The 40,518-nt window shown below is 68.9% G+C and carries 35 protein-coding genes and 2 pseudogenes; 13 read left to right on the top strand and 24 right to left on the bottom strand.

All coding sequences use genetic code 11. The features are described 5' to 3' along the window. From D7V93_RS02780 to D7V93_RS02745, 9 genes and pseudogenes are all read right to left on the bottom strand, one after another. A partial coding sequence (locus tag D7V93_RS02780; RefSeq protein WP_147451015.1) for a serine/threonine protein kinase occupies positions 1-1,437 on the bottom strand: 1,437 nt, incomplete at its 3' end. Between the two features lie 946 nt (positions 1,438-2,383). Continuing rightward, the gene (locus D7V93_RS46400) at positions 2,384-3,676 is read right to left on the bottom strand and encodes a hypothetical protein (protein WP_244237072.1); all 1,293 of its coding nucleotides are present in this window, start codon (positions 3,674-3,676) and stop codon (positions 2,384-2,386) included. After that, positions 3,676-5,871 carry a type VI secretion system Vgr family protein gene (locus tag D7V93_RS46395; RefSeq protein ID WP_244237071.1) on the bottom strand — a complete coding sequence of 732 codons (2,196 nt, stop codon included), beginning with the start codon at positions 5,869-5,871 and terminating at the stop codon, positions 3,676-3,678. The genes D7V93_RS46400 and D7V93_RS46395 overlap by 1 nt, the downstream gene beginning before the upstream one ends. A gap of 340 nt (positions 5,872-6,211) precedes the next feature. After that, entirely contained in the window at positions 6,212-7,360 is a 1,149-nt protein-coding gene (locus D7V93_RS02765; RefSeq protein WP_244237070.1) for a S1 family peptidase, read from the bottom strand. A 36-nt stretch (positions 7,361-7,396) separates the two neighbouring features. Beyond that, positions 7,397-7,747: a toxin-antitoxin system YwqK family antitoxin gene (locus tag D7V93_RS46390; RefSeq protein WP_244237073.1), complete on the bottom strand. Its 351-nt coding sequence runs from the start codon at positions 7,745-7,747 to the stop codon at positions 7,397-7,399. A gap of 27 nt (positions 7,748-7,774) precedes the next feature. Continuing rightward, a pseudogene (locus D7V93_RS46385) lies at positions 7,775-7,864 on the bottom strand (toxin-antitoxin system YwqK family antitoxin); the annotation flags it as partial. A gap of 125 nt (positions 7,865-7,989) precedes the next feature. Continuing rightward, a complete protein-coding gene (locus tag D7V93_RS02755) occupies positions 7,990-8,733 on the bottom strand; it encodes a hypothetical protein (protein WP_120641861.1) in 744 nt (247 codons plus the stop codon). A 149-nt stretch (positions 8,734-8,882) separates the two neighbouring features. After that, positions 8,883-9,269, bottom strand: a complete 387-nt coding sequence (locus D7V93_RS02750) for a VOC family protein (protein WP_120641860.1) — start codon at positions 9,267-9,269, stop codon at positions 8,883-8,885. Between the two features lie 108 nt (positions 9,270-9,377). After that, entirely contained in the window at positions 9,378-9,953 is a 576-nt protein-coding gene (locus D7V93_RS02745) for a CGNR zinc finger domain-containing protein (protein ID WP_208722895.1), read from the bottom strand. Between the two features lie 146 nt (positions 9,954-10,099). Between D7V93_RS02745 and D7V93_RS02740 the strand changes: the two genes are divergently transcribed. Together D7V93_RS02740 and D7V93_RS02735 are read left to right on the top strand one after the other, a co-directional pair. Continuing rightward, complete coding sequence (locus tag D7V93_RS02740) at positions 10,100-10,249, top strand: hypothetical protein (protein WP_208722894.1); 150 nt, start codon at positions 10,100-10,102, stop codon at positions 10,247-10,249. An 8-nt stretch (positions 10,250-10,257) separates the two neighbouring features. Then, positions 10,258-10,788: a lipocalin-like domain-containing protein gene (locus D7V93_RS02735; protein WP_120641859.1), complete on the top strand. Its 531-nt coding sequence runs from the start codon at positions 10,258-10,260 to the stop codon at positions 10,786-10,788. Between the two features lie 34 nt (positions 10,789-10,822). Here the strand turns inward: D7V93_RS02735 and D7V93_RS02730 are convergent, their stop codons facing one another. After that, positions 10,823-12,202, bottom strand: coding sequence for a DUF3943 domain-containing protein (locus tag D7V93_RS02730; protein WP_158623633.1), 1,380 nt, complete (start codon positions 12,200-12,202; stop codon positions 10,823-10,825). 481 nt (positions 12,203-12,683) lie between these two features. On the opposite strand from D7V93_RS02730, the gene D7V93_RS02725 reads away from it, so the two are divergent. From D7V93_RS02725 to D7V93_RS02710, 4 genes are all read left to right on the top strand, one after another. Next, positions 12,684-13,355 carry an endonuclease/exonuclease/phosphatase family protein gene (locus D7V93_RS02725; protein ID WP_244237069.1) on the top strand — a complete coding sequence of 224 codons (672 nt, stop codon included), beginning with the start codon at positions 12,684-12,686 and terminating at the stop codon, positions 13,353-13,355. Then, positions 13,343-14,026 carry a hypothetical protein gene (locus D7V93_RS02720; protein WP_244237068.1) on the top strand — a complete coding sequence of 228 codons (684 nt, stop codon included), beginning with the start codon at positions 13,343-13,345 and terminating at the stop codon, positions 14,024-14,026. Before D7V93_RS02725 ends, D7V93_RS02720 begins: the two co-directional genes overlap by 13 nt. A gap of 84 nt (positions 14,027-14,110) precedes the next feature. Continuing rightward, positions 14,111-15,556 carry a lipase/acyltransferase domain-containing protein gene (locus tag D7V93_RS02715; RefSeq protein WP_120641856.1) on the top strand — a complete coding sequence of 482 codons (1,446 nt, stop codon included), beginning with the start codon at positions 14,111-14,113 and terminating at the stop codon, positions 15,554-15,556. A gap of 140 nt (positions 15,557-15,696) precedes the next feature. Next, positions 15,697-17,301, top strand: coding sequence for a PKD domain-containing protein (locus D7V93_RS02710; protein WP_120641855.1), 1,605 nt, complete (start codon positions 15,697-15,699; stop codon positions 17,299-17,301). Positions 17,302-17,360: 59 nt separating this feature from the next. Here D7V93_RS02710 and D7V93_RS02705 read toward each other — a convergent pair whose 3' ends face one another. The 4 genes and pseudogenes from D7V93_RS02705 to D7V93_RS02690 form a co-directional block, all read right to left on the bottom strand. After that, positions 17,361-18,392: a hypothetical protein gene (locus D7V93_RS02705; RefSeq protein WP_120641854.1), complete on the bottom strand. Its 1,032-nt coding sequence runs from the start codon at positions 18,390-18,392 to the stop codon at positions 17,361-17,363. Positions 18,393-18,465: 73 nt separating this feature from the next. After that, positions 18,466-20,649, bottom strand: coding sequence for a methyl-accepting chemotaxis protein (locus D7V93_RS02700; RefSeq protein ID WP_120641853.1), 2,184 nt, complete (start codon positions 20,647-20,649; stop codon positions 18,466-18,468). A 200-nt stretch (positions 20,650-20,849) separates the two neighbouring features. After that, positions 20,850-22,172: pseudogene (locus D7V93_RS02695) on the bottom strand (RCC1 domain-containing protein); the annotation flags it as partial. A 9-nt stretch (positions 22,173-22,181) separates the two neighbouring features. Then, on the bottom strand, positions 22,182-23,027 hold the full coding sequence (locus D7V93_RS02690; RefSeq protein ID WP_158623632.1) for a helix-turn-helix domain-containing protein: 846 nt from the start codon (positions 23,025-23,027) through the stop codon (positions 22,182-22,184). 76 nt (positions 23,028-23,103) lie between these two features. Between D7V93_RS02690 and D7V93_RS02685 the strand changes: the two genes are divergently transcribed. Beyond that, entirely contained in the window at positions 23,104-24,099 is a 996-nt protein-coding gene (locus D7V93_RS02685) for an alpha/beta fold hydrolase (protein WP_208722893.1), read from the top strand. On the opposite strand, the gene D7V93_RS02680 is transcribed toward D7V93_RS02685, so the two are convergent. The 3 genes from D7V93_RS02680 to D7V93_RS02670 are packed head-to-tail and all read right to left on the bottom strand — an operon-like array spanning position 24,053 to position 26,492. After that, a complete protein-coding gene (locus tag D7V93_RS02680; RefSeq protein ID WP_120641849.1) occupies positions 24,053-25,129 on the bottom strand; it encodes a tetratricopeptide repeat protein in 1,077 nt (358 codons plus the stop codon). The two genes, D7V93_RS02685 and D7V93_RS02680, sit on opposite strands and share 47 nt — an antisense overlap. A 35-nt stretch (positions 25,130-25,164) precedes the next feature. After that, complete coding sequence (locus D7V93_RS02675; protein ID WP_120641848.1) at positions 25,165-25,779, bottom strand: hypothetical protein; 615 nt, start codon at positions 25,777-25,779, stop codon at positions 25,165-25,167. A gap of 8 nt (positions 25,780-25,787) precedes the next feature. Further along, on the bottom strand, positions 25,788-26,492 hold the full coding sequence (locus D7V93_RS02670; RefSeq protein ID WP_147451014.1) for a DUF4331 domain-containing protein: 705 nt from the start codon (positions 26,490-26,492) through the stop codon (positions 25,788-25,790). Between the two features lie 269 nt (positions 26,493-26,761). Here D7V93_RS02670 and D7V93_RS02665 point away from each other — a divergent pair, with 269 nt between their 5' ends. After that, the gene (locus D7V93_RS02665) at positions 26,762-28,690 is read left to right on the top strand and encodes an FG-GAP repeat domain-containing protein (RefSeq protein ID WP_158623631.1); all 1,929 of its coding nucleotides are present in this window, start codon (positions 26,762-26,764) and stop codon (positions 28,688-28,690) included. Positions 28,691-28,778: 88 nt separating this feature from the next. On the opposite strand, the gene D7V93_RS02660 is transcribed toward D7V93_RS02665, so the two are convergent. Beyond that, positions 28,779-29,378 carry a hypothetical protein gene (locus tag D7V93_RS02660; RefSeq protein WP_120641845.1) on the bottom strand — a complete coding sequence of 200 codons (600 nt, stop codon included), beginning with the start codon at positions 29,376-29,378 and terminating at the stop codon, positions 28,779-28,781. Positions 29,379-29,555: 177 nt separating this feature from the next. On the opposite strand from D7V93_RS02660, the gene D7V93_RS02655 reads away from it, so the two are divergent. Continuing rightward, positions 29,556-30,257 (top strand): hypothetical protein, encoded by a 702-nt coding sequence (locus D7V93_RS02655; RefSeq protein ID WP_147451013.1) that lies wholly within the window; start codon positions 29,556-29,558, stop codon positions 30,255-30,257. An 89-nt stretch (positions 30,258-30,346) separates the two neighbouring features. After that, complete coding sequence (locus tag D7V93_RS02650; RefSeq protein ID WP_120641843.1) at positions 30,347-32,329, top strand: OPT family oligopeptide transporter; 1,983 nt, start codon at positions 30,347-30,349, stop codon at positions 32,327-32,329. 41 nt (positions 32,330-32,370) lie between these two features. On the opposite strand, the gene D7V93_RS02645 is transcribed toward D7V93_RS02650, so the two are convergent. Both D7V93_RS02645 and D7V93_RS02640 read right to left on the bottom strand, forming a co-directional pair. After that, a complete protein-coding gene (locus D7V93_RS02645) occupies positions 32,371-33,246 on the bottom strand; it encodes an NAD(P)-dependent oxidoreductase (protein ID WP_120641842.1) in 876 nt (291 codons plus the stop codon). Positions 33,247-33,271: 25 nt separating this feature from the next. Continuing rightward, positions 33,272-34,033 carry an SDR family oxidoreductase gene (locus D7V93_RS02640; protein ID WP_120641841.1) on the bottom strand — a complete coding sequence of 254 codons (762 nt, stop codon included), beginning with the start codon at positions 34,031-34,033 and terminating at the stop codon, positions 33,272-33,274. A gap of 158 nt (positions 34,034-34,191) precedes the next feature. Between D7V93_RS02640 and D7V93_RS02635 the strand changes: the two genes are divergently transcribed. After that, on the top strand, positions 34,192-35,034 hold the full coding sequence (locus D7V93_RS02635; RefSeq protein ID WP_244237067.1) for an AraC family transcriptional regulator: 843 nt from the start codon (positions 34,192-34,194) through the stop codon (positions 35,032-35,034). Positions 35,035-35,077: 43 nt separating this feature from the next. Here D7V93_RS02635 and D7V93_RS02630 read toward each other — a convergent pair whose 3' ends face one another. After that, positions 35,078-35,830, bottom strand: a complete 753-nt coding sequence (locus D7V93_RS02630; RefSeq protein WP_244237066.1) for a helix-turn-helix domain-containing protein — start codon at positions 35,828-35,830, stop codon at positions 35,078-35,080. A 28-nt stretch (positions 35,831-35,858) separates the two neighbouring features. Next, on the bottom strand, positions 35,859-36,614 hold the full coding sequence (locus tag D7V93_RS02625) for a fatty acid desaturase family protein (RefSeq protein ID WP_208722892.1): 756 nt from the start codon (positions 36,612-36,614) through the stop codon (positions 35,859-35,861). Between the two features lie 51 nt (positions 36,615-36,665). Between D7V93_RS02625 and D7V93_RS02620 the strand changes: the two genes are divergently transcribed. Further along, positions 36,666-37,175 carry an antibiotic biosynthesis monooxygenase family protein gene (locus D7V93_RS02620; RefSeq protein WP_120641838.1) on the top strand — a complete coding sequence of 170 codons (510 nt, stop codon included), beginning with the start codon at positions 36,666-36,668 and terminating at the stop codon, positions 37,173-37,175. Positions 37,176-37,339: 164 nt separating this feature from the next. Then, on the top strand, positions 37,340-38,908 hold the full coding sequence (locus D7V93_RS02615) for a serine hydrolase domain-containing protein (protein ID WP_120641837.1): 1,569 nt from the start codon (positions 37,340-37,342) through the stop codon (positions 38,906-38,908). Positions 38,909-38,929: 21 nt separating this feature from the next. Here D7V93_RS02615 and D7V93_RS02610 read toward each other — a convergent pair whose 3' ends face one another. Both D7V93_RS02610 and D7V93_RS02605 read right to left on the bottom strand, forming a co-directional pair. After that, entirely contained in the window at positions 38,930-39,310 is a 381-nt protein-coding gene (locus D7V93_RS02610; RefSeq protein ID WP_208722891.1) for a PadR family transcriptional regulator, read from the bottom strand. A 43-nt stretch (positions 39,311-39,353) separates the two neighbouring features. Next, positions 39,354-40,518: ABC transporter permease (locus tag D7V93_RS02605; RefSeq protein ID WP_120641836.1), on the bottom strand; the 1,165-nt coding region annotated here is incomplete at its 5' end.

Here is a 40,518-nt window from a genome sequence, read left to right as displayed (position 1 = left end):
GTGGGACACCAGATGCTGGAGCAGCCGCAAGCTGGCCTCGTCGGCCCACTGCAGATCGTCGAGGAAGAGCGTCACCGGGTGCTCCTCGGTGAGTGCTTCCAGGAGCTGTCGAAACACCTGGAGGAAGCGGCTCTGGGCCTCGACGGGAGGCAGCGGCGCGACCTCCGGCAGCCGCCCGGTCACCAGGAGCAGCTCGGGGATGAGGTCGGCGATCAGCTGCCCGCTCGTGCCGAGCGCCGCATCCAGCCGCTCTCGCCAGCGAGCCCTCGGGGATGCGTCCTCTGCGGCAAGCTGCCGGAAGAGGGGTTGGAACGCGTGGGCAAACGCAGCGTAGGGAGCCTCCTGCTGCTGGTCGAACTTGCCCGTCAGGAAGAGGCCGCCCTTGTCGAGGACCGTGGCCCGGAGCTGGGTCACCAGGGACGATTTGCCAACGCCAGCCTCCCCCAGGACCACGAACAGCTCCGGGAGCTTCGCGGCCACCACCCGCTCGAAGGCGGAGCGCAGCTGCTCGAGTTCGGCCTCTCGCAGCGGGATCAGCTGAGGTGTTCGCAGCTGTCCGAGCCCGTCGCTGGTGCCGAGGGCGAACGGCTCGATTCGCTGGTTCGAGGTCCATTGCTGGCGGCAGTTCAGGAGGTCGATGAGCAGCCCTTGCGCTGTCGGGTAGCGGTCCTCGGGCGCCTTCGCCAGCAGGCGCATCACCAGGTCCGACACCACGGCCGGCAGGTGGGGCTGAAGCTCCACGAGCGGCCGGGGCGTGCGGGCAAGGTGGCTGTGGATCCACCCCAGCGGATCCTCGGCCTGGAAGGGCAACTGCCCAGTGAGCACCCGATACAGCACGACGCCCGCCGAGTAGAGGTCCGTGCGCGCGTCGAGGGGACGGTCCACGCGACCTGTCTGCTCGGGCGAGAGGTAGGGGAGGCTCCCCACGACCTGCCTGGGCATGGGGAGGAGAGACGGGCGCGCGCTCCCACCGCGAGAAGCGAGGGCGAAGTCCGTCAGCTGGACGTGGCCCAGCTCAGGATCGACGACCAGGTTCTCCGGGCAGACGTCCTTGTGGATCACGCCGTGGCCGTGGAGGTCAGCGAGCGCTTCGGCGATGCCGACGGCCAGGTTGAGCGCACGGCCGACCTCCATGGGAGCGTCGAGCAGCTCGTCGAGGAACCGTCCTCCACGATCCTCGAACACCAGGGCGAGGCGATCGCCGGACGCTTCCAGGGACAGCGTGCGCACCACGGCCGGAGAGTCGAGCTCACGCCCGAGCTCGAACGCGTGGCGGAGCTCCGCGAGTTCTCTGGCGGAGGGCTGCTGGGAGCGCAGCATCTTGACGATCACCCGGCGGCCGTCGGCGGATGCTCCCCGGTAGACAACAGCGCTCTCGCCCTGCCGCACGATCGCGTCCAGGGTGTACCCGGGAAGCACGTCCATCTTCTCGTCCATCCTCACCTTCGTATTATCGGGGTGTTGGATGAGGGCTGCAGTTCATAAAGCTCAGGCACCCCAGGTGCGCGACACTTGAGCCAGCGTGTCCCGTCCGCCCTCCGAGCAGGCGTGAATCATGGGCAGCCTGCGCTTGGGCTCCACGTCGCTCCATCCACCTCGTAGAAATCGACGGTCCTGCCCGCCGCCTTAGCGAGGACAGGCAGTTGTCCACGTCTTCATGCTGCGGTCCTGGAGGACTGCCTTGAGCTTCTGTACGTCCTCGTCCGAGTCGCGGCGCCCACACCTTGCGTGAAGGGGTGCTGAGAGCTGCCAACCCAGGCGACACACCTTCCCGTCAGTTGCACGTCCGAGAAGAGATTTGGCAGTGCACGACCTGGGGGGATGCTCCGCCAGACGATGGCTCCAGTTCAACGCGCAAGGTGTCTCCCACCTGCTGGACGTCCTGGATGCGGGAGGGAGTCGTTAGCAGGCGGCGCATGACCGGAAGCCATCCTTGCCGGACCATGAGGGCGGAGCCCTCGAATCCGTCAGGCACCCCCGAGTATTCGTATGTATAGAGTTCGCCTGCGGACGCTCCGAGCATGGTCGTTCGGACGAGTTCTCGGCCCCCGACGGCGAAGCCTTCCGCCGTAAGCGCGGAGAAGGTGGAGAACCACCCCCCTGCCAACAAGAGCGCCGCGAGCATGAGGCGCAGGAGCACCTTGCTCCACGTTTGTCTCGCCCAAGGGACCCGGACGGCCAGCGCCAGGACCCATGAGAGGACGACCAGCCCGAGCACCAGCCCCACACGGGTGGATTGCCACGAGGGGACCACATCCAATGCGGACAACCCCGCCGCTAGAACCTGGCAGAGGAGCACCCCGAAGAGCGCCAGGACCGCTGATCTCCCTGCCATGCGTGACCACTCCTGGCATCGCTGCATCGCGACGCCATGGCTCGTGTCCTACTTCTTGGTTCCGCTCTCCATGGTGACCTTGCCCGCCAGCCACGTCCAGAAGGCAGCGACCGCATTGTCCGAGTCCTTCTCGTCCGCGTCACTGCTCATGCCCGCCCACTTGCCCTGGGTCGCGTACGCATAGTTGGTGGCGAACCGCTTCGTCTGGTCCAGCAGCTCCGCGCGGCTGTACTTCGAGAAACGCAGGTAGCGATCCGCAGCCGTATTGGGGTGAGCTCCGCCGCGCTCAAAGACACAGTAGAAGTCGTGCAGGATCCCGCTGAGCGTGGCCCCGCTCGTGCCGGCCTGGTTCAACGACCTGCCCTTCGCGTAGTAGCGGAGCCTGTCACCGAGCAGGAAGCCGTCGATGTCCCCGGTCAGCTCGGCGTCCGTGGCATCCGTCCCGAAGCCAATGTAGGCCGCCGCGCCCTCGTGGTGCACGATGACCGCCATCTGGCCCAGATCGCCCGCGATGGTGACGGCGTAGAGGTTGTCCATCAGCTCGCCGCCGCCGAATGAGAGACTGGGCGTCAGGTCGATGTTCTTGTTGCGGTGTTGCCCGCCGGAGATTCCCGTCAGGACGTGCCCCAACGCGACGGACTCGCCCAGGGCATCGGTGGCGATTCCGAACTCCACGCAACCGTCGACTCTGTGGCGCGTCATCAGCTGCATGGAATCGATGTCGGCCTTTGTCAACATACCGCTGGGCGTCAGCTCCAACGCCCGGGGCAGTCCCCCATACATGCTCCTGAAATTGTTGGCGTCATAGCCGGCCACCCGCCGCAGGCTGTTGACGAGCTGCTCGCCCGACCAGGACGGATAGGCCAACTCGGCCATCCTTACCCGCTCGATGAACTGGCCCACCTGCCCACTCGTTCGCACGGTCAGAGAGGCCTTGACGTCGTCCTTGGGGCTCTGGAGATAGGCATGCACGTCGAGCGTCTTGCCTTCCCAGTTATCGGGGATGCGTTCGATCCGGAGCCGGGCGCCCTCGGCCTTGCTGCAGCTCGGCAGCGGCAGCGTGGCCTTGGTCTTCGCGTCGCGGATGAGCCACTTCGTCTTCTTCTTGCCCTCCTCGCTGAGCGGGGCGCTGTACTCCGCCACAGAGAACTCGGCCCACCCGCAGCAGGCGATGGGCTTCGAGGAGGACTTCTGGGGAGGACCGACGACCTGGACTCTCTTGACGACGGGCGGTTCGTCTTGGACCGTCTCGTTCTGGAGGGCCCTCAGCGCGAGCGTTTGCTGGGCCCCGGGGCCGCTGGCCAGCTTCTGGAGCTTTGCTGCCTTGAGCTGGATGGGCATCAGTCTCCCTCCAGGGTGAGGGTCTTGCCGAAGAACTGGACCCTGCCAGATTTTTCGATGCGGATGGCCACCTGCCCGTTCACGATGACCTGGAACAGCTCCGCCTTCAGTTCGAACTGCCGGGCCAGCCAGGAGGAGTTCTCCTTGACCTCGATCTGGGTCTCCCGGCCAATATCCTCTCCCCAGTCCTTCCCGGTGGTCCGCGTCACGTTCCCCGCGACCGCGGTCCGGTCATCGCTGGCCACTCGGCTCTGTTTGTCCTGGGCGACAACTTCCTGACGGCTGCCCGCGACGGCCTCGGCGAGCAACCCCGCTATCTCCACGGACTTCATGCCGCCGACGGCCTCGTTCAGGGCCAGCCCCACGTTGACGGAATAGCCCGCGCCTATCGTCAGGGCCCTGGCGGCGCCCACCGACTCCATCACCGCCTGCTGGATGGTGGACTGGTGGTTCTTCGCCACGGAGCCAGACTGGTTGCCCTCCACCTCCTCGTCGTGGTTGCTGGAGACCTCCGTGGTGCGGTGTCCTTGTACGCGCAGGGTCTGGTGGCCCCTGACCTGGCTGAAGTCATCGAACGTGACGTCAAGGATCTGATGACCTTCGACGGTGCGCGTCCGGTCCTTGCGCACGAGCAACGCCTCGAAACCATCCACCTCCTGGGTCTTGTCATTCTCGGAGGTGAGCGTCTCGTCCTTCTGGGCGTGGACGAACACCTCTTCGGCCTGGGCCGAGTCCTCCAGGCGCAGCTCGTTGAAGCCATCGCCGCCGGGGCTGGAGGCGCTGCGCAGCGTGGACTTCGTCTTCTCGTCCGGCAGCCCGTACGGTGTGGAGTTGGCGCCGTTGTAGACGACACCGGTGATAAGCGGTCGGTCCGGGTCGCCCTCCAGGAAGCGCACCAGCACCTCCTGGCCCATGCGCGGCAGCCGCACATGCCCCCAGCCCACGCCGCCCCACGGCTGGCCCACGCGCACCCAGTACGAGGACTTCTCGTCCTTCTTCCCCTCGGGGTCCCAGTGGAACTGCACCTTCACCCGTCCGTGCCCGTCCGTGTGGATCTCCTCCCCTGCGGGCCCCACCACCGTGGCCGTCTGCAGACCGGGGATGATGGGCAGCGGCGTGGTGCGCCGGGGACGGAAGGGTGTGTTCTTCGGCAGCAACTGGAAGTGGTTGCGGTAGAGCCCCTGGAGCGACTCTTCCCCGGCGGAGACATCCGGGTGGCTGCCGACATGCACCACCTCGGTGACGAGGTACTCGCCAGCGAACGTGCCGTCCCCGGGAGTATCCACCTCCAGCATGAAGCCAGGGGTGAGGCGCGGAAAAATCCCCTCGCCCCCCAGCGTGAGGCCGCCCACCTTGGCGGCTTCCAGACGGGCCTGGGCGACGGCCTTGCCCACACCGGGCGCTACGAAGCCGGCCGGGTACTCATACAGCTCCAACCCGGCCACGCCCTCGGGCGCCTTGGCCTTCCCGGAGACGTCCAGCGCGGGCTTCTCGAAGTCATAGTCCTTCAGGTGCACCGCACCCGGGCGCAATCGGTGCACCACCTCCAGGTGGGAGAAAAACTCGCCTTCATACGCGCGCCCGTCGTCCTCATGAACCGGCAACAAGCTCCCCCCCGGCAGCGAGGCGTGGGTGGCGGACTTGTCCACCACCACGAGCGTGTGCGCCTCTTCCGAATGCTCGAAGAAATAGTAGAGGCCCTCCCACTCCATGAGGCGGCTGACGAAGGCGAAGTCGGACTCGCGGTACTGCACGCAGTACTCGCGCTCGGCGTAGCTGCCGTGCAGCGCCAGACGGAAGTCGATGCCTGCATCTTTCAAGACGGCCTTGAGGATGTCCGGCACCGCCTTCCCCTGGAAGATGCGGCTGCGCAGCGTCTGCGTCAGCCGCCACAGCTTGGGCACCACGTGCACCCGATAGCGCCGCCGACCGCCCACCACTCCGAGTGACTCCAGGCCCCGCACCCAGCCATGGAGGTAGCGGGGCGCGCCGTCGCGCACGGACACGGAGAGCAGCGCGTCCTTGCCCATCGCATCCTCGGGGGCCAGAGGCTCGCCGTCCTTGGGGAAGAACTCCACCCGGAAGTCGAAGAGGCGCCCGAGTCCCTCACTCCCCGACAAGGTGCTGACGGCCAGCGCCTCGGCACTGTACGCACCCACCTTCAGGCTGAACGCGGATGGAGTCTGTCGCGCCATGTCGTCCCCCGTCCCCGTCGAATTTCAGGGGCTTTATGTCTATCACCCTACCACAAACGGCCTGAGCTGCCCGGCAACAGAAGCCTTACCGCTGCAGCAATTCATTGCCGATGGTCTGCTGGATCGCGAACGTCTGGGAAATCGCGGCGGGGTTGTCCATGCTCCACATGCCGAGCCGGGGTCCGGAACACTGGCATCACAACCGCACAGCAGGAGCGCCCGCCAGCGAAGTCCAGACAAGTGCATCGGCTACTTCCGAAGTGGGCAGCCTTCATGACTGCCAGCCCCGGAGACTGACTGAATCGCGGCGCCCCCAACATGAACTCCCGGGTCATCAAGGTCAGCGGAGGGGAGAACCGAACCGTGTGCCCGCGAGCATGCCCCGGCCGGACAGGAACACCGCCAACGCGAGCAGCGCGGCGAACGTCCCCGCTCCGCTCCTGCCCGCCGCGCCACCGCGGCCCCTCGCGACCGCGCAGCCACCTCCGCTGGCCTCCTCGGTACAGGGCAGCCACAACCGGCATGCGTCGCCCGCCTTCACGCACAGCCGCTCTGCGTCGGGCCCGGTGCAGACCGCGCCGAAGCGGCCGGCCTCGAGGCCCGCCACCGCGCAGCTCTTCCCTCCTCCGGTCCCGGTGACACAGGCCATTCCCATCGGGCAGTCCGCATGGCTCCGGCACGGCGCGGCGCACGCGTCCACCCCCGGGTCGAGCGAAGGCCGCGTGGGCGGCGCCACTGCGACCTCGTCGAGGATCGCCTGAACGAAGGCCGCATGCGCGTCGACGCGCATGTTGGTGCCCGTCGTGCAGGCAAGATCGCCATACGAGGTGACGCCGACGAGGCGCTCAATGCCGTCGAGTTCGAGGAACGATGGACCGCCGCTGTCTCCGCCGCACGACATCCCGGGCGCGGCCGAGATGGAGAAGGTCTCCGCCTGGACCGCCGTCACCCGGGCCGTGCCACTGCGCCGGCCGCCCACCCGGCCCTCGTCGTCGACACCGAATCCCACCACCCTCGTGGTCCGCCCCACCACGTCCGCCGGCAGCGCCGACAGGCCCAGCGGCACCGGCGCGACAGGCGCATCCTCGGCGAGGATCAGCACCCCGACGTCATGCGCCCCCGCGCGCCAGTCAGGGTGCAGCCGGCCCTCGACGGCGCGCACGCGCTCGGCGGTGAGCGCCCGCGCCGGCTCGGGCGCGAACACCACCGAGAGCAGCTGCGGAGCGTCCACGTTCTCCACGCAATGCGCCGCGGTCAGGACGACCCGGGGCGCGATCAACGTCCCCGTGCAGAGGACTGGCGAGGCCTCGGCCGGCTCGCCGCAGGTCGGCGCGACCGGGAGGATGGCCCCCACGGCCGGGGAGCCTGGCTCGAACACTCCGCCCACCACGGCCTGCCGCTGCACCGCGGGCGCGGGCGGTCCACCGCACGCGCCCGCCGCCGCGAGGAGCAGCGCGACGGCGGGCCCGAGCTTGCGATGGAGCCTCACGCGTTCTCGCCAGTGAACGAGGAGCGGCTCAAGACTTCAGTCCCTCGCGAAGTCGCCCTGCGGCGCGGCCGAGGCCTTGCCGTCGACGCTCCAGTACTTCCACTCACCGGTCTTCCCGCCATCCTCGTAGTGGCCCTGCACGGCCAGCGTCCCGTTCGGGTGCCACTCCGAGTAGAGGCCCTGCGCACGATGCCCGAGCAGGGTCCCTTCGGCCCACTTCGTCCCGTCCGAGCGCCACGCGCTCCACTTCACCTCGCGCGATCCGGCGGAGTGGAGCTCCTCGCGGTTCTTCTGCCCCTCTTCGTAATAGAGGGTCCAGAGGCCCTGCTTGAGGCCGCCGCGGTACTCGCCCTCGGACTGCTTCACGCCCGTCTCGAAGGAGCTCACCCAGCGGCCTTCCATCTTGCCGTCGACGTAGCTGCCTTCGGTCTTGAGCTTGCCGTTGGGGTGCCACTCCGCCCAGCGGCCATGCTTCGTGCCGTCGGGCCTGGCGCACCATTGCAGGGTCCCCTCCGGCGGCGCGTGGCCATGCAGCCGCGCGCCATCGGGACAGGGGCCGGAGGCGCGACTGCATCCGAGGACCGCGCCCGCGACGACGGCCCACGCGACGAGCAGCCTGGGGAAGGAGGCTAGTAGCAGGTGCCGACCCCGCTGCAGCTGCAGTTGTTGGACGCGAACGAATAGTCGTCCGAGGCCGCCGAGAAGCTGCCGAGGCCGTAGTCGTGCTTGGCGCAGTCCTGCGTGTACGCCGTCGTGCCCACGCACCGGGGGGTGCTGGTGACGCCGCAGCCCTGACCACAGCGGCCCTTGCAGCCATTGTCGCCGCCGTTGCAGCCGCAGCCCATGCCGGCCTGACGGTAGTAGCCGGACCCGATGTACTGGTTGCCGCAGGAGCAGGAGATGTGGGTCCAGCCGCGCTCGGAGACGAACTGGTACGCCGTGAGGAGCTCGCCCACCGGCACGATCTGCATGAAGCTCGTCTGGCGCATCGCCGCGTTCTCGACGCGCGTGCGCTGCCCTTCCTCCTCCGGTACGGCCTTGGAGAGCCCCTCGAGCAGCGGGGTGAGCAGCTGCGCCTGCGCCGCATCGAGCGGGTTTCCGCTCGGCGAGAAGTTCCCGACGCCCTGGTTGTAGTCGATGTGGAAGCCGATGACCGTCTCACCGAAGTCGTACGTCACCTCGACGACGTCCTGGGAGGTCTCGACCACCAGCGCGCGAACGGACGCGCCACCCGCACGGTAGGTCGCCTCGAGCGTGGTCGCGTCGCGCTGGAGCAGCGCGAAGCCCTCCGCCTCGTCCACCTGCGGCGCCGGTCCATCGGAACAGCCCAGGGCCAGCACCATCGTGAGTCCACACAACAAGAGCGTTCTCATCTTCCGTCTCGATTCCGCGCGTCGGGTTGGGCGCAACAGGGCGAGACGGTAGGAATCCCGTCCAGCGTCGGTCAAATCGAATTATGAGAATTCAGGGCGGAACCGGTGTCACTTCCGCCCCCTCGGCATGAGGCCTGTGCGACCCGTCTTCAGTGTTCCGGCTTCGGGACGTGCTGATCCAGCAGGATGGGATTGCCGTCGGGGTCGATGAGCATGAGGCTCGCGGGGCCGGTGGAGGACTCGTCGGCGACGGAGGTCAGGGTGAGACCGCGGGCCTGGAGCGTCCGCTGGAGCTCGCGGATGTCGTCGAAGTCGGCGAGTTGTTGGGCGTTGCGATCCCAGCCCGGGTTGAACGTCAGGAGGTTCTTGTCGAACAGGCCCTGGAAGAGGCCGATGGTGCTGGTCTCGTTCTGCAGGATGAGCCAGTTCTGGGCCGGATCACCGCCGATGGCCTGGAAGCCGAGCTTCTCGTAGAACGCGCGCGATACGGCGAGGTCCTTGACGGTGAGGCTGACGGAAAAGTTGCCGAGGCGCACGGGTGCATCTCCTTTGGGCGGGGCGGCTGCGCAGCCGCTCAGGGTGAGGACCAGCAGCGCGCCGCTGAGGATTCGAGGCATGGAGCGCAGTGTAGTCGAGCGCTCCTCCTACCCGCCCTCTCCCCGCTGGCGTCGGCGGAACTCCTCCACCTTCGCCTTGTTGCCGCAGCCGGACATGGAGCACCAGCGTCGCTCGCCGGAGCGCGAGGTGTCCACGAAGAGCAGCGCGCAGCCCTCGCCCTCGCAGTTGTGGATGCGCTCCGCCAGCGGGCCCCCCAGCAGCTCCACACCGTCCCTCGCCACCGCCGCCAGGAGCGAGGGCACGCCACCGCTCGTCCACGTCAGCCCCTGGGGCCCGAGCTGCGGCGCCGGAGGGGGCTCCGCCGCCCACCGGTTCACCAGCGCCCTGTCCCTGGTGTCCAGGTCCTCATTCCGCAAGCGGGCCACCGCCAACCGGTAGAGGGCCTCGCGAAGCTCGCGTGCCTGCCGCAGCTCCTCGTCGGTGGGCTTCGGATCCTTCGCCGCCAGCCCCGCGGCCACGAGCCAGCGGCCCAGGTCGTGCGGCGTCTCCAGCAGGTCCTTCGGCTCGGCCTTCAACCGCGCGACCAGCGACGCCGGCAGGTCCAGGCAAAGCCGGCCGGAGCGGAACTTGAACCCGTCGCGCAGCTCGCCTGTCGGCGCCACGTGCGTTTCCGGAGTGGAACGTTTCGAGCGTGCCATGTGCGTCACCAACAAAGCATGAAACCGTATTGACAGGTTACGAACTTCAGCCCATATCCGCATTCGTAACCTCTTGGTGGGGTTACAACATTCCATCCGGAGGTGGACGCATGCAGCTCGAAGGCAAGAGGGTGGTGGTCATCGGCGCGGGCTCTGGCATTGGCCGGTCCGTGGCCGTCGCCGCCACCCTCTTCGCGATGACCAACCCCTTCCTCACCGGCACCGTCCTCTGCGTGGACGGTGGCGGCCTGCTCATGTGAGGCGCGCCATGCACCTGTCCCGAAGCCTCACCCTCGCCGCCGTGTCGCTGCTGCTCCTCGCCGCCGCGCCTCGGGAGCAGGGGTCCTCGAAGCAGCTCGCGGGGACGTGGACGCTCGTGCTCTGCGACAACGTGTACCCCGATGGCCGCCGCGTGCAGCTCTACGGGCCCGAGCCCCAGGGCCTGCTCATGTTCGACGCGCAGGGCCGCTACTCCCTCCACATCCTCCGCGCGGGCCGCGCCCGGTTCGCCTCCAACGACAAGAGTCAGGGCACGCCCGAGGAGTACAAGGCCACGGTGCAGGGGAGCAATTCGCACTTCGGCCGCTACACGGTGGATGGCGCAACGGGCACCCTCACCTTCCACATCGACCACGCCTCGTTTCCGAACTGGGAGGGCACCGGACAGCAGCGCGCCTTCACCCTCACCGGCGACGAGCTGGCGTACACCGTCCCCGTCCCCACGAGCGGCGGCGCGACGGCAGTGGGCGAGGTGAAGTGGCGGCGCGTGCGCCAGGCGCCCTCACCAGCGCCGCGGTAAGCGCACCCACGGGAAGGCAGGAAGGCCGCGGACCTCAGTGCCACGACACGAACACCTGGAACCGGGGGTTCTTCTGGGTGTCGGCCTGCTCGTGGGGAATGAGGCTGTCACGCCGGAAGAGCTGGACGCTGCCGCCCAACCCCAGTCCATGGAACACCGGGATGTCCGCATGGAGGCGCCCCTCCTGAATCAGGTGGTCGTTCGACGTCCCGTCCAGGGTGCGGATCCACGACGCCTCCAACTCCAGGCCTGCGTACTCCCACGGCCAGGAGCCCAACGCGGCCCGCAGCGTGACTCCCAGCCCCGGCCCGTAGTCGTAGCCCCGCCCATCTGTCTCGGAGGGGTCGGTGGAGATGGCCGCGAGCGCCACGCCCCGCAGGTCCAGGGTCGCCCGCACATCCAGCGCTCCCTTCAGCTCGTGGCGGTAGAGCAGGCTCCCGCTGAAGGACTGAGCGCCCACCTGGTAGTTGCCAATGTCCACGTAGTCGTAGAACTGGTACGCGCCCAGCAGGACCTGCCACCGGGGTCGCCGCACCAGCGGGGTGAGCGCGAGCAGCCCCTGCACCTCGGCCTGGCTGAGGAAGTGGTCCTGGCGGGTGATGAAGCTGGCGTCCACCGAGAAGCTGTCGAACGGCTTGTGGAAGTCGTCGAGGAACGGGTCGCCGGAGCGCAGGCCCAACCCGAGGAAGAACTGGCCCTCGCCCACTTGCCCCTTCGTGGCATCTCCCTCCTGGAGGAACCCCGCCCGCGCGAAGCCGGCGAAGTGGAGCGGCGTCGACTCGCGCGGCGTGGGCCCGACCCGCCACGCCTCGCCCCGGACGACCCGGCTGAGGCCGCGCCCGGGGTTGAGCAGGCCCGCCGCCACCTCGAGGCCCCCCCGCTCCCAGCCCGTGGCGCTGTTGTCCAGGATCATCGAGGACAGCCGGTACAGCACCTCGCCGACGGCGAGACCTCCGAGGCTGGTGTTGATGATGTCGTTGGTGGACGGGGGGTTGTTCTCACCGAACACCTCCCACTGGAGGCTGCCGAGGAAGGTGAGGAGGCCGGACTCCCAGTAGCTGAAGCCATTGTCGCGCCCGATGTTGTAGTAGATGCCACCGTGGTACGGATGGTCGAGCTGGTTGGCGGTGAACTTGTCCGCGTCCCACTCGAAGCGGCCCGTCAGGTTGCGCCCCCACACCTCCGGGCTCACCTCGGACCAGTCGGTCTTCCGGATGAACCGGTTCACCGACCATATCGCCGCGTTCGCCGCCGTCACCTCGCCCAGCGCCAGCCAGACATTCCGGCTCGGAGGCGCCGCGGCGAGTGGCGCATCCGCGGGGACTTCGTGCGCGTGGGCCGGGAAGGCAGCGGCCAGCAGCAGCACCATCGCGAGGTGCACGAGGGCTGCGGAGCTGGTCCCCCCGGACCTCACGGCCATTGTCCCCACCGCACGGCCCCACCTCTCGTGGATCGGAATGAGCGGCTTCGTCCCTCCACGCCGGGAAGCATGTCGGGATTGAGGGTGGGACTGGCTTGCCCCGCCGGCCATCGACCCTGGAGCCGGAGGGTGCGTCGGATGGGGAACGACCACACCGGGAAGCGCATGGGGCATCCCTCAAGGCCGCGGCGAACGGAATCTTTGGTCCCCCGCACCGTTCATGTACGCAATGAGTCAGTCATTGCCGCCCGACGAAGCACGCCGAGTCGCGCAGAGGAGGGTCGCGTCCCCGCGACAGACCTTCCCGCGAAGCAAGGGCCCGCTCGTCGCGCCGGCGTGGGCGCTCCTCCTGCTCGCGCTCCTGACCGCGTGCCCGCTCGCGGAGAACTACCCCGACGAGACCGGACCGAGATACAGCGGAGACCATCGGACTCCTGGCGCCGTCGCCGCGGAGGAGCCCTCTCCGGTCACCGTCGTGACGTTCAACCTCGCCTTCGCCGAGAACGTCTCCGAGGCGATCACGGCCCTCACGAGACCTCCGCTCGCGGAGGCGGACGTCATCGCGATGCAGGAGATGGACGCCACCTCCGTGGACAGGATCGCAAGGGAGCTCGGGCTGGCCTACGTCTACTACCCCGCCTCCGTCCAGGTGGATGGCGATGACTTCGGAAACGCGCTGTTGAGCCGGTGGCCCATCACCGCGGATCGGAAGATCAACCTTCCCCATGACGACCCGTATCACCAGCAGCATCGCATCGCCGTCGTCGCGACGCTGGACATCCGAGGGACCCCCGTCCAGGTGGTCTCCGTGCACAACGCGACCCCCATCGTCGGGCTCAGCGGACGGCTCGATCAGGCGGAGACGATCATCGACGCGGTCGACGGAACGGAACCGTTGCAAGTCATTGCTGGCGACTTCAACACCTCCGACCCGGGAAGCCTCAAGCAGACCGTGAAGCTGTTCTCGGAGCGGGGATACCAATGGGCCTCGGAAGGCGTGGGTGACACCGTGGACTCCGTGATCGGCGGCTTGCCGCTCGACTCCGTCTTCGTCCGGGGTCTCTCTGCGGTGGATCGCGGCGTGGACAGGCGTCCTGCTGGGAGCGATCACCATCCGGTCTGGGTGCGCTTCGCATGGCCGCCATGACGCCGCGGCACGCCGCGCGGGCCCTGCTGGGGTTGGGTGGGATGCTCCTCTTCGCCCCCGGCTGTCTGAGCGGAGCGCGGAACCTCGGCGCGGCGACGACCCCCGAGGGGACGACCGAGGTCGGCGTTTCACTGAACGCGCTCGCCTTCGAGCGCGGCCGGGAGCGGGCGTATCTGCCCAATCCCGAGCTCACCTTCCGCAAGGGGGCCGGCGAGAACTGGGATTGGGGCGGTCGCCTCACCTTGCTGGGCCTCGAGCTCGGGACCCGGCACCGGCTCGTCGAGCGCTCCCCCTGGACGTTGTCGGTCGCCCCCAGCGCGGGTGCCTGGTACGTGCCCGTCACCAACAACTCCACGGAGCCCGTCAACTTTCGCCTCGGGGCGCAGACGCTGCTCGACTACCGGATCAATCGAACGTGGACCATCACCGGGGGCGCCTCGCTGATGGGGGCCTTCGCGGGACCGCTCACCGTCTTTCAAGGCAGGTTCAATGGCACACACCTGCTTGCCTCACCGGGCGGTTCGCTCGGCGTTGCGTTCCGTCTGAATCCGTCCCTCGAGCTGCGAGCAGAGGGCGGCCTCGAGCTTCCGCTCGACCTGCGGGACGGCCGCCAGCCGCTGACGGGCCATGTCGGGCTGACGCTCCGCTGGGGACGCACTGCCGCTCGATGACGGCGCCTTCGCGCGCCAGCCCGTCCCTCAGGGTGATTGTGCCCGGCCGCGGGGGCTCCCAGGTTTCGGCCTCCCGGGGGGGCCATGCTGCTCAAGCACGACTATTACGCCAACGAGGTCTGGCCGGGATGGCTCAATGACATCCGCAACTCGCCCCGGCGCGCCATCTTCCTGCACGGGGTGATGGGCAGTGAGCTGTACGACCGGCAACGCCGTGACACCCTCTGGCTGGACACGGGCATCTGGCACGAGGTGGACAACCTCGCCTTCTTGAATGTCACGCCCCAGGGCGGAGTCGACAGCCCCGGGCAGTTCATCTACGCACGCTCCACGATCACCCTGCCCGTCATCGGCGATCACTACGCCGACTATCTCGCGGGCATCGGGTGGGGCCGCTTCAACTTCGACTGGCGCGACGGCATCGGCATCGAGGCACAGCGGCTGGCGCTCTTCCTGCGAAGCCTGCGCACGGACGGGCAGCCGCTGCGCTTCGTCACCCACAGCATGGGCGGTTGCGTGCTGCTGCGGATGCTGGCCTCCACGCGCGAGTTCGATGACGCCATCGAGCGCATCGTGTTCTGCGCGCCGCCCTTCTGGGGCGCCCTCAAGCCCATCCGGGTCATCGAGGATGGCACCGGCACGCCCGCGGACTGGCTGATGAGCAATGCCACCCTGCGCCAGTCCGCGGCGAGCATGCCGGGTCTCTTCAACCTCCTCGTGGCCCCCCGCGAGTATTGGCCCACGCGCGTGCCCGGGCTGGACGCGGTGCTGAAGTACCCCGTGCGCACCGGACAGGACCTCTACCGCGCCGATTCCTGGACCAACTCCTACCACCGCGAGCTGCGCGACCCGCTGCTGCGCTTCTCCTACAGCGGTTACCAGTTCACCCGCCTGCAGGCGCAGGACGTGGCCCAGCGCTTCGCGTCGCGCACCGTGGTCATCGTCGGCCTGAACGGGAAGACGGACTACGCGGCGCGCATGGGGCCGGGAGGCTGGACGCTCCACTCGCAGCCGCCGCCCGCGCCAGGCAAGCTCTCCAACGGGGATGGCACCGTGCTCTTCCAGTCCTCGTTCCTGCCTGGGCTGCCCACCCACTGCTACCGCGCCTACGTGCCCCCGGTGCGCGAGGACTCCCACAGCGACCTGGTCAACCTGCCGGAGGTCATCAACGCGATCCTCACGGCGCTCGCGGGAGACTCCCTGGCCTCCAGCGGGCTGATGCCCTACGCGGAGTTCCTCCCCGCCATCGACTGGAGCAACGAGGTGGAACAGTCCCCCGAGCCCGGCCCGACGGAGCACCTGGACTACCTGGAGCGCGAGCGGCTGCGGGCGCGGTTTCCCCTGGCCGAGTGGGGCCCCTCGCTGAACCCGGGAGGGAACGACGACCGGCTCTTCCATGCCACGCGGCAGTCCGCGTTCAAGGTGCTCCAGGGCGCGGACCTGCGCACGGAGGCCGGCCGCCTCGGGGTGAGCTACCGCTTCCTCGCCGACCACCTCCGGGTCCTGCTCCTGCCCGTGCTCTCCGGGTGACTTCCGGCGCCGCCCCCCAGACCTGGCAGGGATTAATGGAATTTCAAGACTATTCAAGTATACCTGAATAGAATTGACATTCCGATTTCGGCACTCGCAATGTCTGCCTGTCGCCAAGGCCCGCGACAGGAGATCGAACCATGCCGAAGTCGAAGCAGCTCTCGTCCTGCCTCCTCCCCGCCCGCCGAGCCTGGCCGGCGCTCGCCGCCCTTGCCCTGGCCGCATTCGCGCCGGTGGCCGATGCCGATTCGGCGATCTACGGCGGTGGCCCGTTCTATTCCGGCGGCACCGCGGTGATGGACGACCTGCGCAACTCGGGCTTCACCACCGTGATCCTCTGGAGCTTCCACATCGAGGACAACGGCGACCTGGTCTACAACGACATCCCGGTGGTCAAGAATGGCGCCTACATCGGCGACCCGGCCTGGCCGACGCGGCTGGCCACGCTCAAGACCGCGCCGACCTCGGTCAATCGCATCGAAGTGTCGATTGGCGCCTGGAGCGTTCCTGACTTCGAGCGCATGGCCCGGCTGGTCAACGGCACCGCCACGGGCTGCGGCAGCACCCTCGTCTGCGGCACCGGCAGCAACAGCATCCTGTACCGCAACTTCCAGGCGCTGAAGACCGCCACCGGCGCCGCCGCGGTCAACTTCGACGACGAGAGCGCCTACGACCTCGCCCCGACCACCCAGTTCGGGCAGATGCTGGTGGGCCTGGGCTTCAAGATCACCTTCGCGCCCTACACCCAGCAGACCTTCTGGAGGAGCCTCAAGGACAACCTCGGCAGCGCGGTCGACGGCATCTACCTCCAGGTGTACGACGGCGGCGCCGGCAACAACCCGGCGAGCTGGAACACCGCGATGGGCATGACCGTCGACCCGGGCCTGTGGTCGCGCCACGGCACCGGCTGCACCAGCGGCGACAGTCCGGCCACGGTGCAGAGCAAGATGAGCAACTGGAAGAGCACCGCCGGCATCAACGGCGGCTTCATGTGGCTCTACGACGACATCCAGAAGTGCTCGGCGCAGGGCACGAGCGCGCAGTACGCGGCGGCGATCAACACCGCGGTCAGCGGCAACACCCCGCCGGTGGCCAACTTCGGCGTCACCGTGAGCGGACTGACCGCGATCTTCAGCGACGCCTCCACCGACAGCGACGGCAGCATCGCCTCGCGCAGCTGGAACTTTGGCGACAGCAGCGGCTCTACCGCCACCAACCCCAGCCATGTCTATGCCAGCACCGGCAACTACAACGTCAGCCTGACCGTGACCGACAACGGCGGCGCCAGCCACACCAAGACCCAGACCGTCTCGGTCGGCGCCGGCAACGTCAACCTGGCGCTCAACAAACCGGCCACCGGCTCCAGCGCCTGCAACAGCAGCGAAACGCCGGGCAAGGCGGTCAACGGGAGCGTTTCGGGCGGCACCACCGACAAGTTCTGCTCGTTGGCCTCTCCTGCCTGGCTGCAGGTGGATCTCGGCTCGGCGCAGACGGTCAGCAGCTTCGTCGTCAAGCATGCCGGCGCGGGCGGTGAATCAAGCACCTGGAACACCCGGGCCTTCACCGTCCAGACCTCCAGCAACGGCACGACGTGGAGCACCCCGGTGACGGTGACCACCAACACCGCCAACAGCTCGACCCACGCCATCAGCGCCACCTCGGCGCGCTACATCAAGCTCAACGTGACCACGCCCTCCCAGAACGGCGACCCGGCGACGCGCATCTACGACTTCGAGGTGCGCTGACCCGTCTCGAGGAGCGGCATCGCGCGTCGCAGGCACCGACGCGCGACGCCGCATGGCGACTACGGCTGCGGCACGCCCAGCTCGTAGGCCTTGAGGATGGCCTGGGCACAGACGCGTGACTTCTCGCCCTCCTCCTCGCCGAGCTGGCGACTGCGGGCCAGGAGCATGTACCGGGTCCTGGCGGCGTTCACCCAGGGATAGAAGCCGAACGCTCCCGGCGAGGAGTGGCCCGTCACGGTCCACGCGCCATTGACGGTCTCTCCCTCGATCCAGTGCCCGAGCCCGTAATACGCCTGGCCCCCCGTCCACGGCGTGAAGGACACGTTGGGCCCACCCTGCCAGGCCGGAACGGAGTCCACGGTCAGCTTCGAGGACAGCTCATACTGGTTGGTGAGCAGCTTCGTCAGGAAGACGCGGTAGTGCGCCGCGCTGCCCGAGAAGCCCCCGGCCGGAGCGACGTCGCTGTCGGACTCCGGCAGGGTCGTGCCCAGCCGGGCGTTGATCCAGTCCATGACGCTCGCCAGCCCCGTGCCCTTTCTCGCGCCGATATCGTCCAGGGCCAGCTTCTGCATGTGGCCTCCGTTGTAGAAATACCGGCCGTTCTGGAGCGAGCGGAAGGAGACGTTCTTGTAGGCGGGTCCGTAGCAATCCGAGACGGTCGTCCCCGCGTCCCCACACAGGGTGGTGTTCTCGTCGATGTAGCCGCTCGTGAAGTTGAGCCGCTTCTTCTCGTCCAGGGTGAGGTTCGCGTACCCCCTGGACTGCACGTAGGCCCCCGCGTACAGCCACTTGCTCGCGGACGCGATGGGCATCACCGTCGTGGCCGACACGCCGCTGCCTCGCGGGATTCCGTAGAGCGGCCCCGCTCCAGTGCCAAGCTCCCAGTAGAAGTTCCCCAGCGGCGTGCAGCTCGCCGAGGTCTGGGCCGTGTCCAGCGCGGCTTGTTCGTACACCGTGAGGGCCGCATGGGACGTGCCCAGGGGCGCCTCCGCGGTGGGTTCGAGGGCGTCCTCGGCGGTTCCACAGCCGATGAGACCCAGGGCCAACAGCCCGCGCGCCAGGATGAACGTCGTCCTTCCGTGTTGCTTCATGCGGTGATTCCTCCGGGAAATGGCCTGTGAACCCGGGAGGAGTCCGGAAGTTGCGCGAAATCTCCGGTCGCGGCTACGGGGCCGGCACGGCCTGGTCGTCCAGCGAACCGGAGCGCAGGGCATGGTCGGCGACGCCCGACAGGCGCTGGGCCAGCGACTGCACGGAGTGGGTGACGTTCTGCGTCTCGTCCACCACCTTCAGCGTGCGCTGCATCTGGGCGGACAGCTCCTGGATGGCCTGGGCAATCTGGTGCGTGCCCGTGTCCTGCTGGGCCACGGCGGCGGTGATCTGGCGCACGCTCGAGCTGGTGTCGCTGATGATGGAGGCCAGCTTCTGCAGCTGCACGCCGGAGGAGCGCACCGCGTCGAGGCTGCCCTTCACCCGCAGCTCGCCCTGCTCGCTCACCTTCGCGGCCTCGCGCATGCTCGCGCTCACCCCGTCGAGCACGTCGCGGATGCGCTGGGTGGCCTGGATGGACTGGTCCGCCAGGCTGCGCATCTCCCGCGCCACCACACCGAAGCCCTTGCCGCTGTCGCCGCTGCGCACCGCCTCGATGGCCGCGTTGATGGCCAGCATGTTCGACTGGTCCGCCAGCGTCTTCACCGCGTCCACGATGCCGGCGATCTCGCGCGTGCGCGCATCGAGCGCGAGGATGTGGCGGGCCATCTCCGACACCTCGGTGCGGATGGCGGAGAGGTCCGTCAGCGTGCGCTCCAGCGCCGCGCCGCCGTCCCGCCCCACCTGCTCGGCCGTCTCGGCGGAGGCGGCCATCATGCGGGCCTTGTCGGCCGTCACGTGCGAGCTCTGGCGGATCTCCTCCACCGTGTGCTCCAGCTGCTGGAGCGCCGTCGCCTGGCGGCTGATGCCGGTGGTCTGCTCCTCGCTCGTGGCGCGCAGCTGCTGCACCACCGCGGCCAGCTCTCCGGCGCCGCTGCCCATGCTGTCGGCGAGCTGGCGCACCTCCTTGCGCCGCTCCTCCAGCCTGCGCGTGTGCTGCGCGAGCGAGTGCATCACCCGCGACGAGCGGTGTCCCACGATGCCCACGAGCGACAGCGTGAGCGCGAAGAAGCCCCAGTGCAGCTGGCTGTCAGCCGCCTCCGCCAGACCGTACATGGGGAGCGTGCTGAGGACGCAGAAGAAGAAGAGGATGCCCAGGCCGATGACGAAGATGCGGGCGTCGGAGTTACCGCGCCAGGACTCGACGGACGCGACGCCGACGCAGACCATGATCCCGGGGAGCGAATAGAGGATCATGAGCGGCAGGAGCCCCTGGGCCAGGCTCATGTCCACGAGGACGAGGACGCCCTGGATCGCGGCCGGCACGCAGACCACCGCCGCGCCGATGCGGAACCAGCGCATCCGCCCCTCGCCAATCGTGTCCGACATGAACCACGCGAGGCCCGGAAGGATGCAGTAGGCACCCAGCAGCGTGAGCTGATTGCTGACGCCGCGCAGGTCCCAGAGCGCGGTGAACAGGCTGCTCATGCCGAGCAGCAGCATGCCCGAGCCACCGGCGAAGACGGTCAGTGCCACCAGCATTCGCGACTGGCGGCGCAGCACGGCGGCGCCCGTGGTCACCCCGGCGATGGCAAGCAGCAGCATTCCGATGACGAACGGCGCCAGCCCCATGCGCGTCACCTCGGCGAGCAGTTCGTGGCGCGAGCCCACCCGCGCGCCCTGCGTCACGCCGATGGCGGGCCCGTTCCCCTGGATGCGCAGCAGGATGCGCTGCCCCTTCACCTCGGGCGACAGTGACACCAGGTGCCAGGCCATGCTGTCCATGCTTTCGCGGCCGGAGGGGTTCACCTTCCCGCTCGCGTAGATGCGCTGGCCGCCGGCGTACACCTCGAAGGCGTTGGCGACGCTTCCAAGGTAGAGCGCCGGCTCCAGCCACGTCCCCTCGGGGATGGGGATGCTCAACCAGAGCAGCGTGTTCGCGCCACGGCCCGGCGGCTCCTTCAGCGCGTCCACCGGCTGCCAGCCCTCTTCCGTGCCCGTCGCCTTCGCCCAGGTGGGGACGCCCTCGGGCCCGAGCGGCGAGTCACCCCAGCGAAAGCGCCACCCGTCCACCGCGGGCACGGTGGCCGGCGCCAGCGCCGCATGCGCCATGGGGGCCGACATCAAGACGAGGAGCAGCGCGGTGCCCAGGACCGCGAGGCGCGAGCTCCTGCCTGGCCCCGGACGCGCCCTCGCGGAGGACCTGGAGGGAACGACGGACACCGTGGGCACGAAGGGGAGGACGCGGGAGAGACCCATGTAGAAGGGATGCTCCGGCGTCCGAGACACAAATGTAAACAGGGTCTGATACACCCCCTGGACGCCTGCCGGTTGATAAGCGCGGTATCCGTCTCTTCCCGTGTTTCACGTATGGATTTGCGCCGCCCGGCCGCCTGTACACCGTGCGCGCGTACCGTCGCGTGGGCGCTTCGCAGCCGGGGGACGCGTTCAGGCGTGCCTCAGTTGCTGGAGACCCTCACCTGCCGGGGCTTCGGAGGTTCGCTGGATCCGGCTCCGGTCTGCATGCCGTACGTGGCCCAGCCCCAGACGGTGCCGTTCTCCAGCAGCACCACGGAGCCGAAGAAGCCCGCGGCCACGGCCGTCACGCCACGGAACCCCTGCATCTGCACGGGCGTCAGCCGATCCGTGCGCGTGCCGTCCCCGAGCTGACCGCGGGAGTTGGTACCCCAGGCCCAGACGGTGCCGTCCCGCCGCAACGCAAGGGTGTGCAAGCTGCCAGCGTCCACGGCCACCACGTCCGTGAGTCCCTGCACCTGCTGGGGGAACAGTCGATCGTCGAGCGTTCCATCCCCGAGCTGACCGCTGGAGTTGGAGCCCCAGGTCCAGACGGTGCCGTCCTCATGCAACGCCACGGTGTGAAAACTCCCCGCGGCGATGGCCTTCACGTGCGCCACGTCCCGCAGGGGCACGGGCGACCGCCGCTCGATGTTCGTGCGATCCCCGAGCCCACCGGAGTAGTTGAAGCCCCAGGCCCAGACGCTGCCGTCCTTTTGAAGCGCCACGGTGTGAAAGTCCCCTGCGGCGATGGCCGTCACGTTCGTGAGCTCTGGCACCTGCCCGGGCACACTGGTCCGATACGAGGTCCCGTTCCCAAGCATGCCGTAGGTGTTGCTTCCCCAGGTCCAGACAGTGCCATCCTTCCGCAGCGCCACGGTGTGCTGCTCGCCAGCGGCGACGAGCGACACCTCCGTGAGCCCCGGCACCCGCGCGGGCACCGAGCTCGGGCGGAAGGTTCCATTCCCCAGCTGGCCCCAACGATTGGAGCCCCAGGTCCACACGGTTCCGTCGTCTTGCACGGCCACGGAGTGGTCCTCCCCCGCCGCCACGGCAACCACTCCGCTCAGGTCCGGCGCCTGCACCGGCGCGGCATCGGTGGATGCGTCCGAGCCATCTCCGAGCACCCCGTTCTCACCGGAGCCCCAGGTCCGGACGGAGCCGTCCTGCCGCACCATCAACGTGGACTCGTAGCCCGCGGCCAGGGCCTTTGCGTCCGTGAAGTCCGCCACCCGCACGGGCGTCGGGCGATCCGTCTGCGTGCCGTCCCCGAGCTGGCCGGCGCTGTTCCGGCCCCAGGCCCAGACGGAGCCATCCCCCCGCAGCGCCAGGGTGAAGTCCCATCCGGTGGCCACGGCCCTCACACCCGTGAGCCCCTGGACCTGCACGGGCTTTTCTTCCGACAGAGCTCCGTCATTCCCGAGCTGGCCAGAGCGGTTGTCTCCCCAGCCCCAGACGGTGCCGTCCTTGCGCAGCGCCACGGTGTGGTCGTCGCGTTACCGCGCACCCCGAGGCCGGCGAATCGCGGCGGCCCAGGCTTCGGGCGTCGTCTTGCGGAAGTCCCGCGGGGAGCAGCCCACCTCCCGGCGGAAGGCGTGGATGAAGTTCGACAAGTCCCCGAAGCCCACGTCGAGAGCGATCTCCGTCACCGGCCGCCGCGTGTCGCGCAGCAGGGCCAGGGCGTGGAACACCCGCGTCCGCAGCAGGAGGCGGTGCGGCGTGAGCCCCGTCTCACGCTTGAACACCCGGAGGAAGTGATACGGGCTCATGCCGGCCACCCGCGCCAGGTCACCCAACGTCAGCTCCTCCGTCGAGCCCTGCTCGATGGCGGCCAGCGCCGCGTGCACGCCGTCCCGGGCGAGACGGCCGGGGGCGCGTGAGGACTCGAGCTGGGGCGCACGGCCCAGCTGCGCGCCCACCTCCGCCGCGAGCGCGAGCCCCAGCGCCTCCAGCTCCAGCACCGGCCCCCGGGATGCAAGGCATTGCTCCGCGAGCTTTCGCAGCGCTTCAATGCGCGACGTGGGGGGCAACACAGGCCGTGCGAAGTACTGTCGGGGAGCCCCGCGCGGCGGAGGCCCCACCAGGCTTTCGAGCGTGCCTTCGTCCATGCGGAAGATGACGCAGCGGTCACCCCCGGCATGCTCGTGGGAAATCTCATACTGCTGTCCCGGATTGGCGAGCATCGTGCTTCCTGCCGTGAGCAACTGGGCTCCAGGGTCGCTCCGGAAGCCGAAGACCCCCGAGCGCACCACGGTGATGGAGGCGTCGGTGAACTGCTCTGGCTCCACCTTCGCCCCCTTCGACGCGGGGCACTGGTATTCGAAGACGCGCACCAGGCTCATGCCTCCAAGCCTAGCAGCCCGGGCCGCGCAATTTTCACCAAGTGCGTGCCCGGAATGGCTCGGTACAAGTACCGCCATGGACAACACAGGCAAGCTGCATCGCAGGGACTTCATGGGTCTGGCGACGGGGGTGATCGCCGCGGGCGTCCTTCCGGGATGTCTGTCCCGTTCGACACGCGAGCCGGGCCAGGAGCCGATGGATGCCCGGGCCTTCCATGCCGAACGGCGCTTCGCGGAGACCCGCTTCGGGAGGATCGCCTACGTCGAGCGCGGCTCCGGCCCCGCGGCGCTCTTCCTTCACGGCTTTCCGCTCAACGGCTTCCAGTGGCGCGGCGCGCTGGAGCGGCTGTCACCCCACCGCCGGTGCGTCGCCCCCGACTTCATGGGCCTGGGCTACACAGAGGTCACCGAGGGCCAGGACGTCTCGGCCGCGTCACAGGTGGACATGCTCGTGACCCTGCTGGACGGGCTCTCCCTCCAGACCGTCGACCTCGTCGCGAACGACAGCGGGGGCGCCGTGGCGCAGCTGCTCGTCACCCGGCATCCGGAGCGCGTCCGGACCTTGCTCCTGACCAACTGTGACGTGGAGAGCGAGTGCCCACCTCCGGCGGTCCTGCCCGTCATCGAGATGGCGCGCGCTGGGAAGTACGTGGACGCGTGGCTCGCGCCGTGGCTCGCGGACAAGCCCCTGGCCCGCTCCGAGATTGGCATTGGAGGAATGACCTACAGCCATCCCTCCCAGCCCACCGACGAGGCCATTGAAGTCTACTTCGCGCCGCTGGTGCGCTCGGCGCAGGGGAGGGCCTGGGTGCATGCGTATACCCTGGCCCTGGAGCACAACGCGCTGGCGGGCATCGAGCCGGCGCTCCAGCGCTGCCGTGTGCCCGCGCGCATCGTGTGGGGCACGGGCGACACGATCTTCTCCCCCGGGAGCGCCGATTATCTGGACCGGACGCTCGGCGACTCCCGCGGCGTGCGGCGGGTGCCGGGCGCCAGGCTCTTCTTCCCCGAGGAATACCCCGACCTCATCGCGGAAGAGGCGCGCCGGCTGTGGGGCGTGGGCTCGCGCTGACGAGAGCGCGTGCTTCCTGGTGACGTCCGGTCGCCCGTGCAGCCTCGACGGCGAGCGCCACGGCGCGGTCTGTCTGGCGGCCCGCGAGGTTCTGCTGCGCCAGCACCCAGGCCCGCTCCGCGTCCGCGCCGGGGCCCAGGTAGAACAGCGCCGCGTGGTCCGCGAAGGCCAGCGGGTGTTTGGACAGGAGCGCCTCGAAGCGCTGGCGCGCGCGGGAGAGCTCCCGCCGGCCACGCTCCGGTTCGCCGGTCCGGACGTGCAGCTCCCCCAGCAGCGCCAGCGCCTCGGGCTCGTTGCTCGACGTGGCGAGGCGGTCGAGTCGTGCCATTGCGGAGGACAGGTCGCCTCGGGCGACTTCGCACTCAGCCAGGTGGATTCCCGCCATCACGAACCCGGGGAGATGGGTGAGCGCCTGTGCATACAGGGCCTCGCCACGCGCCGTGTCTCCCCCCTGCTCGGCCCACATCGTGCCGCGCGCGAAGTAGATCCATGCGTACGGAAACGGTGACGTGGTGTCGAGGTCGGCGAGCGCTGCGACATACAGGCGGTCCGCTTCGGCAAGGCGACCGAGCGCCGCGTAGGCGCCTGCGAGCGCGCTCCGCGACGCGAAGCCCGGATGGCGGGCCACCCCAGCCTCGAGCAGGGGAACCGCCTCGCCCGCATGTCCGGTCGCGACGAGAATCGAGGCTCGCAGGGCCCCGCACTCTTCGGCGTCGGCACCGGCGCGCTCGGCCGCGTCGACGTCAGCAAGCGCGTCCGCGAAGTGGTGCACCGCCGAGCGTGTCCTCGCGCGGCGCAAGAGCGCGAGGCCCGTGTCGAAGCGCCGCTCCGCGAGGACGCTCGCGCGGTCGAGCGCATTGTAGTCACCGAGGAACCTCGCCCTGAGGAGCAGGAGTTCCTCGATGCCGGCCGCCTCTGCCTGCTGGGCAATCCGGCCATCGAGGTTCGCGACGGCCAGCGCGCCGGCCGTCGTGAGGTACCGGGGGGGCAGGACCCGTTCCCCACCCGTTCCGCCGCAGGCCATGAGCATGGCAGCGAACCCTGCCGCCCAGGGTGCGCCTCGGGTCATGGGGCCCCCAGGAACGGAAACTCGCTCGTCGAGGTCGGGCGGTCATCCTCCCTGACCCCGTCATCGACACCGGAGGTGGCGCCCAGGACCCATAGCGACCTGAACACGTCGCTCGCGTCCTGGGTGGGCGTCCTTCCACCGCAGTCACCGCTCGGCGCGCCCGGGGTCGCGAGCTCGGTGAGCTCGACGGCAAGATATTGCTGGCACACCGCGGACCTGCTGTCGACCCAGAGCCTGTCGTCGGCAAGCACCTTCGCGAGGCGGTGGTACCGCTGGGCGGGCTCGGCATCGGGCTGGATGAGCCATTGATTCCCACACGTCCCGTCGAGCCCGTCGTAGAGCCCCAGGGTGAGCTGGAGGTCCGCCGTGAATCGCGGCCAGTCGGCCGGGGCCGCGCGGTTGTATTCCTCCTTGCGCCGGTCGCTCACGTCGTCGGGAGCGAGCGGACCTATCAGCGCGTTGCCCGTCAGCGGCCGTCCGATGCGGTCCACCCTGGCACCGAGCTTCGGACGCGGCCGGACTCCGTCCTGTGCACCCAGATTGCGCGACGAACACCCGTGCACCGAGGCGCACATCGTCATCGCGAGCATCGCTCCCGCCAGCTTCTTCATGGGCTGTCTCATGGCTTGTAGATGGCTCCCCAGACGGCGAGCAGCTTGCCGCCCGCGTCAACCACGCCGAGGTCGACCGAGACGACGAGTGACGACGATTTCCAGCCCACCAGAAAGTCCTTCGCCGGGCCACCGGCTGTATGCCGCCAGCGCTCGAGGAGCTCCTGCGAGGTCGTCTTGTCGAAGCGAGGGCAACCGGCGGCATCCACGGAAGCGCCGGCCTGAAGGGCCGCGGACGCCACCTGCAGGGCGTCCCGGGTCCCCTTCACGTTGTTGAAGAAGGGGTCGTCGCGCAGCCCCGCGAACACCCGGAACCGTCGGTGTTGCCCTTCGATCCCCACGGGCTTGCTCGCATCCCCGCGAGCATGGTCGACGTCACCGGCCCAGCACTCGGCCGTGTTCGCGGCATCGAACTGGCACACGATGGACGTGTCGATGGTGGTTTCACCGAAGCGGGGCCCGCTGCCGACGTGGAACACGTACTGGAGCCGATCCGAGAACCGCTGCGCGACCACCGTCATGGCCAGGTTCAGGCGCAGGCCATCGGGCGACATCCACGCGAAGAGGTCGGCGATGTCCGCCGAGGGATCCGCGATGACCGTGGGGGTGTCCAGGTGGTCGGAGGCGTCCGCGCCCCGGGCGCCCAGGATGAACAACATTCCGGCGGCGACCCGCACGCCACGCCACCGGGTTTCGAATTGCAGTCCGCGCATTCAAGGTCTCCTGTCGTCGCGGTCTCACCGCGAACCGAGAAGACCCATAGGGCAGGAGGATGCTGCGCGACTTGGTGGAAATTGCGCCGCACCGCTGCGTCCATGTCGAGATCCGCCATGGCGCTCAATTGGCTCACCCCCAACGCGAAGAACCCAGCCAGCATTACTCTGGACGACACGCCTGGGACTGCTTTGCGGCTCCCAGTCACCCCATTAGCGTGACGGCCTCCCACCCCAAGGAGGTCGCCATTTCCCCTCTGAGACTCTCATTGCTGTGCGCCGCCGTGCTGTGCACGGGCGTCCTGCCGGGCTCCGCGAGCGCGTTCACGTATGACTTCGTGAACAAGCTCGTGGACTCGTCCGACGCCAGCTACAGCTACGGCTATGCCCCCTCCATCCTCTACGAGGGCGGCCAGTTCCACATGTTCTATTGCAGCAGCGGCAGCAACGGCGGCTGGGACGACATCCGCCACGTCACCTCCACGGACGGCCGCCTCTGGTCCGCGCCGCGCATCGTGCTCACCACCAGCGATTTTACCCAGGAGCGCTGCGCGTGCGACCCGTCCGTCGTCTACTACCAGGCCCCGGGCGACACGCGACCGTACTACTACCTGTTCTACTCGGGCAACGCGAAGAACGTGCAGACGGTCATGCTCGTCGCGCGCTCGGAGAGCGTCGCCGGGCCCTACGCCAAGTGGACCACCACCGGCACGTGGCAGGTCAACGCGCCCAACCCGCAGATCATCATCCGCCCCCGCGTCTCCAAGCCGGACAACACGCCCTGGTACGGCGCGGGCCAGCAGTCCGTCGTCGTGCGCGACGGCAAGCTGGTGAGCTGGTTCACCGATGACACGACGTGCGCCACCAGCGCGTGCGTGCGCATCTTCCACAGCACCACCACCCACCCCACGCAGTGGCCCGTGGGCACGCAGACGGACGTGCTCGACGAGGGCTCGGTGGACGTGAAGTACGACGCCGCCTCCGGCCGCTACGTGATGTTCAGCATCCCGCTCGGCCACAGCCAGACCACCTCCCTCACGCGCCGCTACTCCACCAACGGCGTGAACTGGAGCGCCCCGGAGGTGCTCCGCGACGCGGGCGGCTTCCCCGACTTCGTGCACAACGTGGGCGCCAGCGGAGACCGCCAGGGCCACCTCATCGCCGACCGGGCCCTCATCGTCTATGGCGCGCCGTATGACCTGGACGCGTCGTACCAGAACGACTGCAACGCCTCGCCGGCCCCGTACTGCTGGGGCCACTGGGACCTCTACGGCAGCGTCATCAATGCCGCAGGCAAGGTGTGGAACGACATCCCGTGGGGCTGGCAGTGGCCGGGCTACGGCACGCAGCACCGGCTCGCGCTCGGGGACTACGACGGCGACACGAAGACGGACCGCGCCATCGTCGATACCGTCACCGGGCGTTGGTATGTCATTGGCAGCGGGGGCGGCTTCCCCATCCCGTGGGGCTGGCAGTGGACCGGCATGGCCTCGAGCCACCGGCTGGCGCTGGGGGACTACGACGGGGACGGCAGGACGGACCGCGCCATCATCGACCCCAACACCGGCACCTGGTACGTCCTGGCCAGCAGCGGCAGCAGTCCCATCCCGTGGGGCTGGCCCTGGAACGGGCAGGGCCCGCAGCACCGGCTGGCCCTGGGGGACTACGACGGGGACGGGAAGACGGACCGCACCCTCATCGATACCAACGCCTGGCAGTGGTTCTCGGTTGGCAGCAGGGGGCCCTACCCCTTCCCCTGGGGCTGGCAGTGGGCCGGCATGGGGCCGCAGCACCAGCTCGCGCTGGGTGACTACGATGGCGACACGAAGACGGACCGCGCCATCGTCGACGCCTCCACGGGCACCTGGTCCATTGTCCCCAGCAGCGGCACGGCGCCCTTCCCGTCCGTCTGGCAGTGGAGCGGCATGGCCTCGCACCACTGGCTGGCGGTGGGCGACTACGACGGCGACAAGAAGACCGACCGCGCCATCGTCGACCCCACCAACGGCGCCTGGTACGTCCTCGGCAGCGCCGGAGGCTTCCCCATTCCGTGGGGCTGGCAGTGGAGCGGCCTGAGCACGTCGCACCTGCTCGCGCTCGGGGACTATGACGGGGACGGGAAGACGGACCGCGCCATCGTCGACCCGCGCAATGGCCGCTGGTTCGTCCTGGGCTCGGAGCCGTTCCGCATCTACTGAAGCGCCAGGAGGCAGGCCGTCACCGGCTTCGCCTGTGGCGAGAGGGGGCTTCTCCCGCGGGGGAAGCCCCCTCCTCTTCGCTACGGGCTCAGAACACGAAGTACGTCGGCGGCGTGGTGCTGGTGAAGAAGTTCACGAAGCTCGCGGAGTAGTAGGTCCCCGACTGGCCGTTGATCTTCCCGTCCTTCGTGCCAAACACACTCACGCCCGTGCCGTCCGCGCTGATGCTGAGGCTGCCCGTGATGATGTTGCCCGTGCGGTAGTCGCAGAGGATGTCCGCGTTGCGCATGACGGCCAGCGTCGCCGTGTCCACGTGGACGAGCGAGTAGATGTTCGCCGAGGAGCCGCTGAAGCCGTTCTTCTTCACATACCCCACGGCGAGCCCCAGGCTGCCGCCCACCATCCCCAGCGAACCCGGCGCATTCAGCACGGCGGTGCCCACCACCTGCGAGACGCCCGTCGGATAGGGACAGCTCACGCCACCGGTGCGAGTGACCACGATGTTGTACTGCGGCGGCGACGGGGTCGTCTGGACCGACGCCACCGAGTAGTCACAGCCCTGCGACGACGCCGTCAGGAGGCGCGCGGACTGCTGCGCCAGTTCCTCGCCCTCCACCTGCTCCGAGCCACCACAGGCCGAGACGACGAGAGCCGAACCCAGACACACGCTGCGCGCAAACTTGTTCATTGTCGGAATACCTTTCCTTCCGGGGAAGGTAGGAGCCTAGCAAACCCAACTGGCATGACAAAGGTGCTCCCAGACCTGCCATTGGCCTTCCCAGGAAACAGCCCGGCCGCTGCCCGGTGGCCGTGCTGCTTGCGAGATGCCGTGGACCGCGGCCATCCCGGAGGCATGATGCCCTTCATGACCCCCGACAGACTCGACGACCTGGGCCGGGCGACGACGTTCGCGGAGCTCCACTCCCGCCTCCACCTTCACCGGTGGGAGGCGGAGCTCCAGGAGTTCGAGCGCCCCAATGGCCCGCCTTCCTGCACGGTCCGCATCATCGACGGGGGCGTTGACGGTTCAGGAGACATCGACACGGGCGACGGCCCGTACGTCGTCCTCGTCGACGGTCCCCTCAAGTCACCCGGCCACCTCCACCTGTGGACTGACGACTATCGCCCCGGGCTCGTCATCGTCAGAGGGGACCTCCTGGCCCGAACCCTCTCGTTCGGCAATGGGGCGCGGGTCTTCGTTGAAGGCTCGGTGTTCGTGGACGACTGTCTCTTCGGCCAGTACGGGGACCACAATGCCGTCCTCAGCGCGACGGGGGAGCTGCGCGCGAGGGCGAGCTTCCTCGGGGCGTATGCCTACATCCATGCGGACGGAGGTGTGCGTTCGCTGCTCTACGCGCCGCGCGGAGGCTGGGAGACGGTGGAGCCGGACATCGAAAACGAAGGGGTAGGAGACGGAGCAGGCTTCTTCGACCCGGCGGTGCTCGACCGCTATGGCGACCTCGACTTCAAGCTGGCGATCCAGGCCGCCCGCGAAGGTCGGCCCCTGTTCCTGCCAGGGGTCGAGGAGCGATTTCCCGCTCGGCGGACCTCACGAAGCACCAAGTAGGGCTCATCCGTCCGGGGAAGGTCCAGTATCCTCGGCGCCATTTCTCTCCGAGGCGCCAACCCGGGCCTCCCTGTGCAGGAGCGCTCCCCATGAACGCCGTCACGTCGTCCCAGCCGAAGGAGATAACCCTGCGCGGGGTGACCCTCGGTGTCCTCATCACGCTGGTCTTCACCGCGGCGCAGGTCTACCTGGGGCTGAAGGTCGGCCTCACCTTCGCGACCTCCATCCCCGCGGCGGTCATCTCGATGGCGCTCCTGAGCGCCTTCAAGAACGCCACCATCCAGGAGAACAACATCGTCCAGACGCTGGCCTCGGCGGCGGGCACGCTCGCTTCCGTGATCTTCGTCCTGCCCGGCCTGTTGATGACCGGCTGGTGGACCGACGTGCCGTTCTGGCCGACGTTCGGCGCGTGCGCGACGGGCGGCGTGCTCGGCGTGATGTACACCGTGCCGCTGCGCCGCGCGCTGGTCTCCGCCTCCGACCTTCCCTATCCCGAAGGCGTGGCGGCCGCCGAGGTGCTCAAGGTCGGCACCTCCTCGCGCTCCGGCGCGGCCGAAGGCAAGGCCGGCCTCATGTCCGTCATCTGGGGCAGCATCGCCTCGGTTCTGTTCGCGGCGGCCGCCGCCGCGAAGCTGATGGCCGGCGAGGTGGCCGGGTACTTCAGGGTGGGCGGCAGCGCCACCGGCATCGGTGCCGCCAGCTCGCTGGCACTCATCGGCGCGGGACACCTGATGGGCATCACGGTCGGCATCGCGATGCTCGTGGGCCTCGTGATCGCGTGGGGGGTCCTGGTGCCGCTGCTCACGTCCATGAACCCGATGGCGGACGCCCCGGCGTCGGAGCACGCGCTGCGCATCTGGGGCACGCAGGTGCGCATGATTGGCGCAGGCGCCATCGGCGCGGCGGCCATCGTGACCCTGGCGGGTCTTGCCAAACCGGTCATCGGGGGCCTGCGGTCCGCGCTGGAGACGGCGCGGCGTGCCAAGACCCAGGGCCAGGTGCTGGAGCGCACGGAGCAGGACCTGTCCATCCGCACGGTGGGGCTGGTGACGCTGGTCTCCCTGCTGCCGGCGGGCTGGCTCCTGGCGGACTTCCTCCAGGGCACCGTGCTGGAGAGCCTGAGCGTGCCGCTGGTCGCCGTGGGCATCGGCTACGTCCTGCTCGCGGGCGTCTGCGCCGCCGCCGTCTGCGGCTACATGGCCGGCCTCATCGGCTCGTCGAACTCTCCTGTCTCCGGCATCGCCATCCTGACCATCCTGGGCGCCGCGCTCAGCGTCGGCGTGGTCGGGCGGCAGGTCACGGGGCCCGAGGCGGCCCCCGCGCTGGTGGCGTTCGCGCTGTTCGTCACCACGGTGGTGCTGGCCGTGGCGGTCATCGGCAATGACAACCTGCAGGACCTGAAGACCGGCCAGTTGGTGGACGCGACGCCCTGGAAGCAGCAGGTGGCGCTGCTCATCGGCGTGGTCGCAGGCTCCGCCGTGGTCCCGCCCGTGCTGGCGCTCTTGAACCGGGCCTACGGCTTCGCGGGCGCACCCAACGCCCATGCCATCTCCGCGCAGCCGCTGGCGGCGCCGCAGGCGACCCTGATCTCCACCCTGGCCAAGGGCGTGATCGGCGGCAACCTGCGGTGGGACCTCGTGCTGTGGGGCGCGGCGCTCGGCCTGACCCTGGTCGTCATCAACTTCGTGGTGAAGAAGGCCAGCAAGGACCGCTACAGCCTGCCGCCGCTGGGCGTGGGGCTCGCCATCTACCTGCCCAGCGCCGTCACGGTGCCGGTGGTCGTGGGCGCGCTGGCGGGCTGGGCCTTCGAGCGCGCGGCGAGCAAGCAGACCTGGGGCGAGCCCGCCAAGCGCCTGGCCGTGCTCATCATGTCCGGCTTCATCGTGGGCGAGAGCCTGTTCAACGTCGCGCTGGCCGGGTTGATCGTCTCCACGGGCAAGGGCGAGCCGCTGGCCCTCCCCATCGAGCTGGGTGAAGTGACGACCATGATCATCGCCGTGGTGCTCGGCGTCGTCGCGGTGGGCGGGCTCTACCGCTGGGCGGCGCGAACGGCGCTCCGCATCTCGACCTGACCGTGTGCCCCTGATGACGGGCAGGGCGGAGCGCGCCCTGCTCAGCGCATGAACCGCGTCAGCGCGGCGAAGTCCTCCGGGCCATGCCCTGCCCGGAGGGCTGACTGGAAGAGCTGGTCGAAGGCCTCGGGCACCGCGCGTTGGAGCCCGCGCTCCCTGCACAGCTCCAGCAGGTGCCGCAGCGCCCCGGCGTGGATCTCGAGGGTGGCGAGCGTCGTCGCGTCGGCGGCGAAGCGGCGCTGCTGGACCCGCGTGACGAGGTCCGTGACGCCTCCGTCCACCACCGGAGCGAACGCCTTGACGAAGCCCAGGAAGGTCTCGAGCGGGATGCTCTCCGCCTCGCAGACGGCCACGCCCTGGAGCACGCCGAACAGCTGTCCCCACATGGACACGAGCAGCGCGCTGTCGAGCGCGGCGGCCAACCCCACGTCGCTGCCCACATGCTGCGTATTGCCCCCGAGCGCGAGGAGGACGGGCCGGGCCTGTTCGAACAGCTCGCTCGGACCCGCGTAGAGGAGGGTTCCCGCGGGCTGGCCGATGAAGTCCGGCGTCCCCATGATGGCGCCATCCAGGTAGGGGATGCCGTGCTGCCGGGCCCAGGTGGCCTGCTCCCGTGCCTGACCCGGTGAGCCGGACGTCAACTGCACGAGCAGCTTCCCTCGCAGCGCTTGCGTCACCTCGTCCGGCCGGAGCAACGCGTCACTCACGCCGTAGTCGCTCACATTCACCACGATGAGGTCCGCGGCGGCCACGGCGTCCCGCACCGTCGCCGCGATGCGGGCCCCCTGGGCGGCCAGGGGTTCGCACTTCGCCCGCGTGCGGTTCCAGATGTCGACCGTGTATCCCTGCTTCAGGAAGGCGCTCACGAGCGCGGAGCCCATGCGCCCCACCCCGAGGACTGCGATTGCTGGCTTCATGTCGGTGCTCCTTGGTTGGAAGGTGCTAGCGGTGCGGCGTGGCGACCTGCGTGAGTCCTCCATCCACGGGCAGCTCGGCCCCCGTGGTGAAGGTGGCGTCGAAGGCGAGGAACAGCACTGCCCGGGCGACCTCCTCGGGCGAGCCGATGCGCCCCATGGGTGTGGTGTCGTTCCCCTCCTTCTCGAAGGCTGCCAGCTCTTCCGGAGACGCGCCATCGACGCCCATCGTCGGTGTCTTGATGAAGCCAGGGCTCACCGCGTTCACCCGGATGCGTCTGGGCAGCAGCTCCGCGGCGAGCCCTTGCGCGAAGGACCGGAGCGCCGCCTTGGAGCCCGAGTAGACGCTCATGCCAGGAATCCCCGTCACGTTGGCGACGGAGGTGGTGAAGACGAACGAGCCACCCTCGTTGACGAGCGGGGCCAGGCGCTGCGCCGTGAAGTACGCCCCCTTGGTGTTGATGTCGAACGTCTGATCATACACCTGCTCGTCGACGTGCTCGAACATGCCGAGGCGCGCGAAGCCGGCGTTGATGAACACGAGGTCCACCCGGCCGAGCTGCTCTTCCACGGCCCTGGCCAGCGCATCGATGTCGGTGAGGCTCGCCGTGTCCGAGCGCACCGCGTGCGCCCGGGGCCCGAGCTCCCGCCGCGCCACTTCGAGCGTCTTCTCGTTCCGGCCCGTGAAGAGCACCTCGGCGCCGCCGTCGAGGAGCGCCTTGACGGTCGCCAGTCCCATTCCCTGCGTCCCGCCCGTCACGACTGCCTTCTTGCCTGCGTACCTGCCCATGGACTTCTCCTTGGTGAGGCGGCAATGAATAGGGAGGAAGCCCGCGGCGGTCGCACACGTTCGGACGCTCGCGGAGCACGTTCGGACGGCGGCGGACGCGGCCTCCCGGCGCTATGTCAGGAGCGTACAGCGCGGCACCGGTGCGAGGAGTGCGAGGCATGGACAGGGAGATGCAGACGACGGGCGCGCGGGACTCCATCGACGCGGTACGGCCCTGGCTCGGGCTGCACGTGGACTTCCACACGGCCGAGGCCGGGCACATGGAGCTCGAGTCCGTGCCCGACCACCGCCTCAAGATTCATGCGGGGACGCCCCTTCGCGGTGCCTGCCGCGTCCACCGCTTCGTCTACACGCAGGGCGACATCGACCTCTTCCCGGCCGGCGTGTCGGATGTCTGGGAGAACCAGGACGCGAGCGCTGCCGTGCTCGTGCGGCTCTCCCCTGCCCTCCTGCGGCGCGCCGCGGAGGACATGGGACGGGACCCCGACCGCGCCGGGCTGGAGCAGCGCCATCAGTTCAGGGACCCGCAGATCGAACACATCGCCTGGGCGCTCGACGCGGACCGCAGGGCCGGACACCCCGGCGGGCTGCTCTACACCGAGTGCCTGGGCCTGGCGCTCTCCGTCCACCTGCTGGGCCGCTACCCGGCGCCCTTCGGACGTGAGCGCGGCCTGTCGAAGCCACAGCTGCGGCGCGTGACGGAGTACATCGAGGAGCACCTTGACCAGAACCTCTCCCTGGCACGGCTGGCCGGCATCGCCGGGGTCAGCGCGTCGCACCTGAAGACCCTGTTCAAGCGCTCCACGGGGCTGCCCGTGCACGAGTACGTCGTGCAGCGGCGGGTGGAGCGCGCCAGGACGCTCCTCCAGCGGGGCGGGATGTCCGCCGGTGAGGTGGCGCTCGAAGCGGGCTTCTCGCACCAGAGCCACATGGCGCGGTGCATGCGGCGGGTGCTCGGGGTGACGCCCTCCGTGGTGGCACGTGACGCTCGCGCACGGTGAGCCCCGCGGGAGGGTCAATGACTCTCAGGTGAGCGCTGACGCGTCAGCAGTGTTCCACCGTCTGGAAGAAGCGCCGGGGGGCCTCCCCGGTGACGGCGCGGAACTCTCGAATGAAGTGGGATTGATCGAAGTAGCCCGCGTCGAGCGCCAGCCGCGACAGGCTGCTGCCAGGGCGGTACGAGGCGATCGCATGGCGCACGCGCACCAGGCTCGCCAGTTGCTTCGGCGTCGAGCCCACCTCGGCGCGGAAGCGCTTCTCGAAGGCGTCCTGGCTGAGGTGGAGCTGGCGCGCGAGGCTGGCCATGCGCACGGAGCCGCGAGCCGTCTGGATGGCCTGCACCGCGGCGGCGACAATCGGGTCCGGCTCGCGAGCACGCAACCGCGCCCCGAGGAACTGCTCGACGATGGCGATGCGGCGTGCGTCGTCCCGCGCCTCCGCCACCTGGGATGAAACGCGGTCCAGCTCCGTATGGGGAAGCAGGTCCGCGAGCGACAGGGTCTGTCCGAACAGCGCGTGAAGCGGTTCGGCGAAGAACTTCGCGGCCCCCGCTTCGCGAAACGTGACGAGCACGGTCCCGCCTCCGGCCGAGGTCCGCATGCGGCGCGCGGACGTGCGCATCCCCGTGAGGGTGTGTCCGGGAAGCAGGCGCTCGTCGGGGCCTTCGAGCTGCGTGGCCGACCCGCTGTAGCGGATCCCGAGCACGAGCCCCGGTTCGGGAATCAACGTGCGCGTCGTCTCCTCGTGCGCCTCCACGAGGGTGAAGGCCTTCACGAAGGGGGCCAGCCGTCCGCTCACGGGAAACCGCTTCACATCCATACGGGCCTCAGAAGGTCTGACGCTTTTCCACATCAGGCAGCGCGTCGTCGAGCCGCTTCGCCAGCTCCGGCAGCTTGATGGTGGGGACCGCCGGGAAGAGGTGGTGCTCCAGGTGATAGAACATGCTGAACGTGAGCACGTTCTTCCATCCGGTGCGCTGGGTCCGCGCGAGCATCGGGTTGTCTTGCGTGTCGTGGTGCACGGTCCACACCGCGAAGAACGCCATCAGGCACTCGGCCAGGACCATCACCACGACGTGGTAGATGAGGAAGTGCAGCTCGAAGTGGAAGACCAGGAAGAGGAAGGCCGCGATGGAGGCCAGCTCGAACAGGACGTTCCACCGGTACTTCTTGTCTCCGAGCTGCAGCGTCACCTTGTGGATCAGGAACATGTGGACGGGGCCATACAGGACAGCGCCATACCAGGACATGCCCGCTGACTTCCCCTCGTAGTCCCCCTCCGCCAGGCAGAACCGGTGATGTCTCAAGTGGTTGAACTTCACCGCGTGGAGGGAGACCACCATCAGCACGCTGTTGAGATACAGCGAGAGCCAGGTCAGGAACCTGTTCGTCCCCAGGGCGCGGTGGAAGCCGTTGTGGACCTGCCTCAGGCCGGTGAGGAAGAAGAAGCCCGAGAAGGGCAGCGCGAGGGCGTAGTACCCGAAATACGCCAGCAGCATCGAAACCAGGAACCAGGGAATGGTCAGGTTGTTCTCAATGAGCAACTCACGGGTCGTGAGCTTCCTCAGGTCCTTCCATTCCACGCTGCGGAGCAGTTCCTGATGAGTCATGTCGAGCGGCAGTTGTAACACGCCATGTTCGACGCCGCCGTGCAGGACACTGAATTCGTCCAAGTCCGCCCGGAGGTGCCCCGCTACCTTGAGGTCATGTCCCGAATGACCTTGGCTGTCGCACTCCTCGCCCTCTTCACTGGTTGCGCGACGGTGGGTCCGGCCCAGAAAGAGCCTCCGCAGATGATCTCGATGGATGTGGTGAAGAACCCTGGCTTGCGCTTCCGCATCGACAACTTCACCGTGCCCGACGCCGCCCGTGAGCCGTTCGAAACCGCGATGAGGCGCAACTTCGCCTTCATCCAGACGCTGCCCGGATTCCAGGGCCACATGGTGTTCGAGAAGACCGGTGGACCCGGCAGCTTCAACATCGCCACGATCGCGGTGTGGGAGAGCCAGGACGCCATCGACAAGGCCGTCGCCGAGGTCGGCGCCTTCTACAAGAAGAACGGAATCGACATGCCCGCGATGCTGAAACGGTACGGCATCAAGGCGGAGCTGGGTCAGTTCAGCGCCCTGCCGCTGAAGGAATAGGGATTTGACCTAGAGTGCGCGCTGCCCGCGGGCACCCACGTGCTCGTCGTCCGGGGTGGCACGGGCTTCAGCGTGGACCTGTCGCTCACCCCATGAGCATCGGGGATGCAATCGGCGCGCGCCGCCTGCGTACGAGGCCCACCCGCCACTCCCAGGAGAACGCCATGCGTCCGCCGCTTCGCCGCTTCGCCCTCGTCGCACTCGCAAGCTGTAGCGCGGTGACACTGCTCACCGCGGCCGACACGCGAAAGCCCACGACCGAGTGGGTGGCCCGTCCCTCCGAAGCGGCCCGCATCGCACGGGTGGAGGCGGGCCTTGCGCCCGTCACGCTCCCCGGCGAGGAGCCGCGGCGCATGTCGCTCCAGCGCTGGATGGAGCTGTACAAGGTTCCCGGCGTCAGCGTCGCCGTGTTCGAGAAGAACGCGCTCGTCTGGGCCAAGAGCTATGGCGTGAAGCAGGCCGGCGGCACGGATCCCGTCACGCCGGACACGCTGTTCCAGGCCGCGTCCATCAGCAAGCCGGTGACGGCGCTCGCGGCGCTGCACTTCGTCGAGGCCGGGAAGTGGTCGCTGGACGCGAACATCAACGACAAGCTCATCTCGTGGAAGCTGCCGGAGAATGACTTCACGAAGACGGAGAAGGTGACGCTGCGCCGCCTGCTCAGCCACAGCGCGGGCACCACCGTGCACGGCTTCCCCGGCTATGCCGTCACCGAGCCCCTTCCGACGACGGCGCAGATCCTCGATGGGGTGAAGCCCGCGAACACCGCGCCGGTGCGGGTGGACCTCGTTCCCGGGACGCAGACGCGCTACAGCGGCGGCGGCATCACGATCGTCCAGTCGATGATGGTGGATCAGCTCAAGAAGCCGTTTCCGCAGATCATGAAGGAGACGGTGCTGGGGCCGCTCGGCCTGAAGCACAGCACCTATGAGCAGCCCCTGCCCGCCTCGCTCGCGCCCCTGGCGACCGCCGGCACGTACTTCGGGGGCAAGGGCGTGGAGGGGAAGTGGCACGTCTACCCGGAGATGGCGGCCGCGGGCCTGTGGACGACGCCGTCCGACCTCGCGCGCATCGCCATCGAGGTGTCGAAGGCGCGGGCGGGCAAGTCCTCTCGCGTGGTGTCGCAGGCCATGGCGAAGCAGATCCTCACGAAGCAGTCAGAGGGCTTCGGGATCGGGTTCCAGTTGGAGGAAGACAAGAGCCGCTTCGGGCACGGAGGTTCGAATGAGGGCTTCCAGTGCTCGCTGACGGCGTTCGCCGACTCGGGCAACGGGGTCGCCATCATGACCAACTCGGATGCCGGCTATCTGCTGATGGACCGGATCACCGACAGCGTGGCCGCCGAGTACGGCTGGAAGTCGTATGTCCCCCGGCAGGCGCCGGCGTTCGTCCAGGTGGACCTGTTCGCGCGGCTCAAGGGAACGGAGGCCGCCCTCGCCTGGTACCGGTCGATGAAGCGGGACGGCGCGGCGGAGAAGCTCACCCCCGACGACCTGAACAACCTGGGCTACCGGCTGCTGCGGGAGGGACAGAAGGACGACGCCCTCAAGGTGCTCAAGGCGAACGTCGAGCTGTATCCCGACAACTCGAATGCCCATGACAGCCTGGGCGAGGGCTACATGGAGGCGGGGCAGAAGGCCGAGGCCATCACGCACTACAAGAAGTCCTTCGCGCTGGACCCGAAGAACACCCACGCCGTGGAGATGCTCCAGAAGCTCGGCGCGAAGCCCTGAGCCCTCCGGCGCCGCCTGGGTTCAGGTGGCGCCGCGGGCACGGCCTCCCGCGAGCAGCGGCAGCAGGTCGACCCCGCGCCACAGCCGCTCTCGCATCTCGCGCGAGTCCACCAGCGCGCGCGCGCCCCGGGGGGTGACGGCGAACACCCTCCGGGAGTTGCTGGCGCCCCCCTCACTGCGCTCGGACGCGACCAGGCCCTTCGCTTCCAGCCGGTCCAACGTGGCGTACACCGCGCCAATCGCCACCTCGCGCCCGGCCACCTCCTCCAGCTCGCGGCGGACGGCCATCCCGTACGCGCCCCCTGCTTCGGCGGCACGTCCGGTGCGCGCGACGGCGAGCATCACCTGCTCCTCGAAGGTGCCGAGCGGTGCATCGGACGTCGTGCTGAAGGCGGGCGACACGGGCGACTCCTCGGGTGAAACGACGGGTGGAAACGGCGGGACTCTAGCTTTCACGGAACACGGCGGCGGGATCCAACCGACTGGCGCGCAACGCGGGCAGCAGCGCCGCCGCGACCCCGACGACGAGCAACCCCAGCGTGGAGCCCACGAGCGACAACGGATCCACGGCGCTGACTCCGTACAGGAACGAAGAGAGCAGCCGGGCCATTGCCACCGCGGCGACGGTGCCCATCGCGCTGCCAATCAACACCAGCGCCCCACCCCGCCCCACCACCTGCGCCACCACGCGCGACGGACGCAGCCCGAGCGCGATGCAGATGCCCAGGTCGCGCTGACGGCGGCGCACGAAGTGGGACGTGACGCCGTAGACGCCCACCGCGCCGAGCACCACCGCGAGCGCCGTGAGGAAGGTGAGCACGGACATCACCTGCCGCGCCGGACCAATGGCCTGCGAGAACACCGCGTCCAGCGTGGTGCCACGCTGCACGGCCACCGCGGGCGCGGAGGCGACAATCCGCTTCCGCGCGGCCTCCACCAGCGCTGCGGGGTCCTGCCCCGGCTGCGCGCGCAGCACCAGCGTCTGCCGCGTCATCGTCATGCCTGAGACCTGCGCGTGGAGCATGTAGCGCGCCGGGACGAAGCCGTCGGTGAGGCCCGCCTCCGCCACGTCCTCCACCACCCCCACGATGCGCTCCAGCCCTCCGAGCCCGGTGTCGATGCGGTGGCCGAGGGGGTTCTCCCCCGGGAAGTACTTCTTCGCGAGCGCGCGGTTGATGACCACGGCGCGCTCGGTGTCCGCCCGGTCGGTTTCCTTGAGCAGGCGCCCGTCGATCAACTGGATGCCAATGGCCTCGAAGTACCCCGTGGACACCAGCCGCACGTAGGTCGTCGTGGAGGGCAGCTCCGGCTTGCCCTCGATTTCGAGCCCCCAGTCCTCGCCCGGGCCGCGCAGCGGAAGCTTCTGCGTGGTGCCCACCGAGCGGACGCCCGGGAGCGTCGCGAGGGAGGCCTCCAGGTCCGCCATCACCCGCGGCCGGGCTTCGCTCGCGACGTTGCCCTCCATCACCACGTCCAGCACCGCCACGCGGCCGGTGTCCACGCCCGAGTCGATGGCGCGCAGGTTCGCCACCGAGCGCACGAGCAGCGCGGCCCCCGCCGTCAGCAGCACCGCGAGCGCCACCTGCCCCACCACCAGGGCCCCCTCGGTG

Source organism: Corallococcus llansteffanensis, assembly GCF_003612055.1.
GTDB lineage: Bacteria > Myxococcota > Myxococcia > Myxococcales > Myxococcaceae > Corallococcus > Corallococcus llansteffanensis.
Note: the sequence above shows the minus strand (reverse complement) of the source record. Positions and strands in the feature narration are given on the sequence as shown.

Excerpts from the sequence above, each read along its gene's own strand:
- D7V93_RS46400 (WP_244237072.1), bottom strand. The coding sequence starts at position 3,676 with ATGCCCATCCAGCTCAAGGCAGCAAAGCTCCAGAAGCTGGCCAGCGGC.
- D7V93_RS46395 (WP_244237071.1), bottom strand. The coding sequence starts at position 5,871 with ATGGCGCGACAGACTCCATCCGCGTTCAGCCTGAAGGTGGGTGCGTAC.
- D7V93_RS02755 (WP_120641861.1), bottom strand. The coding sequence starts at position 8,733 with ATGAGAACGCTCTTGTTGTGTGGACTCACGATGGTGCTGGCCCTGGGC.
- D7V93_RS02740 (WP_208722894.1), top strand. The coding sequence starts at position 10,100 with ATGCAGCTCGAAGGCAAGAGGGTGGTGGTCATCGGCGCGGGCTCTGGC.
- D7V93_RS02735 (WP_120641859.1), top strand. The coding sequence starts at position 10,258 with ATGCACCTGTCCCGAAGCCTCACCCTCGCCGCCGTGTCGCTGCTGCTC.
- D7V93_RS02720 (WP_244237068.1), top strand. The coding sequence starts at position 13,343 with ATGGCCGCCATGACGCCGCGGCACGCCGCGCGGGCCCTGCTGGGGTTG.
- D7V93_RS02715 (WP_120641856.1), top strand. The coding sequence starts at position 14,111 with ATGCTGCTCAAGCACGACTATTACGCCAACGAGGTCTGGCCGGGATGG.
- D7V93_RS02710 (WP_120641855.1), top strand. The coding sequence starts at position 15,697 with ATGCCGAAGTCGAAGCAGCTCTCGTCCTGCCTCCTCCCCGCCCGCCGA.
- D7V93_RS02705 (WP_120641854.1), bottom strand. The coding sequence starts at position 18,392 with ATGAAGCAACACGGAAGGACGACGTTCATCCTGGCGCGCGGGCTGTTG.
- D7V93_RS02700 (WP_120641853.1), bottom strand. The coding sequence starts at position 20,649 with ATGGGTCTCTCCCGCGTCCTCCCCTTCGTGCCCACGGTGTCCGTCGTT.
- D7V93_RS02690 (WP_158623632.1), bottom strand. The coding sequence starts at position 23,027 with ATGAGCCTGGTGCGCGTCTTCGAATACCAGTGCCCCGCGTCGAAGGGG.
- D7V93_RS02685 (WP_208722893.1), top strand. The coding sequence starts at position 23,104 with ATGGACAACACAGGCAAGCTGCATCGCAGGGACTTCATGGGTCTGGCG.
- D7V93_RS02680 (WP_120641849.1), bottom strand. The coding sequence starts at position 25,129 with ATGCTCATGGCCTGCGGCGGAACGGGTGGGGAACGGGTCCTGCCCCCC.
- D7V93_RS02675 (WP_120641848.1), bottom strand. The coding sequence starts at position 25,779 with ATGAAGAAGCTGGCGGGAGCGATGCTCGCGATGACGATGTGCGCCTCG.
- D7V93_RS02670 (WP_147451014.1), bottom strand. The coding sequence starts at position 26,492 with ATGCGCGGACTGCAATTCGAAACCCGGTGGCGTGGCGTGCGGGTCGCC.
- D7V93_RS02660 (WP_120641845.1), bottom strand. The coding sequence starts at position 29,378 with ATGAACAAGTTTGCGCGCAGCGTGTGTCTGGGTTCGGCTCTCGTCGTC.
- D7V93_RS02655 (WP_147451013.1), top strand. The coding sequence starts at position 29,556 with ATGACCCCCGACAGACTCGACGACCTGGGCCGGGCGACGACGTTCGCG.
- D7V93_RS02650 (WP_120641843.1), top strand. The coding sequence starts at position 30,347 with ATGAACGCCGTCACGTCGTCCCAGCCGAAGGAGATAACCCTGCGCGGG.
- D7V93_RS02645 (WP_120641842.1), bottom strand. The coding sequence starts at position 33,246 with ATGAAGCCAGCAATCGCAGTCCTCGGGGTGGGGCGCATGGGCTCCGCG.
- D7V93_RS02640 (WP_120641841.1), bottom strand. The coding sequence starts at position 34,033 with ATGGGCAGGTACGCAGGCAAGAAGGCAGTCGTGACGGGCGGGACGCAG.
- D7V93_RS02635 (WP_244237067.1), top strand. The coding sequence starts at position 34,192 with ATGGACAGGGAGATGCAGACGACGGGCGCGCGGGACTCCATCGACGCG.
- D7V93_RS02620 (WP_120641838.1), top strand. The coding sequence starts at position 36,666 with ATGTTCGACGCCGCCGTGCAGGACACTGAATTCGTCCAAGTCCGCCCG.
- D7V93_RS02615 (WP_120641837.1), top strand. The coding sequence starts at position 37,340 with ATGCGTCCGCCGCTTCGCCGCTTCGCCCTCGTCGCACTCGCAAGCTGT.